The organism is Acidovorax sp. LjRoot66, from assembly GCF_964253305.1.
Lineage (GTDB): Bacteria > Pseudomonadota > Gammaproteobacteria > Burkholderiales > Burkholderiaceae_C > Acidovorax.
In genome coordinates this window covers 4,719,656-4,774,949 of record NZ_CAXUQU020000001.1, presented here as the reverse complement: position 1 = coordinate 4,774,949, position 55,294 = coordinate 4,719,656, and the positions used below count along the sequence as shown (strand labels likewise).

The following is a 55,294-nucleotide window of genomic DNA, read 5'->3' as shown; positions in this document are numbered from 1 at the left end:
TGTGGCCATGCTGCAAAAGCTCAACTTCAAGGACTACGGCACGCTCACGGTGCTGATCAACGGTGACGAGGAAATCAGCTCGCCCGGCTGGCGCAGCACCATCACCCGCGTGGCCGCTGACCAGGACGTGGTGTTCTCGTTCGAAGGCGGCGGCACCGACGGCACCCTGCGCCTTGCCACCAGCGGCATCGGCGCGGCCTACATCACGGTGCAGGGCAAGGCATCGCACGCCGGCGCCAAGCCCGAGGACGGTGTGAACGCGCTGTACGAACTGTCGCACCAGTTGCTGCAGATGAAGGATCTGTCCAAGAGCGACGAGGGCCTCAAGCTCAACTGGACCGTTTCCAAGGCCGGCACCAACCGCAACGTGATCCCCGCCGAGGCCACGGCCCAAGCCGATGCGCGTGCCCTCAAGGTGGCGGACTTTGATGGGCTGGAAAAATCGCTGCAAGAGAAGATCAAGACCAAGCTCATCCCGGCCTCCAAAGTGGACGTTAAGTTCGAGGTGCGCCGCCCACCGCTGGAGGCCAGCGAGGCATCGCGCCGCGTGGCCGGCTACGGCAAGGTCATCTACCAGGAATTGGGCCTGCCGCTCAGCGTGGTCGAAAAGGCCACGGGCGGCGGTACCGATGCGGCGTTCGCGGCCTTGAAGAACAAGGGCGCCGTGGTCGAGGGCATGGGCCTGTCGGGCTATGGTGCCCACTCCAACGATGCCGAGTACGTGCAGGTCAACACCATCGTGCCGCGCCTGTACCTGGCCACGCGCATGATCATGGATATTTCCAAAGGCGTGTTGAAGTAACGCACCCACGCGCGCCCCGGCTGCGCGTATTTTTTGGCCCTCGCCGGTGCACGCCGGCGGGGGCCTTTTCACGTCAGGCGAGCGGAACGGGCACGCGCACCGCGCCCGTGGCGTAGAAGGATTCCAGGTTCTCCAGCACCAGGTCGGCCATGGCGCGGCGGGTTTCGTGCGTGGCGCTGGCGGTGTGGGGCGTGAGGACCACGTTGTCCAGCGCCATCAGCGCCGCAGGCACCTGGGGTTCGTTCTCGAACACGTCAAGGCCGGCGCCAGCGATGCGCTTGTGCTGCAGGGCCTCGACCAGCGCGGCCTCGTCCACCACGCTGCCGCGCGCCACGTTGACCAGGTAGCCCTTGGGGCCCAGCGCGTCCAGCACCTCGCGGTTGACCATGTGGCGCGTGGAGGCGCCGCCGGCCACGGTGAGCACCAGGTAGTCGGCCCACTGCGCCAGCGCCAGCAGCGATTCGAGGCGGGGCAGCGCGCAACCTTCGACCGGGCGGCGGTTGTAGTAGCCCACCTCCATGCGAAAGCCGGTGGCGCGCTGGGCCACGGCCAGGCCGATGCGGCCCATGCCGACGATTCCCAGGCGCTTGCCCGAGACGCGCGTGAGCGGCGCATAGCGGGCTTTGGGCCACTCGCCGCGGCGCACGAAGCGGTCGCTCGCGGCCACGCCGCGCGACACGTCGAGCATCAGCGCAAAGGCCATGTCGGCCACGCAGTCGTTGAGCACGTCGGGTGTATAGCCGACCGGAATGCCGCGCGCCCGCGCCGCAGCGATGTCCAGCGCATCGAAGCCCACGCCGAAGCTGCTGATCACCTGCAGGCGGGGCAGGGCCGCAATCACTTCGCCCTTGAGGCCAATGGATGCGGACGTGACCACCCCGGTGAAGCTGGCGCCGTGCTCTGCCAGAAAGGCCACCGGGTCGGCCTGGTCGGACAGGCACACCACGTCATAGCGGGCGGCCAGCTCGTTATCCAGCGCGGGCAGGGGCAGGCGGGCGATTTGCAGGAGGCGGGGCTTGGAAGTAGTTGTCATGGGAAAGAATACGAAGAGACGCCCGCAGGCGGGCGTTCAGGTGGTCGGAGACCGGGCCAATCAATGTACGTGAGCCACCATGAGAAGGCGTACCAAAGATCGAATTTCCGATACCGATCTGCGAAACTGGCCCGCACTCATACCAGTGCCACCGTGGAACTGGCTTTGCCAGGCCACCGGTGGCGTCCCCCTCAGGGGGAAGGCGCGAAGCGACTCAGGGGGAGTCAAGTTGCTACACGCACTGCCTGCCGCGCCAGCAGCTTCCACTGCCCGCCCTGCTGCTGCTGCCAGACACCCAGGATCTTGATCTGCACCTTGCCGGGCTTGCCAGAGTCGTTGGTGTCGGCCGTGAGCGTGTGGCGCACGATGGCGGTGTTGCCCACCACCTTGATGGTCTGGTCGCTGATGGTGATGGTGACGAAGTCGGACTTGCCGGCGAGCAGGTCGCCGATGAAGCTGTCCTTGGTGTCCACGCGGCCGCCCGAGTGGCCGTAGCTCAGGTCATCCGCCACCAGCTGGGCCAGTGCGGCCTGCGTGGGGTCGACCATGGCCACGCGCAGGCGCTCGGCCGCAGCGGCCACCGATTGCTCGGACGCGGCGGACGATGCTGCAGGCGAGTTGCTTGCGCAGCCGGTAAGGGCTGCGATTGCCACGGCAGTAGCGGCTGCGAGGACGATTTTCTTGAACATCTTGTCTGTCTCCATTGTTGTGTTTGAGGATGTAGGTGCGTGCCGCAGGGAAAATCCACGCGCCCGTGCACGGCCAGGCGAATGGAGATCGTGAAATGAAAAAGGGCCTGGTGATCCAGGCCCTTTCAGGCGCTTACTGCGGGCCGAGCTTGTCGATCAGCGCTTTCAGTTGCTCCATTTCGGCCGGCTTCAGGTCCGTCAGCGGCGCACGCACAGGCCCTGCATCGTGGCCCACCAGCTTGGCGCCCGCCTTGATGATGCTCACGCCATAGCCTTCCACCTTGTTGCGAATGTCCAGGTAGGGCATGAAGAAATCCTTGAGCAGCCGGTGCTGCGTGGCCATGTCGTCGGCCGCCACGGCCTTGTAGAAGTCCATCGCCGTCTTGGGGATGAAGTTGAACACCGCCGACGAGTACACCGGCGTGCCCAGCGCCTTGTAGGCTGCCGCATACACCTCGGCCGTGGGCAGGCCGCCCAGGTACGAGAAGCGGTCACCCATCTTCATGAAGATCGAGGACATGGTCTCGATGTTGCCCACGCCGTCCTTGAAGCCGATCAGGTTCGGGCAGCGCTCGGCCAGGATGGCCAGCGAATTGGCCGTGAGCTTGGTGCGGTCGCGGTTGTAGACGATGACGCCGAACTTCACGCTGTTGCAGACCGCAGCCACATGCTCGATCAAACCCTCCTGGCCGGCTTCGGTCAGGTAGTGGGGCAACAGCAGGATGCCGTGGGCACCCAGGCGCTCGGCCTCCTGGGCATGGGCGATGGCGGTGCGGGTGGGGCCGCCGGCACCGGCAATGATGGGCACCTTGCCGCGGCAGGTGTCCACGGCGGTCTTGACGACCTGGCCGTACTCGGCGCCCGAGAGCGAGAAATACTCGCCCGTGCCGCCGGCGGCGAACAGGGCGGTGGCGCCATAGGGGGCCAGCCATTCCAGGCGTGCGGCGTAGCCCTTGGGGTTGAAGTCGCCCTGGGCATCGAAGTCCGTGACGGGGAACGAGAGCAGGCCGGAGCCCATGATGGATTTGAGGTCTTGCGGGTTCATGGTGGTGGCGGGGCTGGTGATGTGAAAAAAGAGGCGGATGCTCAGTCGAGCTTGATATTGGCGGCCTTCACCACGGAGGCCCAGCGCGCACGCTCCTTGGCGAAGAACTGGTCCTGTTCGGTGGGGGTCATGGTCACCACCTCGGCGCCCTGGCCGGCCAGGCGCGAGCGGATGTCGGGCGAGCGGATGGCGGTGATCAACGCCTTGTTCAGCCGCTGCACCACGGCTTCGGGCGTGCCGCGGGGCAGCAGAATGCCTTGCCAGGTGCCGGACTCGTAGCCGGGCACGCCTTGCTCGGCGATGGTGGGCACGTCGCCGATCAGCGGCATGCGCGTGGACTTGGACACGCCCAGCACCTTGAGCTTGCCGTTCTGCACCTGGGGCAGGGTGGCCAGCATGCCGTTCATCAGCACCTGGGTCTGGCCGGCCACCGTGTCCTGGATGGCCGTGACCCCGCCCTTGTAGGGGATGTACTGCCAGCGCGCGCCGCTGGCACGCTCCAGCGCCACACCGGCCAGGTGCGGTGCGCTGCCGGTGGCGGTGACGGCGAAGTTCAGGTCCGCTGTCTTGGACAGTGCGATCAGTTCCTTGAGGTTGTTGGCCTTGACCGAGGGGTGCACCACCAGCAGGTGGGGCGAGTAAGCCAGCATGGTCACGCCGCGCAGGTCCTTGGAAGGGTCGAACGACAGCTTGGTGTAGACCGAGGGGCTGATGGCCAGGGCGCCGACGTCGCACAGCAGCATGGTGTAGCCGTCCGGATCGGCCTTGGCCACGAAGTCCGCGCCCAGGTTGCCGTTGGCACCGGGCTTGTTCTCCACGATCACGGTCTGCTTGAGGGCTTCCGACAGGGGCTGGCTGATGGAGCGGGCAATGATGTCCGAGCTGCCGCCGGGAGGGTAGGGCACGATCAGCTTCAGGGTCTTGGTGGGTTGCCATTCTGCGGCGGTCTGGGCCGTGGCGGTGGTGGCGGCAAGGGCGGCGGTGCACGCCAGGATGGCGTCGCGGCGGGTGAGTGTCATGTGTTGTCTCCTGGTTTCACTGTTGTTGCTAGTCATCGTACAACCAAGCGCGCAGAAAAACAATTGCCCTTACAAAAAAAGAGCGCATTAAAGTGCCGATGGGGCGACTGCCTGGGGTGCCCGATGCCCTGCGGCAGCGGAGCCGATCGCCCGTTGCCTGTTTCCAGAGGGATGTAGATGGCGCCTAATTCTCCTATGGGGATGGCTGGCCGGGGACGGTTTCTTCGCTGCATGCACTGCAAGCCCAGGGAACATGCAATCGGGTTCGGGTAATCCCTTTGGTCAGATGCGCTATGCGGCTCCACAATCCGCCATGTTGTATGACGACATATGACGTGCAGTCCTTTTCATGGAAAGCGGGACCCTGCTGCGTCGTGTCGCCCGCATGCCTGTATCCGCCGCCTGTGCGGTCTCCCCCTGTTGAAAGGAAATACTGATGACCCGTGTAATTCGTTGGCGCGGCCTGGTGCTGCCCCTGGCTGCCAGCGCCCTGTGGCTGGGCGCATGGTCCGCTGCAACGGCCGCTACCTGGGTGTATGTGTCCAATGCCGACAGCCAGGATCTGTCCGTGCTGGAGCTCGACCGCAGTGCCGGCACGCTCAAGCCTGTGGAGACGGTTCCCCTGGCCGGCATGGCCATGCCCATGGCGGTCAGCCCGGACAAGCGCGTGCTCTATGTGGCGCTGCGCTCCCAGCCGTTCCGGGTGGTCAGCCTGGCCATCGACCCCGCCAGCGGCAAGTTGCGCAAGCTGGGCGAGGCGCCGCTTGCCGACAGCATGGCCAACATCGACACCGATGCCACGGGCCGCTGGCTGTTCGCCGCCTCGTACCCGGGCCACAAGATCACGGTCAACAGCATCGGCAAGGACGGGGCCGTGGGCGCCGTGCAGCAGCTCATCCCCACGGCGCCCAACGCGCACGCCATCCATGCCGATGCGGCCAACCGCCATGTGTTCGCCACCAGCCTGGGGGGCGACAACCTTTCGGCCTGGCGCTTCGATGCCGAGACGGGGCGGCTCACGGCCCACGAGCCGGCGCTGACCACCGTCGCGCCCGAGAAATCGGGCCCGCGCCACTTCGTCTGGGACCGTGCGCAACGCCATATGTATGTGCTCAACGAGCTCGATGCCGCCGTGCACGTGATGGCCTACGACGCCGCGCGCGGCACACTGCGGTCCGTGCAGCGCACCACGGCGCTGCCCGCCGGCTTTGCCGGCAAGCCCTGGGCGGCCGACCTGCACCTGTCGCCCGACGGCCGCACGCTGTATGCGTCCGAGCGCACGTCGAGCACGATCAGCAGCTTCCGCGTCGATGCCGCCACGGGCCAGCTGCAGCCCCTGGGCCAGGTGCCCACCGAAAAATCGCCGCGCGGCTTTGCGGTGGATTCCTCGGGCCGCTTCCTGATCGCGGCGGGGCAGGAGTCGCACAGCCTCTCGCTGCACCCCATCGATGCGGCCACGGGCATCCCGGGCGCGCCCACCCGCGTGCCCGCCGGCAAGAACCCCAACTGGGTCGAGATCGTCGACTTCCCCTGAGCACTGCTCTTCGTCCGCTTTTCACCATCAGGAGACAAACACCATGCAACGCAGAACCTTCATCCCGGCGGCGGCCTTTGCCGCTGTCAGTTGCTTCATCGGGCTGCCCGCCGCTGCCCAGGGCACCTGGCCCACGGGCAAGACCATCAGTTACGTGGTGCCCTTTGCCGCAGGCGGCACCACCGATACGCTGGGCCGCATGATTGGCCAGCAACTGGGCACGGCGCTGGGCACCACCGTGGTGGTCGAGAACAAGGCCGGCGCGGCGGGCAGCGTGGGCTCGGAGGCGGTGGCGCGCGCGGCACCCGACGGCTACACCTTGCTGGGCGGCACTGTGAGTTCGCATGCGATCAATGCCAGCCTGTACCCCAAGCTGGGTTACGACGCCATCAAGTCGTTCAGCCCGGTCACGCTGATCGGCACCAACCCCGTGGTGCTGGTGGTGGCCGCCAACAGCCCCTACAAGACGCTCAAGGACGTGCTGGCCGCCGCAAAGACCAAGGAGGGCGGCCTGTCCTCCGCCTCGGCCGGCACGGGCAGCTCGCAGCACCTGGCAGTGGAGCTGCTGGGCTTCAAGTCGGGCGTGAAGTTCACGCACATCCCCTACAAGGGCAGCGGCCCGGCGATCCAGGACGTGATAGGAGGCCAGGTGGACATGATGTTCGACACCACCGTGGTGGCTGCACCGCATGTGCAAAGCGGCAAGCTGCGCGCCATTGCTGTCACCTCGCCCAAGCGCCTGGCCTCCATGCCCGACGTGCCCACGGTGGCGGAGTCGGGCATCAAGGGCCTCGAGGACTTCCAGGTCCAGTCCTGGCAGGCCATCTTCGTGCCCGCCGGCACGCCCGCGCCGGTGGTGGGTCGCCTGCACGACGAGATCCGCAAGATCCTCGGGCAGCCGGACATGCAAAAGCGCCTGGCAGGCTTCGGCATGGAGCCGGCCGATCTGAACGTGGGGCAGATTGCCGCCTTCCAGAAGGCCGAGGTCGAGAAATGGGCCCAGGTGATCAAGGCCGCCAACATCAAGGTGGACTGATCGAACGGTTGGGCGGCGCGGCGCCTCTACTCGGGGGAAATGGCTTCCTCGCCGTCGCTCGCTGTGTCTTGCACACTGCCTGCTGGCGGCTTGCGTTCCAGTCGGAACTCGGGGTGCTGGCCGGTCAGCAGCAGGAACATGGCGAACACCGGGCCCTGCATGCTGCGTTCGTCGGTCGTGCTCTCCAGGGCCTGCCAAGTGCGTGACTGCAGGCCGCCCCGGCTGCCGGTCTGCAGCGGATAGCCCAGCAGCTCTGCCGCCTGCGCCTGGCTCAATCCGGCGGCCGTGCGCGCGGCCTTGAGTTGGTCGCCGCTGGGGATCGGCATGTTCAGCGCAAGGGTGTCGGGGCGATGGCTCATGGGATGTGCGTGGGTGGGCGGGATGCAGGCATTGTCGTCCAGCCACCGCGCGGCGTGTTCATTCCAGGATATGGCCTGTGGCCGGATACTGGCCCGAGAGCAGTTCGCCATCAGTGAGCGGCGGGCCTTGCCAGAGCATGGCCCGGTTGGCGCCGCAGCCCAGGGCCAGCTCCTTGAGCGTCCGCAGCTCCGCGTGGGTGTAGCGGCCTTCGGGGTTCGCGGGCAGGTGCAACACGATGTGGGGCGATGGCAGGAAGCGCCAGAACGATCCCTCGTCCAGCACGGTGCGCACGCTGTGCTTCAGCAGCTGCTGTGCGAGCACGAAGTCCGACACCAGGGAGCGCGGGTGGGCCAGCGGGGTCGCGATGCGCGCGCCGGTCTGGGCTGCTGCCTCGCGGGCCCGGTTGCCTACGGCCAGGATGAGCGGCTTTGGCTGGTCCTGCAGGGCAATCTCGGGCACCTCGTCCCAGGTGGCGCCCGTTTTCGGGTTGCGCACGCTCAGGCGCTCGGGTGATATTGCGATGTACAACAGGGGCGTCAGCGATTTGAGCATGGGTTGGGCGTTGCAGGCGGGTGGATCTGTGCGCATTCTGGCCCAGGTGGCCAGTTCCCTGGCACCGGTATTGGGTATGGGCAGAACAGTCCAGATGCCCGGGCACAAGCCGTTGTACAGTGGCACGCCACAGCCCCGAAGGATTTCGCAGATGCACAGCCCGGCCGCCTCGCCCAACGCCACGCCCACCGCCAGCACCCCCGGGGGCTGGTGGGCCGTGTGCCTGTGCGCCAACTGGTGCGGCACCTGCCGCGACTACCGTGCCATCTTTGACACCCTGGCCCTGGCCCACCCGGAGGTGCGTTTCGAGTGGGTGGACATCGAGGACGAGTCCGAACTGGCGGGCGACCTGGATGTGGAGACCTTTCCCACCCTGCTGATCGCCGATGGCACAAGCGCGCGCTTTCTTGGGCCTCTGCTGCCCCAGGCGCCTGTGCTGGCGCGGCTGCTCTCCAGCCTGCAGGCGGTGCAGGGCGGGCCGGCGGCGGGCGGTGATGCGCAAGAGGTGTTCGAGCGCGTGCGTGCGGCACGCGGGGGCTGAGGTAGGGGTCTAGTGCAGTGTTTCACGCTATCTGGCACATAAAAAGTCGTCTTTTCGGCCCTGGCCGCGTTGCAAATCCTCGCGATACGCCCGGTATCGCTGTGGTTTGCGCCTTGCCAGGACCAAAAATCCGCCCTTTTTATTTGTGCCATCAAGCATGAAACATTGCACTAGCGGCCACCTCCATGGGGCAGGTGGGGGCTCTGATCTGCTATTTTTTGAATAGCAGTTTGTACAGTACCATGAACCGATAGCCGCTGTCGCTCCCCTCCGATAGCCCTTGTCGCCCTCCTGTTTGTGTATTGAATTTTTCCATGTCCCTGGAGTTCTGGTTCGAGCCTGAGTCATTGCGTGCGCTGTGCGACGATGGTGTGTGGGCGCGGGGCACGGCGCTGTTCAAGGCGCGTGCCGTGCGGCGGCTGGCCGTCAGCGCCCAGGGCGACCACTGGCGCCTCGAAGGCGACGTGCAGGGGACCCAGTTGGCGCCTTACCAGCTGTCCGTCTCGATGGCGCTCATGCCCGATGGAGCGGTGGACTACTGGCGCAGCCAGTGCAGTTGCCCCGTGGGCCTGCAGTGCAAGCACGGCGTGGCGCTCATGCACCAGGCCGCGCGCCAGGGGCCGAGCGAATTGGACCGGGCCAGGGGCCTGGCTTTGCCCGCTGCCGGGCTGAACCGCCCGCCACCGGCCCGCAGCGACGTGCAGCAGCGCATGGCCGAGGTGCACCGCATGGAGTCGGAGGCGCGCCTCATGAACTGGCTGCTGGCATTGGACAAGGCCGCAGGCCTTGCCGATGGCGATGCGCCAGCAGGTGCCGGCGGCGCGGCGGACCGCCCTGAACAATATGTCTACCTGTTGTCTGTGGTGGGGGCGCCGCGGGCGGCACCGCTGCTGCAGCTGGAGGCCGTGGTGTCCTACCCCAAGGTCACCGGCGGCTGGGCCAAACCCAAGCTGGTGCGCACCCAGCCGGGCAAGGGCCAGGCGGTGTTCGACCGGGCCGGCGACACCGACCGCCAGGTGCTGCAACTGCTGCGGGCGCTGCCGCGCCACCAGAACTATTACTCCGCCTACAGCGGTGCGCCCTGCGCGGTGGTGGAGGGGCAGATCGGCCTGCTGGCCGTGCAGCAGGCCGCCAGCACCGGGCGCCTGTTCGCCGATGCGGGCGGCTCCACGGTGGGGGCGCCCCTGCGGTGGGGCGAGCTGCTGCCCATCGAGTGGGCCTGGCAGGCCGTCTCGGGCGGTGCGGCCGGCGCACAGGCGCAGGACAGCGGCTGGGCGTTGCAGGCGCGCCTGCCCCAGGCGGGCGCCACGCTGTGCCATAACAACCCGCCGATGTACCTCGATGCCGCTGCCGGCCTGTGCGGCCTGGCGCATGCACCGGGCATGGAGCCCGCGCAGCTGGAGGTGCTGCTGCACGCGCCCACCCTGAGTGCTGCTGCGCTGCAAAAATACCAGGCCGACGTGGCCCGGCGCCTGGGCCCCGTGCCGCTGCCGCCCGTGCTGCAGGGCTTGACCCGGCTCGACGGCGTGGCCCCCGTGGCGCGCCTGCACCTGGCGCCGACACCGGCGGCCGGGGTGGCCTACATGGGGCTCATCACGGCGCAGTTGCGCTTTGACTACCTGGGCCATGTGGGCTGGTGGGTGGGGCAGCCCCTGTCGGTGCTGGTGGACGGCCTGGACGGTGGAGGCGGCAAGGTGCTGCTGCAGCGCGATGGCCGTGCCGAGATCGACGCCGTCTCGCGCCTCATGGACCTGGGCCTGCTGGGCGTGGACGAGGGTTTGTTCGGCATCCCTGGCGAGCGGCCGCAGGGCGCCTGGATGCTCTGGGCCGACGAAGGCTTCGCCGCGCTGCGCGAGGCCGGCTTTGCGCTCACCGTGGCGCCCGAGCTTGATGGCTGGATCACGCACGCGCAGACCATCCACGTGCACCTGGGCCCAGAGGGGGCTGAGGGCGATGGGGGGGACGATGCGTTCGGGCTGGATGACGGTGCGGACGGCGCAGAGCCGGGTGGTGGCGCTGGCGCACACGGCGATGGTGGCGAGCCCAATCCATCCCCCTGGTTCGAGCTGTCGCTGGGCATCGAGATCGATGGCCAGCGCCACAACATCCTGCCCTGGCTGCCCGACCTGATCGCGGCGGCCGCATCCGCGGCGCCCGACCCCGCCGAGCCCGGTGGCGGCGCCAAGGGGCTGGCGCTGCCTCCGTTTCTGTACCTTCCTGCCCCCAGTGGCCATGGCTTCGTGCGCCTGCCCACCGACACCCTGAAGCCCTGGCTGGCGGCGCTGCTTGACCTGGCGGGCGACCGCGCACATGATTTTTCGGGCGAGAGCCTGCGCCTGTCGCGCCTGGAGGCGCTGCGCACCAGCGCCTCGCTGGGCGATGGGGTGGCGTGGGAAGGGGCGGCCAGCCTGCACGCCCTGGTGCAGCAACTGCAGGGGCAGGGCCAACTGCCCGAGGTGCCGGTGCCTGCGGGGGTGCAGGCGCAGCTGCGGCCGTACCAGCAGCAAGGGCTCAACTGGCTGCAGTTCCTGCGTGCCAATGGCCTGGCGGGCGTGCTGGCCGACGACATGGGCCTGGGCAAGACCTTGCAGACGCTGGCGCACATCCAGGTCGAGAAGGATGCCGGCCGCCTGGTGCAGCCCGCACTCATCGTGGCGCCCGTGAGCCTGATGGGCAACTGGGAGCGCGAGGCCGCGCGCTTCACCCCCGGCCTGCGCAGCGTGGTGCTGCACGGCAAGGAGCGCCACGCCCTGGCCGAATCCATGGCCGAGCACGACCTGGTGATCGCCCCCTATTCGCTGCTGCAGCGCGACCGCGAGCGCTGGCTGGAGGCGCGCTGGCACATCGTGGTGCTCGACGAAGCGCAGAACATCAAGAACGCCACCACCAACGCCGCGCAGGTGGTGGCGCAGTTGCAGGCCAACCACCGGCTGTGCCTGTCGGGCACGCCCATGGAGAACCACCTGGGCGAGATCTGGAGCCTGTTCCACTTCCTCATGCCGGGCTTTCTGGGCAGCCAGCAGCGCTTTCGTGACCTGTTTCGCAACCCCATCGAGCGCCAGGGCAGCACCGAGCGGCTGGCGCAGCTGCGCTCGCGCATCACCCCCTTCATGCTGCGCCGGGCCAAGTCGGTAGTGGCGCACGAGCTGCCGCCCAAGATCGAGACCGTGATGCCCGTGGACCTTTCGGGTGGCCAGGCCGACCTGTACGAGACCATCCGCCTGGGCATGGAAAAGACCGTGCGCGAGGCGCTGCAGGCCAAGGGCCTGGCGCGCTCGCAGATCACCATCCTCGACGCGCTGCTCAAGCTGCGCCAGGTGTGCTGCGACCCGCAGCTCGTGCCGCTGGAGGCGGCGCGCAAGGTGCACACCTCGGCCAAGCTCGCGCAGCTGATGGAAATGCTGCCCGAGATGCTGGCCGAAGGCCGGCGCATCCTGCTGTTCTCGCAGTTCACGAGCATGCTGGCGCTGATCGAGGCCGAGCTGTCCAAACACGGCCTGCCCTGGGTCAAGCTCACGGGCCAGAGCCAGAAGCGCGACGCCATCATCGACCGGTTCACCAGCGGCGAGGTGCCGCTGTTCCTCATCAGCCTGAAGGCCGGCGGGGTGGGGCTGAACCTGCCGCAGGCCGACACCGTGATCCACTACGACCCCTGGTGGAACCCCGCCGTGGAGGCCCAGGCCACCGACCGTGCCCACCGCATCGGGCAGACGCAGAGCGTGTGGGTGGTCAAGCTGGTGGCGCGCGGCACCATCGAAGAGCGCATACTGGCCCTGCAGGAGAAAAAGGCCCAGCTGGCCGAAAGTCTTTACCAGGGTGCGGCGGGGCGAAAGCAGCCGCTTTTCACCGAAAGCGACCTTGCCGAGCTGCTGCAGCCGCTCTCGCTGCCGTAGCCAACAGGGGCTGGCAAAGGCGTTTTTCCGCGCAAACCCGCGCCGGGCGTTGTTCTGCCGCACATGCAGGGTGTTTGCGGCGTGCTCGTGGCCCCGCGTCTTGGCAAATCAACGCTTTACGGGCTACAATACGTTTCTCACGACCAAGCGGGCGGGTACCAACCGCCCGTTTTTTTTGGTCGTTTGCTTTTGGAGCTCGAAGCCTCTGGGGGTTATCGGGTTTTTTGTTTTTCCGGGATTGAATAGAACACGTGGCACTGCAGCAAGTCGTTGAACAAATTGTGATTGGCCTGGGGTATGACCTGGTGGAGATCGAACGCTCCGCTGGTGGTCTGCTGCGCATCACCATCGACTTGCCCTGGGTACAGCCTGCCGCCGATGCGCCCGCGCCGGCCGTAGAGCAGTACGTCACGGTCGAAGATTGCGAGAAGGTCACCCGCCAGCTGCAGTTTGCGCTGGAGGTCGATGGCGTTGAATACAAGCGCCTGGAAGTGTCTTCTCCCGGAATCGATCGACCCTTGCGCCACGAGCAGGACTTCGTGCGTTTCGAAGGCTCGATCATCGACATCACATTGAGGGCGCCCATCGGCGCGGCAGGAGCGGGGCAGGTGAATGCCACGCGCAAGAAATTTCGCGGCACGCTGGAGCGGGCCGAGGCAGGGGGTTGGCAGATCGTCTGGAGCGAAGAGCCCGCTGTCAAGCCGGGTCAAAGAATCAGCAAGAAGCGCGTGCCCGCCCCGTTGCAGGCGCTGGGCTTCACCCTGGATGAAACACGGGAAGTCCGTCTGGCGCCCATTGTCGATTTCAAGGGGCGCAGCAACAAGCCAGGGGCCGAGCCCGCCTGAGTTGCAAGCAGGCTGCTGAATGAATTGGGCAGATGGCCGCCGAGTGCAGCCTTTGCTTGTCGGGTGATTGAACTAGGAGAGTCGTCGCATGAATCGCGAATTGTTGATGTTGGTTGAGGCCATTTCGCGCGAAAAGAACGTGGAGCTGGACGTGGTCCTGGGCGCCGTGGAGTCGGCCCTGGCCCAGGCTACCAAGAAGCTGTACCAGGGCGAGGTGGACATTCGCGTGTCCGTCGATCGCGACAGCGGCAACTATGAGACTTTCCGCCGCTGGCTGGTGGTGCCTGACGATGCAGGCCTGCAGAACCCGGAAGCCGAAGAACTGCTGATGGATGCGAAAGATCGCATTGCCGACATCGAAGTCGGCGAGTACATCGAAGAAGGCGTCGAATCCGTGCCCATCGGCCGCATCGGCGCCATGGCAGCCAAGCAGGTCATCCTGCAGAAGATCCGCGACGCGGAGCGCGAAATGCTGCTCAACGACTTCATGTCGCGCGGCGAGCGCATCTTCACCGGCACCGTCAAGCGCATGGACAAGGGCGACATCATCGTCGAGTCCGGCCGGGTGGAAGGCCGCCTGCGCCGCAGCGAGATGATCTCCAAGGAAAACCTGCGCAGCGGTGACCGTGTGCGCGCCATGATCATGGAAGTGGACCTGACGCTGCGCGGCGCGCCCATCATCCTGTCGCGCTCGGCGCCCGAGTTCATGATCGAGCTGTTCCGCCAGGAAGTGCCCGAGATCGAACAGGGCCTGCTGGAGATCAAGAGCTGCGCCCGTGACTCCGGTTCGCGCGCCAAGATCGCCGTGCTCTCGCACGACAAGCGCGTGGACCCCATCGGCACCTGCGTCGGCGTGCGCGGCACCCGCGTGAATGCGGTGACCAACGAGCTCGCCGGCGAGCGCGTGGACATCGTGCTGTGGTCCGAAGACCCGGCCCAGTTCGTGATTGGTGCGCTGGCCCCGGCCAACGTCTCCTCCATCGTGGTCGATGAAGAAAAGCACGCCATGGACGTGGTGGTGGACGAGGAAAACCTCGCCATCGCCATCGGCCGCGGTGGTCAGAACGTGCGCCTGGCGTCCGACCTGACCGGCTGGAAGATCAACATCATGGACGCCGCCGAGTCGGCGCAAAAGCAGGCCAACGAGTCCGACACGGCCCGCAAGCTGTTCATGGAAAAGCTCGATGTGGACGAGGAAATCGCCGACATCCTGATCTCCGAAGGTTTCGCCAGCCTGGAAGAAGTGGCCTATGTGCCGCTGCAGGAAATGCTGGAAATCGAAAGCTTCGACGAAGACACCGTCAATGAGCTGCGTGCCCGTGCCAAGGATGCTCTGCTCACCATGGAAATCGCCCGTGAGGAAAGCGTGGAAGAGGTCTCCCAGGACCTGCGCGACCTCGAAGGCCTGACCCCGGAGCTGATTGCAAAATTGGCCGAAGGCGGTGTGCACACACGTGACGACCTGGCCGATCTGGCCATTGATGAGCTGACCGACCTGACCGGACAGTCTGCAGACGATGCCAAAGCCTTGATCATGAAGGCGCGCGAACACTGGTTCGCGGGGCAGCAAGAGTAAGGGTCAGGGAGGCACGAACCACATATGTCCAGTAATACTGTCGCCGAGTTTGCAACCGAACTCAAAAAATCGCCTGAAACCCTGCTCGACCAGCTCAAGGCTGCCGGCGTGGGCAAGGCCGCCCCATCGGACGCGTTGACCGAGTCCGACAAGCAAAAGCTGCTCGTGTACCTGCAAAACAGCCACGGCACCGCCGCGGTCGACCGCAAGAAGATCACGTTGACGAAGAAGTCCACCAGCGAGATCAAGCAGGCCGATGCCACGGGCAAGGCGCGCACGATCCAGGTGGAAGTGCGCAAGAAGCGCACCTTCATCAAGCGCGATGATGGCGTGGAGGGCTCTGCCGAGTCCGAAGACGCCGTGGTGGAAGAGACACCGATCTCGAGCGAAGAACTTGAGCTGACGCGCCGCGAGGAAGAAGCACGCCGCCAGGCCGAGCTGATCCGCCGCCAGGAAACCGAACTCGCCGAAAAGCGTGCCGAGCGCGAAGCCCGCGAACAGCGCGAGCGCGAAGCCGAAGAGCGCGCTGCCGCCTACGCTGCCCAGGAAGCCGAGAAGAAGGCCCAGGCCTCTGCCGTCAAGCAGGAAGCCACGCGTGAGCAGGCCGCCGAGGCCGCCGCACGCAACGCTGCCCAGACCGAAGCCCGTGAAAAGGCTGCAGCCGAGTCCAAGGCCCGCTCCGACGAGGAAGTGGCCCGCGCCGCCGACCTCGACGCACGCCGCCGCAAGGCCGAAGCCGAGGCAGCCGCCATCCGCTCCATGATGGCCACGCCCAAGAAGGCGGTCATGGTGGCCAAGAAGCCCGAAGAACCCAAGCCCGTGGCCAAGCCCGCGCTGGCTGGCGATGCCAAGAAGGGCACGCTGCACAAGCCCGCAGTGGGCACGGGCACCGGTCCGGCACGCCCTGGCGCACCTGCCACGGCGGCAGCGCCTGGCGCGGCCGCCGGCAAGGAAGTGAAGTCGGCCAAGCTGTCCTCCAGTTGGGCGGGCGACACGGCAAAGAAGAAGGAAATCAAGACCCGCGGCGACAGCAGCGGGGGCGTGGGGCGCAACAACTGGCGCGGAGGCCCGCGTGGCCGCCGTGGCAATGACCGCGACCACCGTGACGACCACCACCAGCAATCCGCTCCGGTGGAGGCGCGCATCATCGAAGTGCACGTGCCCGAAACCATCACGGTGGCCGAGCTGGCGCACAAGATGTCGATCAAGGCCAACGAAGTCATCAAGGCCCTGATGAAGATGGGCCAGATGGTCACCATCAACCAGCCGCTGGACCAGGACACCGCCATGATCATGGTGGAAGAAATGGGCCACAAGGCCGTGGTGGCGGCGCTGGACGATCCGGAAGCCTTCACCGACGACGACACCTTGCAAAAGGACGTCGAACTGCTGCCACGCGCACCTGTGGTCACCGTCATGGGCCACGTGGACCATGGCAAGACCTCGCTGCTCGACTACATCCGCCGTGCCAAGGTCGCCTCGGGCGAAGCCGGCGGCATCACGCAGCACATCGGTGCCTACCACGTGGAAACGCCACGCGGCATGATCTCGTTCCTGGACACCCCTGGCCACGAGGCGTTCACCGCCATGCGTGCCCGTGGTGCACAGGCCACCGACATCGTGATCCTGGTGGTGGCAGCGGACGACGGTGTCATGCCCCAGACCAAGGAAGCCATCAAGCACGCCAAGGCGGCTGGTGTTCCCATCGTGGTGGCGGTCAACAAGATCGACAAGCCCGATGCCAACGCCGATCGCGTCAAGCAGGAGCTGGTGGTCGAGTCCGTCGTGCCTGAAGAGTACGGTGGCGAGTCGCCATTCGTCTCGGTGTCGGCCAAGACCGGCCAGGGCATCGACGACCTGCTCGAACAGGTGCTGCTGCAGGCCGAAGTGCTGGAACTGAAGGCACCGGTCGACTCGCTGGCCAAGGGCCTGGTGATCGAAGCCCAACTGGACAAGGGCCGCGGCCCTGTGGCCACGGTGCTGGTGCAGTCCGGTACGCTCAAGGTCGGCGATGTGGTGCTTGCAGGCCAGACCTACGGCCGCGTGCGCGCCATGCTGGACGAAAACGGCAAGACCGCCAAGACCGCAGGCCCATCGATCCCGGTGGAAATCCAGGGTCTGACCGAAGTGCCCCAGGCCGGCGACGAATTCATGGTGCTCACGGATGAACGCCGTGCCCGCGAAATCGCCACCTACCGTGCCGGCAAGTTCCGCAACACCAAGCTGGCCAAGCAGCAGGCTGCGAAGCTCGAGAACATGTTTGCCGACATGACGGCAGGCGAAGTGAAGATGCTGCCCATCATCGTCAAGTCCGACGTGCAGGGTTCGCAGGAAGCGCTGTCGCAGTCGCTGCTCAAGCTCTCGACCGACGAGGTCAAGGTGCAGCTGGTGTACGCCGCAGTGGGCGCCATCAGCGAGTCGGACATCAACCTGGCGATCGCCTCCAAGGCCATCGTGATCGGTTTCAACGTGCGTGCCGATGCCGGTGCACGCAAGCTGGCCGAGAGCAATGGCGTCGATCTGCACTACTACAGCATCATCTATGACGCTGTGGACGAGTTGCGCGTGGCCATGTCGGGCATGCTGGCTCCCGAGCAGCGCGAAGAGATCATCGGTACGGCCGAGATCCGCACGGTGTTCGTGGCGACCAAGATCGGTACGATTGCCGGTTCGTACATCACCTCGGGCATGGTCCATCGCAACGCACGGTTCCGCCTGCTGCGCGACAACGTGGTGGTCTACACGGGCGAAGTCGACTCGGTCAAGCGCCTCAAGGACGACGTCAAGGAAGTCAAGGAAGGCTTCGAGTGCGGTATCAAGCTCAAGAACTACAACGACATCAAGGAAGGCGATCAACTCGAATTCTTTGATATCAAGGAAATCGCGCGGACGCTGTAACCGATGGCTGCGAAGAAGAAGTCCTCCACCCCGAACCGCGCCTTCAAGGTCGCCGATCAGATCCAGCGCGATCTGACGGAGCTGATCGCGCGCGAGTTGAAAGACCCGCGCGTGGGCATGGTGACGCTGCAGGGTGTGGAGGTGACTCCCGACTACGCGCACGCCAAGGTGTTCTTCAGCCTGCTGGTGGGCGACCCTGTGGAAACACAGGCGGCGCTCAACCAGGCGGCTGGGTTCCTGCGCAATGGCCTGTTCAAGCGCCTGCACATCCACACGGTGCCCACGCTGCACTTCGTGTACGACCGCACCTCCGAGCGTGCGGCCGACATGAACGCCTTGATCGCCAAGGCCGTCTCTTCGCGCGCCCAAGAGGAGTAGTCCATGCACTCGCCTCGCACCAGGGTGCAGCGGCGCCCTGTGCATGGGGTGTTGCTGCTGGACAAACCGCTCGGCCTGTCGAGCAACGACGCCTTGCAAAAGGCGAAATGGCTGCTGCGCGCCGAAAAAGCGGGCCATACCGGCACGCTCGATCCGCTGGCCAGCGGCGTGCTGCCGCTGTGCTTTGGCGCGGCCACCAAGTTCAGCCAGCTGCAGCTCGATGCCCCCAAGACCTATGAGGCCGTGGCCCTGCTGGGCGTGACCACCACCACCGGCGATGCCGAGGGCGACGTGGTCGAGCGCCGCCCCGTGGTGCTGGCCGAGCTCACACCCGAGCGCCTGGCCGCCGTGCAGCTGCAGTTCACCGGCCCCCTTCAGCAGGTGCCGCCGATGTACAGCGCCCTCAAGAAGGACGGCAAGGCCCTGTACGAATACGCGCGCGCCGGCATCGAGGTGGACCGGCCGGCACGCGACGTGGTGATCCATTCGCTTTCCCTCACGCTGCTGGCGGACAATCCGGATGCCATCGCCGTTAAAATGGTGGTGCAGTGCAGCAAAGGCACCTACATCCGCACGCTGGGTGAGGACGTGGGCGCGGCGCTGGGTTTCGGTGCCCACCTTACTTTTTTGCGCCGCATCGATACCGGGGGTATCGGGGTGGAGCGCTGTGTCACGCTGGCGCAGCTCGAAGCCATGGAGGAGGGGGAGCGCCTGGCGCAGCTGGAGCCGCCCGAGTCCCTGCTGGCGCAACACGTGCGTGTCACGCTGGACAGCGAGAATGCTGCTCGCTTCCTGTCGGGCGTACGCCGCCGAGGCACCTGGCCCGATGCCGGGGCCGTGGCGGTGTTTGGCGACAATCCCCCGGCACTGCTGGGGGTGGGCCACATCGTGGGCGGGGAGCTGGTGCCCGACAGGCTCCTGAGTCCGCTGGAAATTCAACAAATTTTGGAAGGTACGCCGCACCTGCAAGCCAGCGGCACATTGGAAAAACTATGACTAAACAGATCCGCAACATCGCCATCATCGCCCACGTTGACCATGGCAAGACCACCATGGTGGACCAATTGCTGCGCCAGTCCGGCACCTTCGCCGACCACGAAAAGGTCGTCGACACCGTGATGGACAACAACGCGATTGAAAAAGAGCGTGGCATCACGATTCTGGCCAAGAACTGCGCCGTGAGCTGGGAAGGCACCCACATCAACATCGTGGATACCCCTGGTCACGCGGACTTCGGCGGTGAAGTGGAGCGTGCCCTGTCCATGGTCGACAGCGTGGTGCTGCTGATCGACGCGCAAGAGGGCCCCATGCCCCAGACGCGTTTCGTGACCAAGAAGGCCCTGGCCCTGGGCCTGCGCCCCATCCTGGTGGTGAACAAGGTCGACAAGCCCGGTGCCAACCCCGACAAGGTGGTCAACGCCGCGTTCGACCTGTTCGACAAGCTCGGTGCCACCGATGAGCAACTCGACTTCCCCGTGGTGTACGCCTCGGGCATCAACGGCTGGTCGTCGCTGGTGGAAGGCGCTCCTGGCGAGCAGTGGGGCCCCGACATGTCGGCCCTGTTCAACACCATCCTGAGCCACGTTCCCCCGAACACGGGTGACCCGGCCGCTCCGCTGCAGCTGCAGATCTCGGCGCTGGACTTCTCCACCTTCGTGGGCCGCATCGGCGTGGGCCGCATCAGCCAGGGCACCATCAAGCCCATGATGGACGTGGTCGTCATGGAAGGCCCCGATGGCAAGGCCGTCAAGGGCCGCGTCAACCAGGTGCTGACCTTCCAGGGCCTTGATCGCATGCAGACGCCCATGGCCGGCCCTGGCGACATCGTGCTGATCAACGGCATCGAAGACATCGGCATCGGCGTGACCATCACCGACCCTGCCAACCCCGCGCCGCTGCCCATGCTCAAGGTGGACGAGCCCACGCTGACCATGAACTTCTGCGTGAACACCTCGCCACTGGCCGGCCGCGAAGGCAAGTTCGTGACCAGCCGCCAGATCTGGGACCGCCTGCAAAAGGAGCTGCAACACAACGTGGCCCTGCGCGTGAAGGAAACCGACGAAGAAGGCATCTTCGAAGTGATGGGCCGTGGTGAATTGCACCTGACCATCCTGCTCGAAAACATGCGCCGCGAAGGCTACGAAATGGCCGTGTCCAAGCCCCGCGTCGTGTTCCGCGACGTGAACGGCGAAAAGCACGAGCCTATCGAACTGGTGACGGCCGACATCGAAGAAGGCCACCAGGGCGGCGTGATGCAAGCGCTGGGCGAGCGCAAGGGCGAGTTGGTGAACATGGAGCCGGACGGCCGTGGCCGCGTGCGCCTGGAGTACCGCATTCCTGCGCGGGGCCTGATCGGCTTCACCAACGAATTTCTGAACCTGACGCGTGGCTCGGGCCTCATCAGCAACATCTTCGACAGCTACGAGCCGCACAAGGGCGACATCGGCGGTCGCAAGAACGGCGTGCTGATCTCCATGGACGACGGTGAAATCTTCACCTACGCCCTGGGCAAGCTCGACGACCGCGGCCGCATGTTCGTCAAGGCCAACGATCCCGTGTACGAAGGCATGATCGTCGGCATCCACAGCCGCGACAACGACCTGGTGGTGAACGCCACGCGTACCAAGCAGCTGACCAACTTCCGCGTGTCCGGCAAGGAAGACGCGATCAAGATCACGCCGCCCATCGATGCCACGCTCGAATACGCCGTGGAATTCATCGAGGATGACGAGCTGGTCGAAATCACGCCCAAGTCCATCCGCATCCGCAAGCGCCACCTGAAGGAAAGCGACCGCAAGCGCGCGGGCCGCTGATCGCGCGGCGTTCCCTCTCCTTGCTGGAGAGTGGAATGACGACACCAGGCTGAAAGGCTTGCCAAAGGGCCACAGTCACCGTGCTGTGGCCCTTTTGTCGTCAAGAGCGGTTAAAAGAATTCTTTCGGCGCTGTCGCTGCGCGCAGGCCTTCGGGGCGGGCGGGTTGCATGGGGCTGGTTATGGACGAGAGATGCAGACGATGGCGGTGCCCCGATGAAGCTCACCCACTCAAAGGCCGTGGCCCTGATGGTGGCCGTGACCCTGATGTGGTCCATCGCCGGCGTGGTCACGCGCCACCTGGAGCAGGCGCGCAGCTTCGAGGTGACCTTCTGGCGCAGCCTGTTCACGCTGGCTGCGCTGCTGGTCATACTGCCTGCGCTGCAGGGGCGCGCGGTGTTCGCCTCCATGCGCCAAAGCGGGCGGGCGCTGTGGATCTCGGGCCTGTGCTGGAGCGTGATGTTCACCGCCTTCATGGTGGCCATTCTGCTCATGCCGGTGGCCAACGTGCTGGTCACCATGGCGGCAGGGCCCCTGCTCACCGCGCTGTTCGCGCGCGTGTTCATCGGCCACCGCATCGCCCCGCGCACCTGGGCCGCCATCGGTGTGGCAGGCTTGGGTATCGCCTGGATGTACGGCTCGCAAATGGCCGGGCTGCCCGTGGTGGGCACGCTGGTGGCCTTGTGCGTGCCCGTCGCCGCTGCCATCAACTGGACGGTGGTGCAGCACGCGCAGCGCCACGGCCATGCGGTGGACCTGGCGCCCGCCGTGCTGGTGGGGGCGGTCATATCGGTGCTGACCACGCTGCCCCTGGCGCTGCCGTTCCAGGCCTCGGCGCATGACCTTGGGCTGCTGGCCCTGCTGGGCGTGGTGCAATTGGCCATCCCCTGCGTGCTGGCAGTGCGCTGCGGACAGGTGCTCAAGGCCCCCGAACTGGCTCTGCTGAGCCTGCTCGAAGTGATCTTTGGTATTTTGCTGGCATGGCTGGGTGCGGGCGAAGAGCCCGCCGCCGCCGTGCTGACGGGTGGCGCGCTGGTGATCGGCGCGCTGGTTTTCAACGAATTACTGGCTTTCAAGGAACAACAATGACGGAGACGACCATGACTGCAACCAATACGGCGGCGCCTGCTGCCGCTGCCGAAGTGCTGAGCGAAGTGCGCGGCCAGGTGGGCTTCATCACGCTGAACCGCCCGCGCGCGCTCAATGCGCTGTCGCTGGGCATGGTGCGCGACCTCATGGCCATCCTGCTCGCGTGGCAGCACGACGATGCAGTGCTGGCTGTGGCCATCCGCGGCAGCAACAAGGAAGGCCCCTTCGGCGCCTTCTGCGCCGGTGGCGACATCCGCTTTTTGCACCAGGCCGGCAGCCAGGGCAACCCGCAGCTCGAGGACTTCTTCACCGAGGAATACGCCCTCAACCACCTGATCCACAACTACGCCAAGCCCTACATCGCCTTCATGGACGGCATCGTCATGGGCGGGGGCATGGGCATCAGCCAGGGCGCCGCGCTGCGCGTGGTGACCGAGCGCACGAAGATGGCCATGCCCGAGACGGCCATCGGCCTGTTCCCCGACGTGGGTGGTGGCTACTTCCTGGCGCGCTGCCCCGGCAGCGCGGGCGAATGGCTGGCGCTCACCGGTGACACCATCGGCGCCGATGCGGCCGTGGCCTGCAACCTGGCCGATGGCTGCATCCCGGTGGACCAGCAGGCCCCCGTGTGGGAGGCCCTGGGCACGCAGCAGTTTGCCGATGCAGAGGCTGTCAAGGCCTTCGTCGTTGCGCGCCTGCTGCCGAAGAGCCAGGCGGTTGCGGTAGAACTGGCGCAGGCGGACGCCTACTTCGCGCTGCCCACTGTGGGCGAGATCGTGCGCGCCCTCGAAGCCGCCGATTCCGACTGGGCACGCGCCACCGTTGCCACTCTGCGCAAGCGCTCGCCGCTGATGCTGCACGTGGTGCTTGAACAGATCCGCCGTGCGCGCGGCATGGGCCTGGCCGACGACCTGCGCATGGAGCGCGACATGGTGCGCCACTGCTTTTACCTGCGCCCCGGCCAGAGCGAAACGGTGGAGGGCATCCGCGCCCTGGCCGTGGACAAGGACCATGCGCCGAAGTGGAACCCCGCACGCATCGAAGACGTCACCCCCGCAATGGTGGCACCGTTCTTCGCCAGCCCCTGGCCCGCGCACTCGCATCCATTGGCAGCCTTGGTGTGACCCAGAACGCGGCCCGCTGACCTCGTCAGCGGGTTCCCGTCAGGCCCCTGCTGCGACGGCCTTTGGCGCCTGCGCGTGCATGCGCAGCAGCATCGACTCGAGTTTTTCGTTGGTCAGCCCGGTGTGCGCAGGCGCACGTGCCGCCTGTGTGTCGGCTGCCCGCACCTGCTCACGGCCCGATGGGCTGGCGGCGCGCTCCAGCGTGGAGGCCGAAGAACGGGTGCTGTGTGCTGTCGTCATGGCGAATCGATCCATCGGTGTTGCTGGCGCAACAGTCTGATGGGGATCCGTGCCGCCCGGTCTTGAAAAAAGCAGGGCAAAGCCGTGCCAGATCGGCCGATCTGAGGATGGGTCGCTACAGCTGCCGGTGCACCGCCGCTGCCAGGGTAAGCAACTCCTGGCGCGACAACTGGCCGCTCAGGGCATAGCCAAAGCCCTGATCGGCCCAGTAGAACCCGGGCACGGGGCCATCGCTGGTGAACTGGAAGGCGGTCTCTGCCGCGCTGGGCGGTGCTGGCGCACCGGGCTTGGCAGCAACGGGGGTTGCCGGGGTGCCGGGCCGCGCGATGGCGCCCAGGTACAGGGTGATGCGCTCGCCCTTGGTGTTCTGGTACATGAACTGCGCGCGTGCGCCCGCATCACCGGGCAGCAGGCGGCCACCCACCAGTTCGTAGCCCTCATCGGCCAGCACGGGCAGCTTGAGCGGGCGACCCAGCCGCTTGGAGAGCCACTGCACCAGGTGCTCCTGCTGCGCGGCAGGCACCTCGACGGGGTGGCGCACCTCGGGCTGGTACACGGCATGCGCCACGGCAGCCTGCTGGGCAAAGCGCTGCCCGGTGGCGGCCAGCACCAGGGCCTGGCTGTCGGTGCGGCCCGTGGCGGGCCACAGGCTGCGCCCGGTCCAGCCCAGGGTAAACGCCAGCAGCACCGACGCCGCCATGCCCCCCCAGCGCCACCATTGGTCCTGCCGCTCCCTGCGGGCCGAGGTGCGCAGTGCGGCGGCCACCAGGGCCTCGGGCACGGGCTCGGCCAGCATGCCCTGGTGCAGGGCGCGCAATTGCTGGCGCTGCTGCTGCCAGTGCGCCAGGGTCTCTTGCGCGCCGGCCTGGCCTTCAAGCCGGTGGCGCAGGGCGGTTTCATCCGCAGGCGACAGGCGGCCATCCGCCAGCGCATGCCATGCGGCTTCGTCGTCGGTGGGTGGGGCAGGGTGGTGGTGGTGCTTGTCCATGGCTGGCTGGCGCTCGGGCTTCATCATTTGAGGCGGCGCAAGGTGGTTGGCTGGCCGGCGGATGCACCGTGGTCCGGATGATTCTCGGTCGCTGCCGGGGCCGGTGCGGCCGAGGCGGCAGGCGCACGCTCCATCAGCAGACGCAGGCGGCTGCGCGCACGCGACAGGCGCGACATCACCGTGCCCACGGGGATGCCCAGAATGCGCGCCGTGTCGCCATAGTCCATGTCCTCCAGCGTCACCAGCAGCAGCACGGCGCGCTGCTCGGGCGGCAGGCGCTGCAGGCAGCGCTCCAGGTCCAGCGCATCATCGCCCATGCCGGCGCTACCCTGCAGGCTGTCGTGCAGGTCATCCAGGTCCAGATGGGGCTGCGGCGGCTGGGTGCGCAGCTGGTTGAGGTACAGGTTGTGCATCAGCGTGAACAGCCAGGCGCGCAGGTCGCTGCCCGTGCGCCACAGCAGCCATTTGCTGCAGGCCCGCTCCAGCGTGTCCTGCACCAGGTCGTCGGCCGCCCAGGCATCGCCCGTCAGCACGCGCGCATATCGGCGCAGTGCGGGCAACTGCTCTACGGCCTGGGTGCGGTTCATGCCAAAGGGAGGGGGGATCGATCAGGGGCGTGCCGTGCGCCACACCTGGTTCACGCCGTCGCCCGTCTTGTCACCGGGCTTGGCATCCTTGGCCCAGTAGTAAAGCGGCTTGCCCTTGTAGGCCAGTTGCATCTTGCCGTCGTCACGGGTGACCACGCTGTAGTCGCTGCCGGGTGCCTTGTCGGCCATCAGCGGCGGCCAGTTGGTGGCGCAGGGGCCATTGCACACCGACTTGCCGCTGCCGGCGGTGTCGCGGTCGAAGGTATACAGCGTCATGCCGCCGGCACCCACAAGCACGCCATCCATGGTTTTCACGGGGCCATCGGCGGCCATGGTGGAGCAGCCGGCAATGGCAACGAACGCGGCGATGGACAACAGGGTCTTTTTCATGGTTTCTCCAAGTGGAAGAAGGGAGTTGCAGGCACCGGCAAATGCCGCCTTGCATCTGGGTAAACACATGGGCCTGGCGATTTATTCCACCGGGCGCGAATAAATTCTAGCTGCGGCTTGTTTTTACGTCCGCCGCACTGGCCCGTAGGTGCCCTTGCTGCGCCTGCTTCCACTCGCGCGGAGACAGCCCGCATTGCGCCTTGAAGGCCCGCGACAGAGCCGATTCGCTGCCGTACCCAACCTCCTCGGCAATCCATCGCAGCGACTGCCCCTGCCGCAACGCCTTCTGCGCTAGGCCTACGCGCCAGCGCTGCAGGTAGGCACCAGGCGTGCAGCCCACCGTGTCGCGAAATTGGGTGGCGAACACGCTGCGCGACATGCCCGCCCGCTCGGCCAGTGCATCCAGTGTCCATTCCTGGCGGGGGTTTTCGTGCATGTCCACGAGCGCATGGCGCAGCTTGGCGTGGGCCAGCCCTGCGAGCATGCCTGCGCCCGTCTGTCCCTGCTCCATGAGGTGGCGCAGCACCTGGATGAAGACGACTTCGAAAAGGCGGTTGAGCATTGCCCGCCGGCCGCAATTGGCTGCAAAAGCCTCGCCAAAGAGCAGCGAGAGTGCTTCGGCCGAGCCCTGAATCTCGTCCAGTGGCCGGCACACGAACGGCGGCAGCGCGGCGCAGATGGGGTTGGCCGCGCCACCCTCAAACCGCAGCTGCGCACACGCAAAGTCCGCGCCGTCCCGGGTGTCGGTGATGAAGCGGTGCGCCATCGGCAAGGGGTACAGCAGCAGGCTCGGCCGCGTGATGCGCAGCACCTCGGCGCCCCCGTGGCTCACGCCCACCTCGCCCCGGCACACCAGGTGCAGCTGGCCGCAATCGCCGCCCCCGTCCAGTTCATTGACGCCACACAGCGCACCCGTGTGGAACACGTTGGCCGTCACGCTGAAGTGCGCCAGCAAAGCGTCAAGTCGATCGGTCATTGAATACTCAAGGTCAAGTTATTAAGACTTTTTATCACCAATCGTTCGTCTTGGGGCGATAAAGTTCTTTCTGTCGATTTGACAAGCCCACCAAGGACCGCCATGAAAGCCCTTCCCCGCATCTTCAGCATCGCCGCACTCGCCATCGCCTGCACCGCCGCAGCGGCCGCCGCCGACAAGGCAACTGCCGGCCACCCGGCTGCCGTGGTGCAAAGTGCCAGCACCATCACCACGCCCGATGGCGTGCAGCTGTATTACAAGGACTGGGGGCCACGCAACGGACCGGTGGTGACCTTCAGCCACGGCTGGCCGCTCGATTCCGATAGCTGGGAGTCGCAGATGATCTTCCTGGCCTCCAAGGGCTACCGTGTGGTCGCGCACGACCGCCGGGGCCATGGCCGCTCCGCCCAGCCCTGGGAAGGCAACGACATGGACCACTACGCCGACGACCTCGCCGCCGTGATCGATGCCCTGAAGCTCAAGGATGTGACCCTGGTCGGTTTTTCGACTGGCGGTGGTGAGGTGGCGCGCTACATCGGCCGCCACGGCACGGCCAAGGTGAAAAAGGCGGTGCTGGTCAGCGCGGTGCCGCCGCTGATGCTCAAGACAGACAGCAACCCCGGTGGCTTGCCCATCGAAGTGTTCGACGGCATTCGCAAGGGATCGCTCGAAAACCGGTCACAGCTTTACCTGGACATTGCCTCGGGGCCGTTCTTCGGCTTCAACCGCCCGGGCGCCAAGGTGTCGCAAGGCGCCATCCAGTCGTTCTGGCACCAGGGCATGCTGGGCGGCCACAAGAACACCTACGACTCCATCGCCGCGTTCTCGGCCACCGACTTCACCGAAGACCTCAAGCGCTTCGACGTGCCCACGCTGGTGATCCATGGCGATGACGACCAGATCGTCCCCATCGATGCGTCAGGCCGTGCCTCGGCCCGGTTGGTCAAGAACTCCAGGCTCATCGTCTACCCCGGTGCACCGCACGGGTTGACCGATACGCACAAGGACCGGCTCAACAACGACCTTCTGAACTTCATCCAGCAATAAATAGACTGCGGCGGCCTCGGGGAGGCCGCGCAGCTGCGGCAGGCGCGTCGAAAAAAGGGCGCCTGTTCCCTTATCGATTGCGGCTCTTCATCGCGCGTTCCACCTCGCGCTTGCCTTCGCGGTCCTTGATGGTGTCGCGCTTGTCGTGCTCGGCCTTGCCCTTGGCCAGGGCGACCTCGCACTTCACGTAGCCGTTCTTCCAGTGCAGGTTCAGCGGCACCAGCGTGTAGCCCTTTTGCTCCACCTTGATGATCAGGTGCTTGATGTCATCCTTCTTGAGCAGCAGCTTCTTGGTGCGTATGGCATCGGGGCTCACGTGGGTCGAAGCGGTCTTGAGCGGGTTGATCTGGCAGCCCAGCAAGAACAGCTCGCCATCGCGGATTAGCACGTAGCCGTCGGTCAGTTGCACCTTGCCTTCGCGCAGCGCCTTCACTTCCCAGCCGTACAGGACCATGCCTGCCTCGTGGCGTTCTTCGAAGAAATAGTTGTAGGCCGCCTTCTTGTTATCGGCAATGCGGGCGGTTGGATCGGGTTTCTTGGCCATGAGGTATTAGATGCGGCGCAAACGAGGAGATAAAAGGCCTCCCTACAATGCTTGTGTCTCGCACCTGTCATTTTAGGGTGTGTCCCCGATCTTCTTTGGCCCCATGCCACCGCATCCGGCGAAGATCCCGGCCCAAGCCCTTCACCTGCATGAAAACCGTCAACAAGTCCGTCCTCATCTGGTACAGCCCCGAAGAAATGTTCGCCCTGGTCACGGGGGTCGAAAAATACCCCGAGTTCCTGCCCTGGTGCGACAGTGCCACTGTGCTGGAGCAGTCGGACGAGGGCATGACGGCCGAGGTGGGCATTGCCTTTGGCGGCATCCACAAGACCTTCGTCACCCGCAATACGCACGAGGCCGGCCGGCGCGTGCAAATGCGCCTGGTCAAGGGCCCGTTCTCGCAGCTCGATGGCGACTGGCACTTTCACCCCGTGGGCGACGGCAGCCAGCGCGCCTGCAAGGTCGAGCTGGGCCTGAACTACGGCTTTGACAACGCCGCCCTGGCCGCCCTGGTGGGCCCCGTGTTCGACCGCATCGCCGGCAGCATGGTCGACGCCTTCGTGAAGCGCGCGGAGCAGGTGTATGGCTGATGGCACCGGTGCCGCACCGGCTGCGGCAACCCTGCAGATCACCGTGGTGGTCTCGCTGGCGCCCCGGCAGGTAAGCGAATGCACGGTGCAACTGCCCGCCGGCAGCACCCTGGCCGATGCCCTGCAGGCCGCCGGGCCCATGGCCGCGCAGCGCGAGGGCATGGTGTGCGGCATCTGGGGCCGTGCCCAGCCCGAGACCACCGAGCTCAAGGACCAGGACCGGGTCGAGCTGTACCGGGGCCTCAAGGTCGACCCCAAGGTGGCGCGCCGCGAGCGCTTTGCACGCCAGGGTGCACGCGCCACCGGCCTGTTTGCCCGGCAGCGGCCTGGTGGCAAATCAGGATACTAAATGAAACAAAAACGGCGCCCGAGGCGCCGTTTTTTTGCCACGAATGGGCTTTTGGCGGGCTCAGCGCTTGCAGTCGGAGGCAATCACCGCGTCGATGCGCTTGACCTCGGCATTGCGCTGGGCCTCGTCGAGGAAGATGCGCTCGCCCTGGGCATTGGTCTGCCTGAGCGGTGTGCCCGACTCGAACATGGTCTTGGATGCTTTGGCGCGGGCACAGTTTTCTGCCTTGGCCTTGGCGATCTTGTCGTCCTCGGCCTTCTTCTTGGCGGCTTCGGCGGCCTCGGCTTCGGCCTTGCGCTTCTCCAACTCCTTGTCCTTGCCACTGGCGGCGCTGGCCGCTGCTGCGGGGGCGGCAGCAGCGCCAGAGGCTGCAGTCGTCGCCGGGGCGGCGGCCGCTGCAGGTGCGCTGGCGGCCGGCGTGGTCACGCGCGGGCCGCCAAAGCCCGGCTGCTTGAGCATGTTCTTTTCCGGAATGTCCTGCGGTGGCGGGCGGTCACTGAAGACCTTGCGGCCGTCCTTGTCGATCCACTGCCATTGCGCGGCAGCACCCAGGGCCCAAGTGCAGGCGACGGCCAGTAAAACAATCTTGTGCAATTTCATGCAGGCAAGTTTAGCCGTGCAACAAGTCTGCCGCCAGTGCGGGCGCAGGGGGTGGGGCATGCTGCAACGCCGCACGGGCGGGTGTGGCGCCCTGCAGCGCGTTGCGCAGGCGGGTACAATCCGTCTTTTGGAGCCTTCTCATGCGCCTTCTTGGAAAAGCGCTCACCTTCGACGATGTGTTGCTGGTGCCAGCGTACTCCCAGGTCCTGCCCAAGGACACGTCCCTCGCGACGAAACTCTCCCGTAACATCCAGCTGAACCTGCCTCTCGTGTCCGCCGCCATGGACACCGTGACCGAAGCACGCCTGGCCATTGCCATTGCCCAGGAGGGCGGCATCGGCATCGTGCACAAGAACCTCACGGCGCAGGAGCAGGCCGCCCAGGTGGCCAAGGTCAAGCGCTACGAATCCGGCGTGCTGCGCGACCCCGTGGTCATCACCCCCGAGCACACCGTGCTGCAGGTGCTGCAGCTGTCCGAGCAACTGGGCATCTCCGGCTTCCCGGTGTGCGACGGCGGCAAGGTGGTGGGCATCGTCACCGGGCGCGACCTGCGCTTTGAAACGCGCTACGACGTCAAGGTCCACCAGATCATGACCCCGCGCGAAAAGCTGGTCACCGTCAACGAAAAGGAAGGCACCACGCCTGCCGAAGCCAAGGCGCTGCTCAACAAGTACAAGCTCGAGCGCATCCTGGTCGTCAACGACGACTTCGAGCTCAAGGGCGTGATCACCGTCAAGGACATCACCAAGCAGACCAGCTTCCCCAACGCCGCGCGCGACAGCGCCGGCCGCCTGCGCGTGGGCGCGGCAGTGGGTGTGGGCGAGGGCACCGAAGAGCGCGTCGAAGCGCTGGTGCGTGCCGGTGTCGACGCCATCGTGGTCGACACCGCCCACGGCCACAGCCGCGGCGTGATCGAGCGCGTGCGCTGGGTCAAGCAGAACTACCCGCAGATCGATGTGATCGGCGGCAACATCGCCACCGGCGCAGCCGCCCTGGCACTGGTCGAGGCCGGTGCCGATGCGGTCAAGGTCGGTATCGGCCCGGGCTCCATCTGCACCACGCGCATCGTCGCCGGTGTGGGCGTGCCCCAGATCATGGCCATCGACAGCGTGGCCACCGCCCTCAAGGGCACCGGCGTGCCGCTGATCGCTGACGGCGGCGTGCGCTACAGCGGCGACATCGCCAAGGCCCTCGCCGCAGGCGCCAGCACCATCATGATGGGCGGCATGTTCGCGGGCACCGAAGAGGCGCCCGGCGAAGTCATCCTGTTCCAGGGCCGCAGCTACAAGAGCTACCGCGGCATGGGCAGCATCGGTGCCATGCAGCAGGGCAGTGCCGACCGCTACTTTCAAGAGTCCACCACCGGCAACCCCAACGCCGACAAGCTCGTGCCCGAAGGCATCGAAGGCCGCGTGCCCTACAAGGGCTCCATGGTCTCCATCGTCTTCCAGATGGCCGGTGGCGTGCGCGCCGCCATGGGCTACTGCGGTTGCGCCACCATCGACGACATGAACAACAAGGCCGAGTTCGTCGAGATCACCACCGCCGGTATCCGCGAAAGCCACGTGCACGACGTGCAGATCACCAAGGAAGCGCCGAACTACCGCGCTGAATGACCGTTGTGGATGCAATCTGGCCTGATTGAAAATATCTGGTCAGAATGATATAGTCTGGTCTGAATTAACCATTCAGGCCAGACTTTTTCTTTTTGGGGGTCCGCGCATCCATGCAGTCCGTCGGTATCTACGAAGCCAAGAGCAGGTTCTCTGCCCTGATCGAGCTGGTCGAGCAGGGTGAAGAGGTGCGCATCACCCGCCACGGCAAAGAGGTGGTGCGCCTGCTGCCCGTGCGCCGCCGCCCCGTCATCACCGACGAGCAGATCGCCCGCGAGCTGGGCCAGATGGATGCGCTGCACGCCAGCATCCGCCCCGCAGGCGAGGCCGCCATTACCGCCGCCCCCGACACCTTGCGCCGCAAGGGCAGGGCTGCAGCAGCATGACCGCCTTCGTCCTCGACGCCTCCGTCACCGCCGCCTGGCTGCTGCCCGACGCGGCCAGCGAGCACACGCGCCGCCTGTACACCCTGATCCGCCGCGACGAGGTCGAGCCCCAGGCCCCCAACCTCTGGCAGTGGGAGTGCAGCAACCTCATCAGCAGCGGCGTGCACAGCGGCCGCATCCCGCCCGCATCGGTCGAAGGCCTGTGGGGCGTGCTCGAAGCCATCCGCCACCGCGTGGAGCTGCACGAGCTCGCCCCCGCCCAGCACAAGGCCGTGCTCGACGTGGCGCTCGACACCGGCCTGCCCACCTTCGACGCCGCCTACCTGTGGCTGGCCCGCTCCCTGCGCCTGCCCCTGGCCACCTTCGACCCAGCGCAGGCAGCAGCCGCCAAGCGCAGCGGCGTACCGCTTCTCGACCTCTCCAGCCTCTGACCAGGCGCCCCCCGTTTTTGTCATCCCCTCGACCACCCACCACCATGCAACACCAGAAAATCCTCATCCTCGATTTCGGCTCGCAAGTCACCCAGCTCATCGCTCGCCGCGTGCGCGAAGCCAACGTGTACTGCGAAGTGCACCCCTGCGACGTGACGGACGAGTGGGTGCGCGACTACGCCAAGGACGGCTCGCTCAAGGGCATCATCCTCTCCGGCAGCCACGCCAGCGTGTACGAAGACACCACCGACAAGGCGCCCGAAGCCGTGTTTACGCTCGGCCTGCCCGTGCTCGGCATCTGCTACGGCATGCAGACCATGGCGCACCAGCTGGGCGGCAAGGTCGAAGGCGGCCACAAGCGCGAATTCGGCTTTGCCGCCGTGCGCGCACGCGGCCACACCGCACTGCTCAAGGACATTGCCGACTTCACCACCCCCGATGGCCACGGCATGCTCAACGTGTGGATGAGCCACGGCGACAAGGTCACCGAGCTGCCCCCGGGCTTCAAGCTCATGGCCAGCACCGACAGCTGCCCCATCGCCGGCATGGCCGACGAAGAGCGCCGCTTCTACGCCCTGCAGTTCCACCCCGAAGTCACCCACACCGTGCAGGGCAGGGCGCTGCTCGACCGCTTCGTGCTCGGCATCTGCGGCACCCGCCCCGACTGGGTCATGCGCGACCATATTGCCGAAGCCGTGGAACTCATCCGCCAGCAGGTGGGCAATGAGGAAGTGATCCTCGGCCTGTCGGGCGGCGTCGATTCGTCCGTGGCCGCAGCGCTCATCCACCGCGCCATCGGCGACCAGCTCACCTGCGTGTTCGTCGACCACGGCCTGCTGCGGCTGAACGAAGGCGACATGGTCATGGACATGTTCGTCGGCAAGCTGCAGGCCAAGGTCATCCGCGTGGACGCCAGCGACCTGTTCCTCGGCAAGCTGGCCGGCGTGAGCGAGCCCGAAGCCAAGCGCAAGATCATCGGCGGCCTGTTCGTCGACGTGTTCAAGGCCGAGGCCGCCAAATTGAAAGCCGGCGACGGTGGGCACAAGGGCGCCACCTTCCTGGCCCAGGGCACCATCTACCCCGACGTCATCGAATCCGGCGGCGCCAAGAGCAAGAAGGCCGTCACCATCAAGAGCCACCACAACGTCGGCGGCCTGCCAGAGCAACTGGGCCTCAAGCTGCTGGAGCCCCTGCGCGATTTGTTCAAGGATGAAGTGCGCGAACTCGGCGTCGCCCTGGGCCTGCCGCCCGAAATGGTCTACCGCCACCCCTTCCCCGGCCCCGGCCTGGGCGTGCGCATTTTGGGCGAGGTGAAGAAAGAATACGCCGACCTGCTGCGCCGCGCCGACGCGATCTTCATCGAAGAGCTGCGCAACCATGTCGACGAAGCCACCGGCAAGAACTGGTACGACCTCACCAGCCAGGCCTTCACCGTCTTCCTGCCGGTGAAGAGCGTGGGCGTGATGGGCGATGGCCGCACTTATGACTACGTGGTCGCCCTGCGCGCAGTGCAGACCAGCGACTTCATGACCGCCGACTGGGCCGAGCTGCCGTATGCCCTGCTCAAGAAGGTGTCGGGGCGCATCATCAACGAGGTGCGGGGCATCAACCGCGTGACGTACGACGTGAGCAGCAAGCCGCCGGCTACGATTGAGTGGGAGTGAGGCGGGTTTCTTGGAGGCCAATAAGTGATTCTCGGCAGCTATCGCTGTGCAGCGCGTTTTGACGGTGCTCAAGTGCGTGTCATGCCACAAGCAGTGTCCAGTGCGAGACTCACTTGATTGAGTAATTTAGATTATGTTAAATTCCTGTGAGCACTCTGAGCACTCTGAGCGCGATCAAAGGTTGGCGTTATCGATTTAGGAAGTCAGTCTAGTTGCCATCTTTCCTACGATCCATTCTGTTGCCAACACCTGTGCATGCCGCCCAGGAGCGCCGGATGAAAGCGGATGCTCGCTGCCACGGGCTTAGACGAACGATGGCACGGGCACTACACTCATCGGGAGAGAGTTCGTGACGCTCAACCGCAGGCCACTGGCCGCACGACCTGTTGGGTGCGGTGGTCCTGAGCTGGGTTACAACAGCAATCGAAGCGAGCTTGGCGCACTCTCTGCAGACCTACTCGAGCGCCTCCAAGTGGACCGCCAAGCACGCTTCGCCCGTGCAAATGGGACTTTTCGGCGATGCAATCCCCGGCTTGCTGGAAAGGGATGAAGATGCGATAATTTAGGGCTAAGCGTCCCAATCGCAGGACGCCGGTACCTTAAGAGGCGGAGTACATGCTCAAAATTCACAGCCAGCTCGGTCGTGCACTGAGATTTCAGGAAGCCTTCGGTTCCGAGAGAACGGCGGGACATTTCGACGATTCTGCGAAGGACTTCGCGGGTCCACCTACGACCTATCCGTATGAACGCACAGACGCTCGCTCTGCAGTTCGTAAAGTTGATGTTCCAAGGCGCAAACTTATGGCTCGGGTTGACCCTGTTTCCGGTTCGCTCGTTGGTTACTTTTCCGACGAAGCTGCGTGAGTACGTTGACGGGCGAACAGGCCCATCTCCTGCTTCGCCGCGGTGACGATCTTGAGTCATTGTATGTAGATCTGGTTGCTTCCACGGATGATGCCGTCGCTAAATGGGACTGGACCACTAGGTCGAGTCCCATTTTTCCATTTGAAAAGTATGTTTACCCTGAATGGACCAAGTTACCTGACGTTTACTTGTTTTTCTTAGGTCCGTTGGACCCGGCAGTATGGCAAATAGACGTTCCATTTTATGCCACTCTTGGAACATACAATATTATTGCGGTTTGTTCATCGGATTCACAGGTCGAGGCGATTCACGAATTGATCAATGGGGCGGATAGCCTAAACTGGGAATGCTGGCACCTCCAGACGGGAAAAATAGCGCGGCAAGTCTTTGGAAACCCCAAGGTCCAAAGCGCTAGAAATGCGGTCCGACGAGCTAAGGTATCTCAAGGGCTCAAGTCTGCTGAAGAAGAAAACTGCACTTTATTTGCAGCTTCTATTGCTAAAGCATCACACTACTATCCGATGGTGGCTGATGACTTACAACTTTTCATGAGCGCCTTTCACGCTAAGATGGAAGAGGCGGATGGTGAAGGCGACAATACAAAGCTCTCTTGGCTGGTAAACGTGAATGCGGCATTGTCGAGATTCACATCGCAAGCCTTTTCAGGTGTATCCCCAATCTCCGCAACTGAATGCCATTTTTGGTCGAATTCACTGCTTGGCATTGGTCTGGCTACTCAGGCGTTGGTAAATATTCGCAGATTTACGGAAATTGCAGTGGGCGATGTAGATTGGATCGACCTGCTCGACGAGCTCGACGAAGAAAAACTTCCTAAGAGTTGGGTTTCGTTATTCCGGCGAAGCGTCAATCGACCTGGCGACTGGTTGGATGCAGAATTATTGATGAAAGAAACTTTGGTCAAGAGAGAGGCCAAGGCGCTTAAGCAGGAATCGTCGAAAAAAGAGAGGTTACCGCTTATAGTGTGCTTTAGTGGTCGCGATGGTTTTAGGAGCACTAATTTTTCTCTTTCCGCTCCCCTAGAGGTAATTTCTGCGTGCAACGCGTACGGATGGACTCCGATGACGCTGAGTCATGAGATAGCGCATGTATGGATCAACGGCGTACTCTCTGTAATATTTCCCCATCCTTCCGATACAGTGGGAATGGCTCGGATGAGCGAAATTGCTGAAGGAAAAAACATAAGTACTGTGCTGGATGATTTAAAGCTGGCGTTCTACTTCACATACAGCTTACTGGATCGGGAGCACTCTGGAACGCCTGCTGACGCAGCTCTAAGTGAAAAAACATGGGATGAATTAGCTGGTTCACATGGAAGGGAAGTTAATGAAATGCTTACCCACATTCTCGATTATCAATTTTTCTATCGGCAGGATGAAGTCCGCTATATAAAATCGATTTGGTCTAGCTGGGATGTCATCCCAAATATCAAGGAGCGAATTCAAAGCTATTTGATTCGTAGTGCTTGTGCAATGTTAAGCGAAAAAATCAATCATGAAAATGGAATTGAGGCAACCATAAATAGATTGACCGACCTTCTCATCGAGCTCAGGGGGGATATGGACCATGCGGTTTATCTCGACGATGCGATAGGGATGATCAAAAAAAACCGAGCTTCCATAATAGAAATGATCAAATCGCGGGCGCTTCTCGTTCGGATCGCAAAAACCTTTTTTGCAAATAGAACGATCAACGCGCGTCTGGAGAAGGAATATCCGGAAACAGGCGGAGCATATCGGCAACTGCAGTCTTTAAAATTTGATTACCAGCAGATATGGAATCCCATGCGATTTATGGGTCAATATTGCACGGACCGCCGCGGCGACCGTTCCAAATCGCTTTGGTTATTGACCAAAATTGCGTTTATGCAGGACCCGAATGAAACTTTCGAATCCACCACTGCCTAAAGCTGTCTTTGCTGGGCGCCTATGCCGTATCCGCTTGGAAGGTGGCATCGACGAAGTGCTTCAAAGGATAGCGGGAAATCGTGAACCTGCAAGGCTCAATGATATCAGCGGGACAAAATGGAAATCCTTTTGGATTTCTTTCCCGCGCGCACTTTCGTCTGGTGATGAGCCGGACGAGTATGGGAATTTTATTTACCCCTTCCTTTGTCGCGTGTCAGATGATAGATATATCATTGCATCAACCGATTCAAACTTCGTAAATTTTTTAATTGAATTTGCAGAAATTGAAAACTTAGTCGACTCGCCTCGGGTATTGGTAGACAGAGCGGCTCGAGATCTTGTGTTACCTCCTCTTGATGAAAACGGAAAGAGCTTGGGTCGCCGTTATACATTAGGCGCTGTCTATGGCGCCGTAGAGGGCTATGCACGCGCGCTTCGCAACGTTTCATTTTTCGGTGATGATATAGCAGAGGCGGAGCTCTTTCGGTATTCTTTGAATCAGATTTCGGTAAATCGCTTGACGCTGCGTGACCCGAATGTTGATAAAGAAGTTATGTCAATAAATGCAACTGGAGGGCTGGATTTTCATTTTCGGAACCCTGCTCAACTTAACCTACTTGATGCATTGACGGGTTTCTTCAGAAATAATCAATATATTGAATGGCGAAGGGGGAGAACATGGGAACCACAGTAAGTCTACATGCCACCGAAGACTTCTGGCGCGATGAGAAAAACTTGGATGAATATTTGGCTCTGAAGCTTCGAGCAGGAAGTACATCTACAGTCTTGGGAGCTGGAGCATCGATGGGTTTCAACCTACCGAGCTGGGGCGACCTGGTAAAGAGAATTAGAGAGTCGTCTGGTGCCGAGAAACCGATTCAGGCAATCACATTGGAACAAGAGTCGGATAGATTATTTGTTCAAAAATTTGGGCGGGACAGAGCACTTTTTGCGAAGGCTGTAAGAAGCGCCCTTTACGAAGTGGTAAACAATAATCCAAAATTTTTGCTTAGTAGCGATCTCCTTCAGGCGGTCGCTGCTTTTCTGACGAGTTCGCTAAAAGGTAGTGGTGGAGCTGTTGTAAATTTTAATTTCGACGATATTCTTGAGAATTATTTAAAACTCTTGGGATTTGTTGTTCGCTCTGAAACAAAGATGCCTGCATGGTTGACTAGTGCTGATATGCTCGTTCTTCATCCGCATGGGCTTTTGCCTATGAACTCGGAAGTTGGGATGACTAACATTATTTTCACCACAACGGATTACACAAATGTAATTGGCAGGCCTGATGCGTGGAATAGAACTATGCAGGAAATCTGGAGCAAAACGTTCCCTGTATTTATTGGACTTTCGGGGGATGATATGCGTCTAATGAGCTTACTTGATGAAGTCAAAGCTATTCATCCAGCGACAATTGATGGCAGTATATTTTGGGGCGTGCGACCCACCGTTAGAAGTGAAGATTCGTACGTTACGGAGAAATGGAAGAACAACGGTATTGCCCCGAGATATGTTGGCAGCTACGACGAAATTCCTTTGTGGTTGCTGTCTATTTGCCAGCGCTCCGCTGCTAAATAATTGAAAAGTTCATGACATCCAAGTTTTCTTCGTAGTAAATTATGCGGCACCAAGGATATCTACACCACGCTTGAATACGCCGAAATATGCGACAAGTATCTTTTTGAAATTATGAGTGAAATTGATAGCCGAATCTTGCAATAGACCTCTTAAGCCTAAATTCTTGCGCGCAGCCGCAAATACGATTTCAGGCAATGTAGCCACTGCTGCTCCTAAGTACTCGTTGGTTCGACCGCTATCAAATGATTCGACGTTCCATCTTTCATTTCGCATCGCCAAGTTGCCCAGAGCTTAGAGCCTGCGGCGTTGGCCGAACCAATATCCAACTCTATCGCCAGCCAGTTTCGCGCAGCCAAGACACGCCGATTCGATTGAGGAAAAATCAGCATCTCTGCACTGGTGTTTATGTCCAAGTTCTGCGTAATCCTGCCCACGCTATCGAGGACGTGAAGAAATAGTCGCTCGGCCACTGAGACCAGCGATGGGTGGATCACGGCGGTTGATGTGAATTGCTGGATCTGCGCCCAGTTGTCTTGTGGACCCACATCTTTCCGGTAGGCAACCCCATGTGCTGCCACATGCACGTCTCCAGAGACGATGGCGACTCTCAGCTGTTTAGCCTTTGCGGTTGCGAACAGGGTCTCGAGTAGGCGCAGACGTTCGCCCTCATGGTCGTCGTGAGTCCAGTGATCTTTCAGATCATCTGCACTGCTATCCAGAACGTGATCGGAGCCGAAGTTGTCCAGGAAAGCCTCCGCCAGCGATAGCTTCGGGTGTATGACCGGGACGGATGACATGAACAGCAGGTGCTGGCATCCGTTCCCTGGATGTTTGCGCCTGTTCTCTGGAACTTGTTTGAGCCACGCCTTCAGCGCTTTCCACGTCTCAGGCCCCAACACCTGCTCGTGTGAGCGTTCTGTCCGCAGATCGGCAACCAGCAGCTGTATCGGGCCAACAGCGTGTGCGAAAGTGAATCCGGGTTGTTGATCCAATAGGGGCAACGCCAGAGCATCGCCTTTAAGTGCTTTCGACCACTCAATCTTCTTGTAGAGCGGGTCATTCGCTCTGACGTGCACGTCGTCCATCGGCTCCAGCTCGGGGAGGTTCTCAGCAACGTGTTGCATCTGGAATACCCAGAATGCTCGTCGTGCATGATAAAAGAGTCGCTTAAACAACGGACTGTGCTGCATCTCGCAGCTGTAAGAACCCCACCCATCAAAGATATCATGGTCATCCCACATCATCACTGTTGGAGTCCGCGCCATGGCCTGCGCCGCATCAAGCGGTTTCGTCTTTGCTTCCCAAGCGCCTCGCTCTTTAGGCAGCCATCTGTCGGCATACAGCCTGAGGTAGTAGTCTTCAATACTCGCCTCAAGCTCGGAACTGACGGCGAATACCAATTGCTTCTCTCTAGGCAGACCGATCCAGCCTTTGAGTTCTTTGACATCTTCCCATATAGAGTCAAAGTAGATCTGATCTCCACCCATCAGCAGTAGGTGAAAACGCTGTAGATTCTTGTCGTGAGTCCGCGACTCATGCCAAAGTTGCTCCTTGTCGAGCATGTAACTAGCAGGTCGCACTTGCTTGTCGTGGTTGCACAGCAGATCCGCCCAGACAGCGTTCTCGCCCTTGATCAACTTTCGGATACTGCTGGGATCCGAAAAGCCATTGCACGACACATACGCAATACGAGGCGCATAGTCCTTTCCCGGCACAGTGAAGTGCCATGCTTCGTCTACGCCTCCAATCGTGTACTTAACCTTGCGTTCTTGAGTCCCTTGGTTCGTTGTCAGGTCGTAGCGTAGGTATTGGCGTCCGCCGTGCTTGAGCAACACTGTGCTTTTTGAGACTGCCTTCCCATCGACTGTGAGTTTGGGTGCATTGCTGCGCTCATCAATTCCGATAAGCGCACTTACTTTCCACTTTCCTTTGAAGGCACCCCGAAATGAAAGCACGGGCCCAAGCAGAATTTCTGTTGCCATCGCAGTGATCCCTCCGAGTCTGGGTTGAATTTCTTTCAAGCCTTTTGACGCTGTTCTTGAGCGATGGCGTTGACGATCCGCGCTCTTGCTTGCGCTCGCTCGAGGATACGTGCAATTTCACTGACTTTTTGGTTGATGCTGCCATCTCAACGCAAGGTCATCAAGAATAACATGGTGCCCACAAAAACGGCTCCAGCAGCAGACAACTGGTTCGCTCGTGCATAACGTCGTATAAGCCGTCGTTTAGCTTCCAAACGCCGTGACTTTTAAGTGAATCGTTAAAGGATCACGGGGCTAGTACATCCCGGTGCTGGCCATCAAACATGAACCCATCGGGCGCTGCCGAAAGGACGTTCAGCGGCAGGCCGCAACAACATCCGGATGATTTGAGCAATACCCATCTGCAAGACACAAGAATAATTATGCTAAATATATGAGCGCGAGACTGGATGTGGACATGGGGCTTGTTTGATTGCGTACGCCATCCACCCTTTGAGTAGCTCAATCGAACCTCTCTCCCCACCCCCCAATACCCCAATCCATGCCCCCGCACCGTCTCCGGCCGGTACTGGTTGCGCCCGTCGAACACCGCGCCCGCGCGCAGCTGCCGCGCCATGGCGGCGAAAACGGCTGCTGAATTCCTTTCACTCGGTTGCCAGCGCCAGCACGTCTGCGCCTGCCAGGGCGTCGTCGGCCTGCAGGGCCATGGTCAGGCGGTCCAGGTCGGCGGGGGCCAGGCGCGCCGCCAGCAGCCTGTGGGCGTTAGGCATGGCCATTGGGTTGTAGGTAGGCGCGAACGTGGGCGCCGGCCGTCAGCAAATCGCCACCAGTGTGCAGCCGGGGGCATCGCGCACGATCTTCAGCGCGGAGCCTACCCACCAATGGAACCCATACCTCAGTAGGGTTCCCGAGCCCGCGATGCGCTTCCACAATGGCCCAGGCCGTGTTGCCCTCGCTCGCGCAGGGCAATGCGCAATACAACCGGCCATTCTCCATCTCTACCCCCAAACCATGCCCATGACCTTTCCGCGAATTTCCTCTGCGTGCGCCGCATCCCTACTGGTCCTGTGCGGCTGCAGCACCACCGTCACGCAGCAAGGCATCGAGCAGCGCACGTCGCAGGCCATTGGCCGCGAAGTCGGCACCTTCACCATCAGCGACCAGCAGAAGGAAGAAGGCAGCAACGGCCGCATCAACTACCGCGTTCGCACGCGCGAGGGCGCCAGCTATTCCTGCTACATGTATTCGCCCTCGCAGTTCACCAAGGCGATGACGTTCGGCCAGACGCCGCAGTCGGATGCGATCTGCACGGCCATGGCAGGGCAGGGCGGTGGTGGCGCTGCTACTACCCCCGCTCCCGCGTCGTGCAACGCCTTGCTGCGCGCGGCGAACCGTTGCTGAATGGACGAATGAGCGCGGTCGGTATCTTCGTTTCGCCCTTCACCCACCCAAATAGACAACGCTTCATGCATTTGACTCTGCCTCCCATGATCCAGCACGCCCCTGCGCGTCTTTCCCTCACCGCGCTGTGCGCCCTGTCGGCCTGCGTGCTCGCGGCATGCGGCGGGGGTGGGGACGATCCCTCCGGCGGCCTGGGTTCTGTATCCGGGGTGCTGTCCGGCCTGGAGCAGGGCAAGTCCCTCGTCTTGCAGAACAACGGCGGTGATGACCTGGCACTCAGCGCCAACGGTGCATTTGCCTTTGCGCAGCCAGTCGCGTCTGGTGCTTCGTATGCCGTTACCGTCAAGACCCAGCCCGCCGGCCAGCAATGCACCGTGGGGCAGGGCACGGGCACCCTGGCGGCAACGCCCACGAACGTGCGGGTCGACTGCGTGAGCGTGAGGGCTGGCTTCACGCTGGGTGGCACTGTGAGCGGCGTGCACGGTGGCCAGGCCGTGGTGCTCACCACTGCGGGCGGTGAAGACCTTGCCGTTGCTGCCGACGGTGCGTTCACCTTCGCCAGGCCGCTGGCGAACGGTGCAAGCTACTCGGTGACCGTGAAGACGGCCCCCGTTGGCTCGGGCTGCGTGGTCCGCAATGGTTCTGGCGTGGTGGCCGCTGCCGCTGTGAACTCGGTGGCGGTGCAGTGTGCACCTCTGGCCACGCTGCCGGTAGGCGAATGGCAGCAGGACCGGTGCCAGGCCTCGGCCGGTAGCGGCGTGCGAGACCTGTGGCGCCTTTCAGTTCGGGGCGAGGGTTGGTCGTCAGTTGACGTGGCCGTGGGCACGGTGAACTACCCCAATGGGCAATGCAATGGCGTGGGTGTCGCGACCCCGGGTGCCTTGAGCCGCACCTTCTGGTTCCAGCCGCAACGCTCGGAGTTCGGGGCAGGCCTGGCGGTGTTCTGGGGCAACACCCAAGCCTTCCCATACGGCCATTTGCTGGCCCCGGTTTGGACGCGTGTGGCGCTGGTGCGCAAGGCCAATCACCTGTGCCTGCTGGACGACCCGGCAACGCTGTCGACCTTCTCCACTGCCGCCAGCCTGGAGCCGGTGGTCACGGCGGCCATCGCTGCTGGCCAGTGCTACGCCCCGCGTTAGCGTGCGGGCTGGCGGGTTGGCATGCCGCCCGTCGCCACGGCACTGCGCCTGTTTTTCCCCGCAGCCCTAGACCCGTCCAGCTCCGTGCCAATGCATGACAATTTTCAAATTGTCATGCATGTCTCGCCGGGGGCCACAGGGCGGGTGGAAGGTTGCGGCAGCCTTCACGCACAATGCGGCGCATCGCTGTTGCAGTGGAGGCATATCCGATGAGCTACGTGGTCCACCTTTGGGAGCACCCCGAACCGGCCAGCCTGACGGCGGCGGATCGTTTGCACGAGTACCTTTCCGATCGGCCGTCGCCCCGCTCCGCAAAATGGCAGCGCCTGCACGATGAGGTCGAATCGCGCATGGCGGCGCTGGGCACGCCCATGGAGTGGATCGAATCCCCCATGGACCCCGAGCACCGGGAGCGCACCTATGGCCTGCTGTTCGACGGGCCCGACAATTTCCCGCAGGTGCTGGTGCAAAGCGCCACGTCGCTCGGTCTGAGCGTGTACGACGACCAGGCCGCGCGCCTGTACCTGCCGTTTGGCTATGTGCTCACTTTCGACGGCATTGCGCGCATGGACTGGGGCGATGGCACAATGCCGCCGCCCCGCATCGGCCCGGCAGAGCGCGAGGCGGTGCTGGAGCGCTGCGAGGCGGCGTGGCGGCCGCGTTTCGAGTCGCTGGGCTTTGGCCTCAGCCGAGGCGAACTGGTGCGCGACGCGATTCCCCTGGTGGCCGAGCGCAAGGTGCCGGTGGGCACGCAGAGCATAGAGATCAGTTTTTCTGCCTTTCAGGACCGCCTGTCGTGCAGCGTGGTGGCGGCCGTTTTGCCGGACCTGCCCGACGCCGTGCGCGAGGCCTGCGGCGGCGTCAAGCAGATCCAGGTGCGCGGCCGCGAGTACCGTGGCATGGCCGCCTTCATGCGCGATTCAGGCAACGAGCCGCTGAGCATTGGCGGCGCCCTGCGCAATGCCGAGTACGTGGACCGGCTGATCGATGGCCTGTTCGAATACCTGGACGACGAGATCCTGCCCACGCTGGACGCCTGCACCACGGCCAACGACGTGCTGCACGCGGCACTGCACCCGGACGAGAAGCCCGGCGTGCTGCGCCCGAGCCGGCTCACCTTGGCCCTGGCCTGGCTTGCCGGCGACAGCACCCTCGAACGCGTGGCTGCGGAGTACGCCAAAATCCACCCGGACTGGAGCGCGGACTGGGGCGACAAGGTGGCCGAGGCGCTGCGCGCTTTGCCGCGGGGCTCGGTGGCATAGCTCACCGGGTTGACCGCTTTCACCCCGCAAACCGCCTGCGGTACTCCACCAGGCCCACCCCCAGCCGGCGCGTGAACGCCCGGCGAAACCCGTCCACGTTGGCGTAGCCCACGGCATCGGCCAGGCGCTTGGCGGGCAGGTCCGATTCCTCGGCCAGGCGGCGCGCGGCATCGATACGCGCGTTCTCGACAAACTCCGCAGGCGTGGTGCCCGCCTCGCTGCGAAAGGTGCGGGCAAAGCTGCGCTCGCTCATGCCGGCGTGCGCCGCCAGGGCGGGCACGGAGAGGTCGCTTTTCAGGTTGGCGAGGATATGGTCCTGCAGCGCGCGCACGCTGCTGCGCTCGGCCGTCTGCGCCGCCAGGTGGGCGCTGAACTGGCTTTGCCCACCGGGGCGCTTGAGAAACATCACCAGCTCGCGCGCCACCCGCAGCGCGAGATCGCGGCCATGGTCTTCCTCCACCATCGCCAGGGCCAGGTCCATGCCTGCGGTGACCCCGGCGGAGGTGAAGAGCCTGCCGTCCTTCACGTAGATGGCGTCGGCCTCGACGCAGGCCTGCGGGTACGCGGCGCTCAGGCGGGCGGTGGAGTTCCAGTGCGTGGCCACGCGCTTGCCGTCGAGCAGGCCGGTGGCGGCCAGCACGAAGGCGCCGGTGCACACCGAGCCATAGCGCCGCACGGTGCTTGCACGGCGGCGCAGCCAGTTTTGCAGGTGCTCGTCGGCCGCCATGTCGTCGAGGTTGGGGCTGCCGGCCACCAGCAGTGTGTCGATGGCACCGCGGTGCGTGGCCACGGTGGCATCCACCGCCATGCGCAGGCCGCTGCTGCTGCGCAGCGGGCCTTCGGTCGCGCTGAGCACCTGCACCTGGTAGGCGCGCGGCTGGCCGAGCTGGCGTGCCGCTTCGGCAAACACATCCGCCGGGCCGGCCACGTCGAGCAGCTGAAAGCGGGGAAAGGCGAGGATGGCAACGCGCATGGCAGTGGGGGCCCGGTGATTGGCAGAAAACGCCGTGCCTTGCCTGGGACGGCTGCGCCAGTTTGGCAGAAACTACCTATCCATGCAAATTCTGCCAAGCGAGCCTGCCATGCAAACCGCGTCCATCCATCCCTCCCCATCGGCACTTCACCCGCGCACCGAAGCCTCGGTGCGCAACCTGCCCGTCAACCTGTTCGCCTCGGTCATGGGCCTCAGTGGCCTGGCGCTGGCCTGGCGGTTGGCGCACGGCAGCCTGGGCGCACCGGCCGTGATCGGTGAGGCCATTGGCGGGTTCGCGCTCCTGGTCTTCGTGCTCCTGTCGGCGGGCTACCTGGCCAAGATCGCCCGGCACCCCGACGCGGTGCGCGCCGAGTTCAACCACCCGGTGGCGGGCAACTTCTTCGGCACCATCGCCATCTCGGTGCTGCTGCTTTCTGCCGTGGTCGAGCCCTACAGTGCGCCCGCTGCGCAAGGCATCTGGACGGTGGGCGTGGTGGCCACGCTGGCACTGTGCTTCATCGCCGTCGCGCGCCTGCTCAAGGGGCAGGTGGACGCATCGCTGGCCGTGCCGGCCTGGATCGTGCCGTGCGTGGCCACGCTCGACATCCCGGTGACTGGCGGGCACATGCCCATGGCCTGGGCGGGCGAGGTCAACCTGCTGGCCGGCGCTGTCGGCACCGTGCTGGCCCTGGTGTTGCTCACGCTGATCATCGGCCGGCTGGTGCACCGCGAGCCGCTGCCTCCGGCCATGGCTCCCTCGCTGATGATCCTGGTGGCGCCGTTTGCCGTGGGCTTTCTGGCGTATGCCAACCTGGCTGGCGGCATCGACCGGTTTGCCGGCATGCTGTTCTATGTGGGGCTGTTCATGTTCGCCGTGGTGGCACCCAAGGTGTTTCGGCGCGGCGTTCCGTTCACGCCCGGCTGGTGGGCCATCAGCTTCCCCATGGCGGCGCTGGCGAATGCGGCGCTGAAGTATGCGGAATGGCGCGCGAGCGGGCCGCTGTGGGTGGTCGCCATCGTGCTGCTGGGCGCGCTGAGCCTGGCGCTGGCCGTGCTCACGGTGCGCACCGTGCGGATTGCGCTGGACGGCACGTTGTTCAGGTGAACCGCCACTCGACTGGCGAACCAGGGTAGGACAATTCTGGAATTGTCATAGATCCACGCGAATCCAGCGCACAGGTTCATGGAGGGCCCTTGTGAGGGCAGACGACTCTTGTCCTTGTGCAAAACAAAAAGACTGAACTAGAATTCACTTCATTGCTGAACTGGAGTTCATTTCTTCATGGCCTACCGCCAGACCCCCGCTGTGGAAGCCCGCCTGCAAGACAACCGCAGCCGCATCCTCCAAGCCGCGCGCACCCTGGTGAGCGAGGGTGGCTGGAAGGAGGCGCAGGTGGCCAGCGTGGCGGCGGCGGCCGGCATCGCCACGGGCACGGTCTACCGCTATTTCCCGTCCAAGGCCGAGCTGTTTGCCGAGGTGCTGTCGGCCGTGTCCCAGCGCGAGGTCGATGTGCTGACCGAGATCGCCAGATCGGACGGCACGGCCGTGGCGCGGCTGCATTCGGCGGTGGAGACCTTTGTGCGGCGGGCCATGCGCAACCCGCGCCTGGCCTATGCGCTGATCGCAGAGCCCTGCGACCGCGAGATCGATGAGGCCCGGCTGACCTACCGGGCCGCCATCAGCGAGGTGGTGCGCTCCATCATCGCAGCGGGGCAAGTGGCGCAGGAGATGCGGGCTGACGTGCAGCCCGACATCGCCGCGTCTGTCATCGTGGGCGGGTTCATGGAGGGGCTGATCGGCCCGCTGTCGCCGCTCAGCCGCCAGCAGCACCAGGACACGGACAGCTACCGGCAGGGGGTGGCCCTGCTCGCCGGCCAGATCGCCAGCCTGGCCTGCACCAGCGTGGCCTGCACCAGTGCGGCCATTCCCCCGGCCACGGTTCGATAACCAACCCCTGGAGACAACACCATGAACAAGCCCCATCCGCCCGGCATCCTCGAAGCATCGCCCGCCGAGCGCTACGGCACCCACACGGTGCTCAACCAGGCGCGGCCCGCCAGCGGCTTCAATGCCTTCACCGGCGACACGGTGCTGCGCGCGGCCATCGAGCGCGAGGCCCCGTGGGCTGCAGGCCGCTGCGAAGCCCTGGGCGCGTTGGTGGGGGACGAGCAGGTGCAGGAGCTGGCGCGCCTGGCCAACCGCCACACACCCGAACTCAAGACGCACGACCGCTTTGGCAACCGCATCGACTGGGTGGATTTTCACCCCAGTTGGCACGAGCTGATGGCCCTGGCGTGGAAGCACGAGGTGCCCAACCTGGCCTGGCGCACCTCCGAGAAGAGCGGCCACTACGCCCGCGCTGTGCTGTCCTATCTCTGGAACCAGGTCGAGCAGGGCACCGCCTGCCCGACCGGCATGGCCTACGCCTCGCATGCCGGCTTTGCGGCCGAGCCGGCCCTGGCCATCTGGGCCGAAAAGTCCAAGGGCACGGCCTACGAATTCAGCCGCCGTGAGGTGGGCGACAAGCCGTCCGTGGTGGTGGGCTATGCCATGACCGAGAAGCAGGGCGGCTCGGACCTGCGCGAGACGCAGACCACGGCGCAGTACTCGCATGCGGGCGACTACCACGGCGCCACGGCACGCTGGTACGAGTTGACCGGCCATAAGTGGTTTTGCTCCGTGCCGCAGTCCGACGGCTTCTTCACGCTGGCCAAGGTTGCGGGGGAGGTGACCTGCTTCTTTTTGCCGCGCACGCTGCCCGATGGAAGCTACAACCGGTTCTTCGTGCAACGGCTCAAGGACAAGGCGGGCAACCGATCCAATGCCTCCAGCGAAGTGGAGTACGCGGGAACGCTGGCCATCCTGGTCGGCGAAGAGGGCCGTGGCATCCGCGAGATCCTGTCCCATGCGCACCTGACGCGGCTCGATTTCGCGATCGGCTCGGCGGGCCTCATGCGCCAGTCACTGACCCTGGCGCTTCAGCACACCAGCACCCGCAGCGCCTTCGGCACGCCCATTGCCGAGCGGCCGATGATGGCCAACGTGCTGGCCGACATGGCGGTGGAGGTCGAAGCGACCACGCTGATGGCCTTGCGCGTGGCCCAGGCCACCGATCGGATGGGGGCCAGCGAACATGAGCGGCTGCTGGCCCGCGTGGCCACCCCGGCGGCCAAGTTCTTCAACTGCTCGCGGGCACCGTCCATCGCCTACGAGGCGCTGCAGTGCCATGGCGGCAATGGCTTCATCGAAGAAAACCCGATGGCGCGGCTGTACCGCGAAGCGCCGCTCAACAGCGTGTGGGAGGGCACGGCCAACATGATGTGCATGGACGTGCGCCGCGCCATGGCCAAGGACTCGCGCACCATCGACGCCCTGTTCGATGAAGTCAGGCCCCTGGCCGGGCAGGATGCGCGCTTCGACGCCCTGGTCCAGCACACCGGGCGACTGGTGCGCGGGGCGGTGGATGACGAGTTTCTCGCCCGCCCCATGACCGAAGCGGTGGCGCGCGTGCTGCAAGGCGCTGAGCTGCTGCGCCACAGCACGCAGGAGGTGGTGGACGTCTTTCTGGGCACCCGCAGCCCCAGTGCCTCGGGCGCCTGGGGCGCGCACTATGGAACGCTGGCCTTCACCGTCACGCAGGCCTCCGCGCAGAAGGTAGTGCGGCGGGCTATGGTGGGCGCATGAGCACCTGGAGCACGTGAGCACCTGAGAGCCGCGGCGCGTGGCACCGGCCCTGTCCGCACCGCTGGCGCTCGGCCGATCAACTCGACCTGCCGGGATTGCTGGTACGCCTGGCCGAAGCGATTGACCAGGAAGTCGGAAGCACGGCCAATCTGGCGCGCAAGATGGGCATTGCCCGCACGACGGTGGAGGCCCGCCTGACAAGGCTGGAGGCGCAGGGGTTTATCTGCGGCTAAGGGGTCACCAAGACCCATACCTCGGTGCTGCTGGCGCTACCGGTGGACCGCAGCGCCTGACAACGTGGTGCGGAAAGTGCGTAAGCAGGCTCCAAGTGCGCGGCAGCACATCGATTGCTGGGGCGACGCGGGTTTCACCACCGATGGTGTCTGCGTGAACCCGGGCGAACTGCACCATGGGTGCATGGTGCTTTACCGCTGGCGGTGGGGTTTTACAAGGCTGGCGCTGAACGGTCTACTCGAACTGGTCCCACAGTGCTGTTTTGAACCAGGCGGGCATTTCGTCGGTCTTGAGTTCGATTTGTGCGCTGTGCATCGTGTCTGAGCCGGTGGTGATCACTTCAGCGATCCAGACACGCTCAGCCCCGGAGTTGTCAAAAATGTACGCCCGGTCTGCACTGGATACTGCGTCTGAGAGCAACTCAAGGCACCGCACGTACCTGCTGCGAATCTTGTCTTCGGCAACAGGATGTCCGCCTGTCTGCACGCGGTACTGAACACGGGCCACATTGATGTCTGGGTCTTCCGTTGCCACGAAATAGAGATAGGTGCGGTAACCGGCTTGCTGTGCTTTTCGCAGAAATTCGATCTTGTCCGGTGAAGACATGACGGTTTCAAACGTGAACGACGTCTGTGCTTTGAGCAATTTGTGCCGGACGAAATCTGCCAACACCGATGCGAAGTAGGAATTCACGGCAACCGGGCCGAATACGATCCTGCGATCCTCCAATGTCAGCTGCTGGGCTGACCGGAGCAGTCCTGCGTTGCTCAGGAGGGTCGACGCACGAAGAAAAGCCAGGAGCTCGGATTCATCGGCACTGACCATGAATTCGGCCAGATCCATGTATCCGTTCGTGCGAATGGATTTTTCGATCTCATCGGCGTTGACGTAGACGCCGAGCCACTGGGCTGGCAGCATGTCCTTGATGGTGCTTTTCCCAGAGCCATTCGGCCCTGCAAACATGCGCAGGCGCGGAACCTGCGCCGTCATGCCTTGCGTGCCCGCACCCGTGTCGAGCCGATTGCGACGGCCATGGGTTTGGAAATGTTGCGAATCACGCGCACCGCCCCCTCCGCGGTGGTTTCAATCAGCTGCCCATTGCGCGCCTCTATCACTTTGCCGGTCGTCGTGAGGGCCTGTAGATATGCCTTCTGAAAAGCGCTTCCCGCCAGCACTGGTATGCGGGCTTCCAGGCGCAGCATGGACTCTTCGCTGATGGGGGGCAGGGTTTTCATAGGGGGCTCCAAATCGTTCTCTATGCTACTTCACTTGGGTCTCGCCGGTCCCGCGCGAGCCTGTCTCAGCCCGCCACCACAATGGGAAAACGCGCCTGCAGCCCGTCCGCGCCGCGCGTGAACGGAACGGTGAGGGCATCGCGCCCCGCCTCGGACAGGTTGCGCCACAGAAAATCGCGTGCATTGCCCGCATCGCCGGCCACGTAGAGCTGCGTGGTCAGCAGCTCGCGCGAGCCCAGGCGCACCTTGAAGTGCACATGCGGCGTGCGTCCGCTGTAGGGCACGGGGCGGATGGTGCGAAAGCGGTAGCTGCCGTCGGCCCCCACGGTCACCTTGCCAAAGCCCTGGAAGGCCGCGTCGGCCTTGTCGCCGTCGCCCGGGTGGTGGTAGTGGCCGTGTTCATCGCACTGCCAGATTTCGACTTGCGCGCCGCGCACGGGCTTGCCGGCCAGGTCGGTCACCGTGCCCTCGACCCAGGCGGGCTGGCCGCCGCGGTAGCTGAGCTTGCCGTTGCGCAGCAGATCGTTGTCGGCATCGCCAGGCAGGCGAATGGGATAGAAGGGCCCCTCGGTCTGCGATGGGGTGGCTGTGCGTGCCGCAGCCGGTTGGGCCCGGGCGCCCAGCCAGAGCGCGGGGGCGACTACCAGGGCAGCGGCGACGGTGCGCCGGGGCAAGGCGGTGGTGGTGGGCGCTGGCGTGGGGGTGTGCATCGCCGTGTGAGCGCAGGGCGGGGCGCGAGTTCCCGCACAGGTGCCGTCAGCCCGGGTTTTCCTTCCAGTGCTTGGCCCACAGTGCCTCGCCGCGTTCCAGTGCCGCGCCCAATTCCTTCTTGCGGCGCTGGGCCACGGCCATGATGAGTGCGTTGGAGACCGACAGCGCGGCGGTGTACGAGTCGAACGGCGATGCGCTGGAGGTGCGCACCAGCAGCACCTGGTGGGCCGAGGCCACGGGCGGCGCGGTGGGCGCGTCGGTCATCACCACCACCTGGGCGCCTTGCTCCTTGAAGTATTTTGCGGCGCGCGTGATGGCCAGTGAGTGGCGGCGGAAGGTGGGGGCCAGCAGCACATCGTGCTCGCCGATCCAGAGCATTTCGTCCTCCACGAACAGGGGCGTGGTTGCGGCCATCAGCCGCACGTCGGGCAGGCACAGGTTCAGGTGCAGGGCCAGGTGGCTGGCAATGGGGGCGCCATGGCGCTGGCCCAGCACGTGCACGCGCGCCTTGCGCTGGGTGAGCAGGCGCACCGTGGCCTCGAAGGCGGCCACGTCCAGCGCGGCGAAGGTGGTGGCCAGGTTGTGCTGGTCGTGCAGCAGCACGTTGTCCAGGCACGAGCGGATGGAGATGTCGTCGCCGATCACGGCGCTGGCCCGCGTGCCGGGTGTGGCAAGCAGGGCTGTCACCTCCGAGCGGGCTTCCATCTGCGCCTGGGCATAGCTTTCGTAGCCCAGCTTGACGAGCAGGCGCACCACGGTGGAGGCGCTGGTGTTCACCTTGCGCGCGAGCTGGGTGGCCGATTCGAGCAGCCCCTGCGGGTGCTGGGCCTGCAGCTCGGCGACCAGGCGCTGCTCGCTCTTGGTGAGCTTCTTGCCGTAGCTGGCGATGCGTTGGTTCAGGTTCATGGCGATCCGATTGTGCGCAGATCTTGGCAATGCCCATTTTGCGCGTGTTGTTGCAAAATTGAAATCAAACTGCAAGAATATCTTCAAATTTATCCATGCCACTGCTCTACCACCCCAGGAAGCCCATGAACTCCACATCCCCTGCCTCCACCCTGCGCCGCCGCGAGCTTCTGGGTGCCGGCCTTGCTGCCGCCGCTGCTGCATTGCCTTTTGCGGCCCATGCGCAGGCCTTCCCCTCCCGCCCGGTGACGCTGGTGGTGCCGTTCCCTGCAGGCGGTTCGGTGGACCTGATCGCGCGGCTCTATGCCGAGCCGCTGGCCAAGGCACTGGGCACCTCGGTGGTGGTCGACAACCGGGCCGGTGCCGGCGGCTCCATCGCCAGCGCCCAGGTGGCGCGCGCCAAGGCCGATGGCTACACGCTGGTCGTGTCTTCGCAAAGCTCGCACCTGGCCAACCCGCTCACGCAGTCCAATGTGGGCTACGACCCGATCAAGGACTTTGCCTCCATCGCGCAGCTGGCGCGCACGCCCAACGTGCTGGTGGTCAACCCGGCCGTGCCGGCGAAGAACCTCAAGGAGTTCATCGCGCACGTGAAGGCCAACCCTGGCAAGCTCAACTTCTGCAGCGCCGGGCCGGGCAGCATGGGACAGCTCAATGCCGAGCTGTTCAAGAACGCCGCGCAGCTCGACGCGGTGCACGTGCCCTACCGGGGCGGAGGCCCGCTGGTCACCGCGCTGATGGCCAACGAGGTGCAGTTCGGGCTGGACAACCTCGCGCCCTTCCTGCCCCAGATCCAGGCCGGCAAGTTGCGAGCGCTGGCCGTGGCCGCGCCCACGCGCCTGTCGGTGCTGCCCGATGTGCCCACGTTTGCCGAGTTGGACTATCCCGTGGTCAACGCCACCTCGTGGATCGGCCTGGCCGCGCCCGCCAAGACGCCGCCCGAGGTGCTGGCCGCGCTGTACAAGGCCGTGCGCTCGGTGGCCGAGCAGCCTGCGATGATCGAAGCGCTGCAGTCGCGCGGCGCGCTGGTGCCCGAGGCCCTGTCGTCCGCACAGTTCACCGCGATGATGGGCGAGCGCCTGGCGGTGTATGGCGACCTGGTCAAGCGCCTGGGCATCCGGGGTGAGTAAGCCGATGTCGACGCAAGCCGCCTTCGCCCCCGACAATTCGCCCCTGGAGGTGCTGCCGCGCGACCTGTCGGCTTACCGCCAGGGAAACACCGGCATCGCCTATGTGCACCGCTTCGAATCGGGCCGGCCCGGCCCGCACGTGCTGATCAATGCGCTTACGCACGGCAACGAGATCTGCGGCATGGTGGCGGCCACGCACCTGCTCGACACCGGTGTGCGCCCGAAGATCGGCACGCTCACGGTGGGCTTTGCGAACGTCGAGGCCTACGAGGCCTTCGACATCGACCGGCCTTACGAGAACCGCCAACTGGTGCACAACCTCAACCGCATCTGGTCGCCCGAGATGCTGGACGGTGCGGAGCAAAGCCCCGAGCTGCGCCGCGCGCGCGAGCTGCGCCCGGTGCTGGCTGCGGCCGACAGTATTCTCGACATCCACTCCACCCGCGCACCGGTGCAGCCCTTCTGGGTCTACCCGGAGTTCGAGCGCAATGCTGCATTGACCCTGGCCGTGGGCAACCCGCTGGTGCACCTGGTGATGCCCCCGGGCGCGGCGCCAGGCACGGGGGTGATGTCCTATGCCCGCCATGGCGACCCGGCCAGCGACAGCCGGGGCGCGGTGGTGGTGGAGTGTGGGCAGCATTTCGCCCGGTCATCTGCCGACCTGGCCACCGACGTCACGCTGCGCTTTCTGGCGCACCACGGGCTCATCGACGCCCTGCCTGCACCCGCCGACAGCGCGCCCGCGCGGCGCTTTCGGCTGCTGGAGGTGCACTTGGTGCAGACGCCGCAGTTCACCTTCACGCGGCCGGTCATCGGCTTCGAGACCTTTGCCAAGGGCGAGCTGATCGCCGTGGATGCCGACAAGGAGATCCGCTCGCCCTGCGACGACTGCACCATCTTCATGCCCACGCGCGACCCGGTGGTGGGGCGCGAGGGCGTGTACCTCACGGTGCAGGTCTGAAGCTCCTCACAGCCGCTGCCGGTAGGCCGCAGGGGTCTCCCCGAAGGTGCGCTTGAACAAGGTGATGAAGGCGCTGGCCGTGGCGTAGCCCAGGTCCAGCGCGATGCTGTTCACCGGCACGTTGGCGGCCAGCATCTCCAGCGAGCGCATGAGGCGCGCGCGCTGCCGCCAGGCGGTGAAGTTGAAGCCCGTTTCCTCCACGAAGCGCCGGCTCAGCGTGCGCGAACTGAGGGCCGCCCACCGGGCCCAGCCCTCCAGGTCGCGCCCGTCGGCCGGGTCGGCGATGAGCGCACGCGCAATGCGCTGCAGGCGCACGTCCTTGGGCAGGGGCAGGCCCAGGGGCTCGACCGGCAGGCTGCGGATTTCGTCCAGTATCACCCCGGCCACGCGCGACTGGCCCGCGTCCAGCGGGCCCAGCGGCCACTCGGCAGCGCGCAGCACCGCCTCGCGCAGCAGGCCCGAGGTGCGCAGCGTGCAGGGCCTGGCGGGCAGGCCCTGGCAGGCGGCGGGCTCGACATACACGCTCCAGCCATGGAAGGGGCCATGCGATTGTGCCGCGTGCAGGTGGTGCGGCGGCAGCCACACGGCATGGATGGCGGGCACCACCCATACCGCATCCTGCACCTTCACCGAGATCAGCCCGCGCAGCGAGCCGAAGAGCTGGCCGCGCGCGTGCTGGTGCGGCTCGGTCATGCGCTCGCCGTCCTGCGTGCCGGCGAGGGCGATGACCAGCGGGCCGTCGGGCGCGTCGATGGTGGCGAGGTCGAGCTTCAGGTCGGACATGGGGACGGTGGTGGCGGAGTGAATGGCGGCATCGAGCAATCAAATGGCGCATGCAGTCTACAGCCGCCAGGTAAATGCATCTTATTCTTGTTTGCATCGCATCAACAGGAGTCAGGCCATGCGCGCACAGGATGTTCTTCCGGACCATGTCAACGAAGTGGAGGTGGGCGGCGTCACCGTCCGCAAGGGATCGGTGGGGGCCTTCCTCGCCAATGCACGGGTGCTGCAAGACCCCGGCGCATCCGCCGAGGCCCGCGCCGCCGCTGCGCACGACATCGAGGCATTGGCGCCGGCGCTGCGCGCGCTGGGGCTGTTCGACGTGCTGGAGGTCCGGGACCCGCAGTTGCGCGCCCTGGTCGAGCCGCCTGTGCCAGAGCAGGTGGCGGTGGATGCCCCCGATCTCGATGCGCTGTATTCGCCGCCGTCCGAGATGATCCAGAAAGCGGTGCTTGACCGCCTGATCGGTTCGCACGAAAGCTACCTCAAGGCCGCGACCTTCTTCTGCCTGGCCACGGGCAGCGCCCAGGGGCTCGATGCCTCGCCGCGCGGCGGTCCGGCGGGCTTCGTGCATGTGCTCGACGCACACACGGTGGCCTTTGCCGACTGGCCGGGCAACAACCGCATCGAGTCCCTGCGCAACCTGGAGCGCGATGACCGCGTGGGCATGCTCTTCATCTTTCCGGGGCTGGAGGTGTTCCTGCGCATCAACGGCCACGGCAGGGTGTCCACCGCCCCCGAGCTGCTGGCCGAGCTGGCGGAACAGGGGCGCACGCCCAAGACCGCCACCGTGGTGGCCATCACCGAAGTGCTCATGCACTGCGGCAAGGCGGTGAACCGCGCCAGGCTGTGGGCCCCGGCGTCGCAGGTGGACCGCGCCAGCGTGCCCACGGTAGGG

The 55,294-nt window shown here is 64.4% G+C and carries 54 protein-coding genes (2 of these 54 cut by a window edge); 33 read left to right on the top strand and 21 right to left on the bottom strand.

The window, feature by feature from the left end; all coding sequences use genetic code 11:
* A protein-coding gene (locus ACSQ3Y_RS22415; protein ID WP_436178938.1) for a M20/M25/M40 family metallo-hydrolase crosses the window boundary here: on the top strand, positions 1-802 show its 3' portion. Its footprint begins 470 nt before the window's first position; only the last 802 of its 1,272 coding nucleotides appear in the window; its start codon lies beyond the left edge, outside the window; its stop codon occupies positions 800-802.
* A 73-nt stretch (positions 803-875) separates the two neighbouring features.
* Here the strand turns inward: ACSQ3Y_RS22415 and ACSQ3Y_RS22410 are convergent, their stop codons facing one another.
* The 4 genes from ACSQ3Y_RS22410 to ACSQ3Y_RS22395 all read right to left on the bottom strand — a co-directional run bounded on the left by ACSQ3Y_RS22410 (position 876) and on the right by ACSQ3Y_RS22395 (position 4,588).
* Complete coding sequence (locus tag ACSQ3Y_RS22410; protein WP_436178937.1) at positions 876-1,835, bottom strand: 2-hydroxyacid dehydrogenase; 960 nt, start codon at positions 1,833-1,835, stop codon at positions 876-878.
* A gap of 224 nt (positions 1,836-2,059) precedes the next feature.
* The gene (locus tag ACSQ3Y_RS22405; protein WP_436178936.1) at positions 2,060-2,524 is read right to left on the bottom strand and encodes a nuclear transport factor 2 family protein; all 465 of its coding nucleotides are present in this window, start codon (positions 2,522-2,524) and stop codon (positions 2,060-2,062) included.
* 133 nt (positions 2,525-2,657) lie between these two features.
* Entirely contained in the window at positions 2,658-3,569 is a 912-nt protein-coding gene (gene kdgD, locus ACSQ3Y_RS22400; RefSeq protein WP_436178935.1) for a 5-dehydro-4-deoxyglucarate dehydratase, read from the bottom strand.
* Between the two features lie 41 nt (positions 3,570-3,610).
* Complete coding sequence (locus tag ACSQ3Y_RS22395; RefSeq protein ID WP_007857619.1) at positions 3,611-4,588, bottom strand: Bug family tripartite tricarboxylate transporter substrate binding protein; 978 nt, start codon at positions 4,586-4,588, stop codon at positions 3,611-3,613.
* Between the two features lie 436 nt (positions 4,589-5,024).
* Here ACSQ3Y_RS22395 and ACSQ3Y_RS22390 point away from each other — a divergent pair, with 436 nt between their 5' ends.
* Positions 5,025-6,122, top strand: a complete 1,098-nt coding sequence (locus tag ACSQ3Y_RS22390) for a lactonase family protein (RefSeq protein ID WP_428000197.1) — start codon at positions 5,025-5,027, stop codon at positions 6,120-6,122.
* 43 nt (positions 6,123-6,165) lie between these two features.
* The gene (locus ACSQ3Y_RS22385; protein ID WP_057268822.1) at positions 6,166-7,158 is read left to right on the top strand and encodes a Bug family tripartite tricarboxylate transporter substrate binding protein; all 993 of its coding nucleotides are present in this window, start codon (positions 6,166-6,168) and stop codon (positions 7,156-7,158) included.
* A gap of 26 nt (positions 7,159-7,184) precedes the next feature.
* Here the strand turns inward: ACSQ3Y_RS22385 and ACSQ3Y_RS22380 are convergent, their stop codons facing one another.
* A complete protein-coding gene (locus ACSQ3Y_RS22380; RefSeq protein WP_428000198.1) occupies positions 7,185-7,517 on the bottom strand; it encodes a helix-turn-helix domain-containing protein in 333 nt (110 codons plus the stop codon).
* A gap of 58 nt (positions 7,518-7,575) precedes the next feature.
* The gene (locus ACSQ3Y_RS22375) at positions 7,576-8,070 is read right to left on the bottom strand and encodes a rod shape-determining protein (protein WP_057268835.1); all 495 of its coding nucleotides are present in this window, start codon (positions 8,068-8,070) and stop codon (positions 7,576-7,578) included.
* 151 nt (positions 8,071-8,221) lie between these two features.
* On the opposite strand from ACSQ3Y_RS22375, the gene ACSQ3Y_RS22370 reads away from it, so the two are divergent.
* From ACSQ3Y_RS22370 to ACSQ3Y_RS22325, 10 genes are all read left to right on the top strand, one after another.
* The gene (locus tag ACSQ3Y_RS22370; RefSeq protein WP_057268820.1) at positions 8,222-8,611 is read left to right on the top strand and encodes a thioredoxin family protein; all 390 of its coding nucleotides are present in this window, start codon (positions 8,222-8,224) and stop codon (positions 8,609-8,611) included.
* Positions 8,612-8,925: 314 nt separating this feature from the next.
* Entirely contained in the window at positions 8,926-12,504 is a 3,579-nt protein-coding gene (locus tag ACSQ3Y_RS22365; RefSeq protein ID WP_436178934.1) for an SNF2-related protein, read from the top strand.
* A gap of 251 nt (positions 12,505-12,755) precedes the next feature.
* A complete protein-coding gene (gene rimP, locus ACSQ3Y_RS22360; protein WP_057203717.1) occupies positions 12,756-13,349 on the top strand; it encodes a ribosome maturation factor RimP in 594 nt (197 codons plus the stop codon).
* Between the two features lie 88 nt (positions 13,350-13,437).
* Entirely contained in the window at positions 13,438-14,925 is a 1,488-nt protein-coding gene (gene nusA / locus ACSQ3Y_RS22355; protein ID WP_057203716.1) for a transcription termination factor NusA, read from the top strand.
* A gap of 24 nt (positions 14,926-14,949) precedes the next feature.
* Positions 14,950-17,823, top strand: coding sequence for a translation initiation factor IF-2 (gene infB, locus ACSQ3Y_RS22350; protein ID WP_057203715.1), 2,874 nt, complete (start codon positions 14,950-14,952; stop codon positions 17,821-17,823).
* 3 nt (positions 17,824-17,826) lie between these two features.
* A complete protein-coding gene (gene rbfA, locus ACSQ3Y_RS22345) occupies positions 17,827-18,201 on the top strand; it encodes a 30S ribosome-binding factor RbfA (protein ID WP_057203714.1) in 375 nt (124 codons plus the stop codon).
* Between the two features lie 3 nt (positions 18,202-18,204).
* On the top strand, positions 18,205-19,197 hold the full coding sequence (truB, locus tag ACSQ3Y_RS22340) for a tRNA pseudouridine(55) synthase TruB (RefSeq protein ID WP_305743403.1): 993 nt from the start codon (positions 18,205-18,207) through the stop codon (positions 19,195-19,197).
* Complete coding sequence (typA, locus tag ACSQ3Y_RS22335; RefSeq protein ID WP_057203712.1) at positions 19,194-21,014, top strand: translational GTPase TypA; 1,821 nt, start codon at positions 19,194-19,196, stop codon at positions 21,012-21,014. The genes truB and typA overlap by 4 nt, the downstream gene beginning before the upstream one ends.
* Before the next feature lie 214 nt (positions 21,015-21,228).
* A complete protein-coding gene (locus tag ACSQ3Y_RS22330) occupies positions 21,229-22,101 on the top strand; it encodes a DMT family transporter (protein ID WP_436178933.1) in 873 nt (290 codons plus the stop codon).
* An 11-nt stretch (positions 22,102-22,112) separates the two neighbouring features.
* Positions 22,113-23,225: an enoyl-CoA hydratase/isomerase family protein gene (locus tag ACSQ3Y_RS22325; protein WP_436178932.1), complete on the top strand. Its 1,113-nt coding sequence runs from the start codon at positions 22,113-22,115 to the stop codon at positions 23,223-23,225.
* A gap of 39 nt (positions 23,226-23,264) precedes the next feature.
* Here ACSQ3Y_RS22325 and ACSQ3Y_RS22320 read toward each other — a convergent pair whose 3' ends face one another.
* The 5 genes from ACSQ3Y_RS22320 to ACSQ3Y_RS22300 form a co-directional block, all read right to left on the bottom strand.
* Positions 23,265-23,465, bottom strand: a complete 201-nt coding sequence (locus tag ACSQ3Y_RS22320) for a hypothetical protein (RefSeq protein WP_436178931.1) — start codon at positions 23,463-23,465, stop codon at positions 23,265-23,267.
* Between the two features lie 115 nt (positions 23,466-23,580).
* Complete coding sequence (locus tag ACSQ3Y_RS22315) at positions 23,581-24,477, bottom strand: anti-sigma factor family protein (protein WP_436180157.1); 897 nt, start codon at positions 24,475-24,477, stop codon at positions 23,581-23,583.
* Entirely contained in the window at positions 24,477-25,040 is a 564-nt protein-coding gene (locus tag ACSQ3Y_RS22310) for an RNA polymerase sigma factor (protein WP_436178930.1), read from the bottom strand. The genes ACSQ3Y_RS22315 and ACSQ3Y_RS22310 overlap by 1 nt, the downstream gene beginning before the upstream one ends.
* Before the next feature lie 21 nt (positions 25,041-25,061).
* Positions 25,062-25,430: a COG4315 family predicted lipoprotein gene (locus ACSQ3Y_RS22305; RefSeq protein WP_436178929.1), complete on the bottom strand. Its 369-nt coding sequence runs from the start codon at positions 25,428-25,430 to the stop codon at positions 25,062-25,064.
* A 106-nt stretch (positions 25,431-25,536) separates the two neighbouring features.
* Entirely contained in the window at positions 25,537-26,406 is an 870-nt protein-coding gene (locus ACSQ3Y_RS22300) for a cupin domain-containing protein (RefSeq protein WP_436178928.1), read from the bottom strand.
* A 102-nt stretch (positions 26,407-26,508) separates the two neighbouring features.
* Here ACSQ3Y_RS22300 and ACSQ3Y_RS22295 point away from each other — a divergent pair, with 102 nt between their 5' ends.
* Positions 26,509-27,453 (top strand): alpha/beta fold hydrolase, encoded by a 945-nt coding sequence (locus ACSQ3Y_RS22295; protein ID WP_436178927.1) that lies wholly within the window; start codon positions 26,509-26,511, stop codon positions 27,451-27,453.
* A 70-nt stretch (positions 27,454-27,523) separates the two neighbouring features.
* On the opposite strand, the gene smpB is transcribed toward ACSQ3Y_RS22295, so the two are convergent.
* Complete coding sequence (smpB, locus tag ACSQ3Y_RS22290) at positions 27,524-27,997, bottom strand: SsrA-binding protein SmpB (RefSeq protein ID WP_057268812.1); 474 nt, start codon at positions 27,995-27,997, stop codon at positions 27,524-27,526.
* Between the two features lie 149 nt (positions 27,998-28,146).
* Here smpB and ACSQ3Y_RS22285 point away from each other — a divergent pair, with 149 nt between their 5' ends.
* Together ACSQ3Y_RS22285 and ACSQ3Y_RS22280 are read left to right on the top strand one after the other, a co-directional pair.
* Positions 28,147-28,587, top strand: a complete 441-nt coding sequence (locus ACSQ3Y_RS22285; RefSeq protein ID WP_179680920.1) for a type II toxin-antitoxin system RatA family toxin — start codon at positions 28,147-28,149, stop codon at positions 28,585-28,587.
* Positions 28,580-28,936, top strand: a complete 357-nt coding sequence (locus tag ACSQ3Y_RS22280) for an RnfH family protein (protein WP_436178926.1) — start codon at positions 28,580-28,582, stop codon at positions 28,934-28,936. Before ACSQ3Y_RS22285 ends, ACSQ3Y_RS22280 begins: the two co-directional genes overlap by 8 nt.
* Before the next feature lie 60 nt (positions 28,937-28,996).
* Here ACSQ3Y_RS22280 and ACSQ3Y_RS22275 read toward each other — a convergent pair whose 3' ends face one another.
* Positions 28,997-29,536: a DUF4124 domain-containing protein gene (locus ACSQ3Y_RS22275; protein WP_436178925.1), complete on the bottom strand. Its 540-nt coding sequence runs from the start codon at positions 29,534-29,536 to the stop codon at positions 28,997-28,999.
* Between the two features lie 140 nt (positions 29,537-29,676).
* Here ACSQ3Y_RS22275 and guaB point away from each other — a divergent pair, with 140 nt between their 5' ends.
* The 7 genes from guaB (at position 29,677) to ACSQ3Y_RS22240 (ending at position 37,997) form a co-directional block, all read left to right on the top strand.
* Positions 29,677-31,152, top strand: a complete 1,476-nt coding sequence (guaB, locus tag ACSQ3Y_RS22270) for an IMP dehydrogenase (protein ID WP_436178924.1) — start codon at positions 29,677-29,679, stop codon at positions 31,150-31,152.
* Between the two features lie 110 nt (positions 31,153-31,262).
* Positions 31,263-31,535: a type II toxin-antitoxin system Phd/YefM family antitoxin gene (locus tag ACSQ3Y_RS22265; RefSeq protein ID WP_436178923.1), complete on the top strand. Its 273-nt coding sequence runs from the start codon at positions 31,263-31,265 to the stop codon at positions 31,533-31,535.
* Positions 31,532-31,966: a type II toxin-antitoxin system VapC family toxin gene (locus ACSQ3Y_RS22260; RefSeq protein WP_436178922.1), complete on the top strand. Its 435-nt coding sequence runs from the start codon at positions 31,532-31,534 to the stop codon at positions 31,964-31,966. The genes ACSQ3Y_RS22265 and ACSQ3Y_RS22260 overlap by 4 nt, the downstream gene beginning before the upstream one ends.
* 44 nt (positions 31,967-32,010) lie before the next feature.
* Positions 32,011-33,630, top strand: coding sequence for a glutamine-hydrolyzing GMP synthase (gene guaA / locus ACSQ3Y_RS22255; protein ID WP_436178921.1), 1,620 nt, complete (start codon positions 32,011-32,013; stop codon positions 33,628-33,630).
* Between the two features lie 860 nt (positions 33,631-34,490).
* Complete coding sequence (locus tag ACSQ3Y_RS22250) at positions 34,491-36,419, top strand: hypothetical protein (protein WP_436178920.1); 1,929 nt, start codon at positions 34,491-34,493, stop codon at positions 36,417-36,419.
* On the top strand, positions 36,391-37,113 hold the full coding sequence (locus tag ACSQ3Y_RS22245) for a hypothetical protein (RefSeq protein WP_436178919.1): 723 nt from the start codon (positions 36,391-36,393) through the stop codon (positions 37,111-37,113). Before ACSQ3Y_RS22250 ends, ACSQ3Y_RS22245 begins: the two co-directional genes overlap by 29 nt.
* The gene (locus ACSQ3Y_RS22240; RefSeq protein ID WP_436178918.1) at positions 37,098-37,997 is read left to right on the top strand and encodes an SIR2 family protein; all 900 of its coding nucleotides are present in this window, start codon (positions 37,098-37,100) and stop codon (positions 37,995-37,997) included. Before ACSQ3Y_RS22245 ends, ACSQ3Y_RS22240 begins: the two co-directional genes overlap by 16 nt.
* 212 nt (positions 37,998-38,209) lie before the next feature.
* Here ACSQ3Y_RS22240 and ACSQ3Y_RS22235 read toward each other — a convergent pair whose 3' ends face one another.
* Complete coding sequence (locus ACSQ3Y_RS22235) at positions 38,210-39,979, bottom strand: alkaline phosphatase D family protein (protein ID WP_436178917.1); 1,770 nt, start codon at positions 39,977-39,979, stop codon at positions 38,210-38,212.
* A 644-nt stretch (positions 39,980-40,623) separates the two neighbouring features.
* Entirely contained in the window at positions 40,624-40,749 is a 126-nt protein-coding gene (locus tag ACSQ3Y_RS22230) for a hypothetical protein (protein ID WP_436178916.1), read from the bottom strand.
* A gap of 247 nt (positions 40,750-40,996) precedes the next feature.
* On the opposite strand from ACSQ3Y_RS22230, the gene ACSQ3Y_RS22225 reads away from it, so the two are divergent.
* The 3 genes from ACSQ3Y_RS22225 to ACSQ3Y_RS22215 all read left to right on the top strand — a co-directional run bounded on the left by ACSQ3Y_RS22225 (position 40,997) and on the right by ACSQ3Y_RS22215 (position 43,781).
* Positions 40,997-41,380: a hypothetical protein gene (locus ACSQ3Y_RS22225; RefSeq protein WP_436178915.1), complete on the top strand. Its 384-nt coding sequence runs from the start codon at positions 40,997-40,999 to the stop codon at positions 41,378-41,380.
* Between the two features lie 86 nt (positions 41,381-41,466).
* Entirely contained in the window at positions 41,467-42,519 is a 1,053-nt protein-coding gene (locus tag ACSQ3Y_RS22220) for a hypothetical protein (RefSeq protein WP_436178914.1), read from the top strand.
* 209 nt (positions 42,520-42,728) lie between these two features.
* The gene (locus tag ACSQ3Y_RS22215; RefSeq protein WP_436178913.1) at positions 42,729-43,781 is read left to right on the top strand and encodes a hypothetical protein; all 1,053 of its coding nucleotides are present in this window, start codon (positions 42,729-42,731) and stop codon (positions 43,779-43,781) included.
* A gap of 19 nt (positions 43,782-43,800) precedes the next feature.
* Here ACSQ3Y_RS22215 and ACSQ3Y_RS22210 read toward each other — a convergent pair whose 3' ends face one another.
* Positions 43,801-44,754, bottom strand: coding sequence for a GlxA family transcriptional regulator (locus ACSQ3Y_RS22210; protein WP_436178912.1), 954 nt, complete (start codon positions 44,752-44,754; stop codon positions 43,801-43,803).
* Positions 44,755-44,863: 109 nt separating this feature from the next.
* Between ACSQ3Y_RS22210 and ACSQ3Y_RS22205 the strand changes: the two genes are divergently transcribed.
* The 4 genes from ACSQ3Y_RS22205 to ACSQ3Y_RS22190 all read left to right on the top strand — a co-directional run bounded on the left by ACSQ3Y_RS22205 (position 44,864) and on the right by ACSQ3Y_RS22190 (position 48,672).
* On the top strand, positions 44,864-45,859 hold the full coding sequence (locus ACSQ3Y_RS22205; RefSeq protein WP_436178911.1) for an SLAC1 anion channel family protein: 996 nt from the start codon (positions 44,864-44,866) through the stop codon (positions 45,857-45,859).
* 177 nt (positions 45,860-46,036) lie between these two features.
* Complete coding sequence (locus ACSQ3Y_RS22200; protein WP_436178910.1) at positions 46,037-46,702, top strand: TetR/AcrR family transcriptional regulator; 666 nt, start codon at positions 46,037-46,039, stop codon at positions 46,700-46,702.
* Positions 46,703-46,723: 21 nt separating this feature from the next.
* A complete protein-coding gene (locus ACSQ3Y_RS22195; RefSeq protein WP_436178909.1) occupies positions 46,724-48,439 on the top strand; it encodes an acyl-CoA dehydrogenase family protein in 1,716 nt (571 codons plus the stop codon).
* 95 nt (positions 48,440-48,534) lie between these two features.
* A complete protein-coding gene (locus ACSQ3Y_RS22190) occupies positions 48,535-48,672 on the top strand; it encodes a winged helix-turn-helix transcriptional regulator (protein WP_436178908.1) in 138 nt (45 codons plus the stop codon).
* 235 nt (positions 48,673-48,907) lie between these two features.
* Here ACSQ3Y_RS22190 and ACSQ3Y_RS22185 read toward each other — a convergent pair whose 3' ends face one another.
* From ACSQ3Y_RS22185 to ACSQ3Y_RS22170, 4 genes are all read right to left on the bottom strand, one after another.
* Positions 48,908-49,663: a zeta toxin family protein gene (locus tag ACSQ3Y_RS22185; protein ID WP_436178907.1), complete on the bottom strand. Its 756-nt coding sequence runs from the start codon at positions 49,661-49,663 to the stop codon at positions 48,908-48,910.
* Complete coding sequence (locus tag ACSQ3Y_RS22180; RefSeq protein ID WP_436178906.1) at positions 49,660-49,908, bottom strand: hypothetical protein; 249 nt, start codon at positions 49,906-49,908, stop codon at positions 49,660-49,662. Before ACSQ3Y_RS22180 ends, ACSQ3Y_RS22185 begins: the two co-directional genes overlap by 4 nt.
* 65 nt (positions 49,909-49,973) lie before the next feature.
* Positions 49,974-50,618 carry an intradiol ring-cleavage dioxygenase gene (locus ACSQ3Y_RS22175; RefSeq protein ID WP_436178905.1) on the bottom strand — a complete coding sequence of 215 codons (645 nt, stop codon included), beginning with the start codon at positions 50,616-50,618 and terminating at the stop codon, positions 49,974-49,976.
* Positions 50,619-50,664: 46 nt separating this feature from the next.
* On the bottom strand, positions 50,665-51,525 hold the full coding sequence (locus tag ACSQ3Y_RS22170; RefSeq protein ID WP_436178904.1) for a MurR/RpiR family transcriptional regulator: 861 nt from the start codon (positions 51,523-51,525) through the stop codon (positions 50,665-50,667).
* A 125-nt stretch (positions 51,526-51,650) separates the two neighbouring features.
* Between ACSQ3Y_RS22170 and ACSQ3Y_RS22165 the strand changes: the two genes are divergently transcribed.
* Complete coding sequence (locus ACSQ3Y_RS22165) at positions 51,651-52,655, top strand: Bug family tripartite tricarboxylate transporter substrate binding protein (RefSeq protein ID WP_436178903.1); 1,005 nt, start codon at positions 51,651-51,653, stop codon at positions 52,653-52,655.
* Positions 52,656-52,659: 4 nt separating this feature from the next.
* Positions 52,660-53,616, top strand: a complete 957-nt coding sequence (locus tag ACSQ3Y_RS22160; RefSeq protein WP_436178902.1) for a succinylglutamate desuccinylase — start codon at positions 52,660-52,662, stop codon at positions 53,614-53,616.
* Between the two features lie 6 nt (positions 53,617-53,622).
* On the opposite strand, the gene ACSQ3Y_RS22155 is transcribed toward ACSQ3Y_RS22160, so the two are convergent.
* Complete coding sequence (locus ACSQ3Y_RS22155) at positions 53,623-54,399, bottom strand: AraC family transcriptional regulator (protein ID WP_436178901.1); 777 nt, start codon at positions 54,397-54,399, stop codon at positions 53,623-53,625.
* 352 nt (positions 54,400-54,751) lie between these two features.
* On the opposite strand from ACSQ3Y_RS22155, the gene ACSQ3Y_RS22150 reads away from it, so the two are divergent.
* On the top strand, positions 54,752-55,294 hold the 5' portion of the coding sequence (locus ACSQ3Y_RS22150) for an MSMEG_1061 family FMN-dependent PPOX-type flavoprotein (protein WP_436180156.1). It continues 114 nt past the right edge of the window; 543 of the gene's 657 nt are visible here — the first part of the coding sequence; its start codon is at positions 54,752-54,754; its stop codon lies beyond the right edge, outside the window.

Coding starts and splice junctions, on each gene's coding strand:
- ACSQ3Y_RS22200 (WP_436178910.1), top strand. CDS start 46,037: ATGGCCTACCGCCAGACCCCCGCTGTGGAAGCCCGCCTGCAAGACAAC.
- nusA (WP_057203716.1), top strand. CDS start 13,438: ATGAATCGCGAATTGTTGATGTTGGTTGAGGCCATTTCGCGCGAAAAG.
- ACSQ3Y_RS22325 (WP_436178932.1), top strand. CDS start 22,113: ATGACTGCAACCAATACGGCGGCGCCTGCTGCCGCTGCCGAAGTGCTG.
- ACSQ3Y_RS22305 (WP_436178929.1), bottom strand. CDS start 25,430: ATGAAAAAGACCCTGTTGTCCATCGCCGCGTTCGTTGCCATTGCCGGC.
- ACSQ3Y_RS22170 (WP_436178904.1), bottom strand. CDS start 51,525: ATGAACCTGAACCAACGCATCGCCAGCTACGGCAAGAAGCTCACCAAG.
- ACSQ3Y_RS22240 (WP_436178918.1), top strand. CDS start 37,098: ATGGGAACCACAGTAAGTCTACATGCCACCGAAGACTTCTGGCGCGAT.
- infB (WP_057203715.1), top strand. CDS start 14,950: ATGTCCAGTAATACTGTCGCCGAGTTTGCAACCGAACTCAAAAAATCG.
- guaA (WP_436178921.1), top strand. CDS start 32,011: ATGCAACACCAGAAAATCCTCATCCTCGATTTCGGCTCGCAAGTCACC.
- ACSQ3Y_RS22370 (WP_057268820.1), top strand. CDS start 8,222: ATGCACAGCCCGGCCGCCTCGCCCAACGCCACGCCCACCGCCAGCACC.
- rbfA (WP_057203714.1), top strand. CDS start 17,827: ATGGCTGCGAAGAAGAAGTCCTCCACCCCGAACCGCGCCTTCAAGGTC.
- truB (WP_305743403.1), top strand. CDS start 18,205: ATGCACTCGCCTCGCACCAGGGTGCAGCGGCGCCCTGTGCATGGGGTG.
- ACSQ3Y_RS22225 (WP_436178915.1), top strand. CDS start 40,997: ATGACCTTTCCGCGAATTTCCTCTGCGTGCGCCGCATCCCTACTGGTC.
- ACSQ3Y_RS22220 (WP_436178914.1), top strand. CDS start 41,467: ATGATCCAGCACGCCCCTGCGCGTCTTTCCCTCACCGCGCTGTGCGCC.
- ACSQ3Y_RS22300 (WP_436178928.1), bottom strand. CDS start 26,406: ATGACCGATCGACTTGACGCTTTGCTGGCGCACTTCAGCGTGACGGCC.
- ACSQ3Y_RS22160 (WP_436178902.1), top strand. CDS start 52,660: ATGTCGACGCAAGCCGCCTTCGCCCCCGACAATTCGCCCCTGGAGGTG.
- ACSQ3Y_RS22175 (WP_436178905.1), bottom strand. CDS start 50,618: ATGCACACCCCCACGCCAGCGCCCACCACCACCGCCTTGCCCCGGCGC.
- ACSQ3Y_RS22195 (WP_436178909.1), top strand. CDS start 46,724: ATGAACAAGCCCCATCCGCCCGGCATCCTCGAAGCATCGCCCGCCGAG.
- ACSQ3Y_RS22310 (WP_436178930.1), bottom strand. CDS start 25,040: ATGAACCGCACCCAGGCCGTAGAGCAGTTGCCCGCACTGCGCCGATAT.
- typA (WP_057203712.1), top strand. CDS start 19,194: ATGACTAAACAGATCCGCAACATCGCCATCATCGCCCACGTTGACCAT.
- ACSQ3Y_RS22205 (WP_436178911.1), top strand. CDS start 44,864: ATGCAAACCGCGTCCATCCATCCCTCCCCATCGGCACTTCACCCGCGC.
- smpB (WP_057268812.1), bottom strand. CDS start 27,997: ATGGCCAAGAAACCCGATCCAACCGCCCGCATTGCCGATAACAAGAAG.
- ACSQ3Y_RS22395 (WP_007857619.1), bottom strand. CDS start 4,588: ATGACACTCACCCGCCGCGACGCCATCCTGGCGTGCACCGCCGCCCTT.
- ACSQ3Y_RS22275 (WP_436178925.1), bottom strand. CDS start 29,536: ATGAAATTGCACAAGATTGTTTTACTGGCCGTCGCCTGCACTTGGGCC.
- ACSQ3Y_RS22245 (WP_436178919.1), top strand. CDS start 36,391: ATGAAACTTTCGAATCCACCACTGCCTAAAGCTGTCTTTGCTGGGCGC.
- ACSQ3Y_RS22375 (WP_057268835.1), bottom strand. CDS start 8,070: ATGCTCAAATCGCTGACGCCCCTGTTGTACATCGCAATATCACCCGAG.
- ACSQ3Y_RS22405 (WP_436178936.1), bottom strand. CDS start 2,524: ATGTTCAAGAAAATCGTCCTCGCAGCCGCTACTGCCGTGGCAATCGCA.
- ACSQ3Y_RS22185 (WP_436178907.1), bottom strand. CDS start 49,663: ATGACGGCGCAGGTTCCGCGCCTGCGCATGTTTGCAGGGCCGAATGGC.
- ACSQ3Y_RS22155 (WP_436178901.1), bottom strand. CDS start 54,399: ATGTCCGACCTGAAGCTCGACCTCGCCACCATCGACGCGCCCGACGGC.
- ACSQ3Y_RS22165 (WP_436178903.1), top strand. CDS start 51,651: ATGAACTCCACATCCCCTGCCTCCACCCTGCGCCGCCGCGAGCTTCTG.
- ACSQ3Y_RS22320 (WP_436178931.1), bottom strand. CDS start 23,465: ATGACGACAGCACACAGCACCCGTTCTTCGGCCTCCACGCTGGAGCGC.
- ACSQ3Y_RS22410 (WP_436178937.1), bottom strand. CDS start 1,835: ATGACAACTACTTCCAAGCCCCGCCTCCTGCAAATCGCCCGCCTGCCC.
- ACSQ3Y_RS22210 (WP_436178912.1), bottom strand. CDS start 44,754: ATGCGCGTTGCCATCCTCGCCTTTCCCCGCTTTCAGCTGCTCGACGTG.
- ACSQ3Y_RS22385 (WP_057268822.1), top strand. CDS start 6,166: ATGCAACGCAGAACCTTCATCCCGGCGGCGGCCTTTGCCGCTGTCAGT.
- ACSQ3Y_RS22365 (WP_436178934.1), top strand. CDS start 8,926: ATGTCCCTGGAGTTCTGGTTCGAGCCTGAGTCATTGCGTGCGCTGTGC.
- ACSQ3Y_RS22330 (WP_436178933.1), top strand. CDS start 21,229: ATGAAGCTCACCCACTCAAAGGCCGTGGCCCTGATGGTGGCCGTGACC.
- ACSQ3Y_RS22315 (WP_436180157.1), bottom strand. CDS start 24,477: ATGAAGCCCGAGCGCCAGCCAGCCATGGACAAGCACCACCACCACCCT.
- ACSQ3Y_RS22180 (WP_436178906.1), bottom strand. CDS start 49,908: ATGAAAACCCTGCCCCCCATCAGCGAAGAGTCCATGCTGCGCCTGGAA.
- ACSQ3Y_RS22280 (WP_436178926.1), top strand. CDS start 28,580: ATGGCTGATGGCACCGGTGCCGCACCGGCTGCGGCAACCCTGCAGATC.
- ACSQ3Y_RS22285 (WP_179680920.1), top strand. CDS start 28,147: ATGAAAACCGTCAACAAGTCCGTCCTCATCTGGTACAGCCCCGAAGAA.
- ACSQ3Y_RS22390 (WP_428000197.1), top strand. CDS start 5,025: ATGACCCGTGTAATTCGTTGGCGCGGCCTGGTGCTGCCCCTGGCTGCC.
- ACSQ3Y_RS22295 (WP_436178927.1), top strand. CDS start 26,509: ATGAAAGCCCTTCCCCGCATCTTCAGCATCGCCGCACTCGCCATCGCC.
- ACSQ3Y_RS22235 (WP_436178917.1), bottom strand. CDS start 39,979: ATGGCAACAGAAATTCTGCTTGGGCCCGTGCTTTCATTTCGGGGTGCC.
- kdgD (WP_436178935.1), bottom strand. CDS start 3,569: ATGAACCCGCAAGACCTCAAATCCATCATGGGCTCCGGCCTGCTCTCG.
- guaB (WP_436178924.1), top strand. CDS start 29,677: ATGCGCCTTCTTGGAAAAGCGCTCACCTTCGACGATGTGTTGCTGGTG.
- ACSQ3Y_RS22215 (WP_436178913.1), top strand. CDS start 42,729: ATGAGCTACGTGGTCCACCTTTGGGAGCACCCCGAACCGGCCAGCCTG.
- ACSQ3Y_RS22230 (WP_436178916.1), bottom strand. CDS start 40,749: ATGCCTAACGCCCACAGGCTGCTGGCGGCGCGCCTGGCCCCCGCCGAC.
- ACSQ3Y_RS22265 (WP_436178923.1), top strand. CDS start 31,263: ATGCAGTCCGTCGGTATCTACGAAGCCAAGAGCAGGTTCTCTGCCCTG.
- ACSQ3Y_RS22260 (WP_436178922.1), top strand. CDS start 31,532: ATGACCGCCTTCGTCCTCGACGCCTCCGTCACCGCCGCCTGGCTGCTG.
- ACSQ3Y_RS22380 (WP_428000198.1), bottom strand. CDS start 7,517: ATGAGCCATCGCCCCGACACCCTTGCGCTGAACATGCCGATCCCCAGC.